Raw genomic sequence first — 56,431 nt, 5'->3', positions numbered from 1 at the left:
GCGCGACCGCGACGCGCCGTTGCCGCCGGCGCTGCGGTTCCTCGCCAACCCCGCGCCGACCGGACTGGTCGAACTGCGCGCGCCGCCAACGCTGGCACCGGGAGCCCGCTTCGAGGTGGGCAGCCGCGTGCATGGCCTGCGTGATGTCCGGGTCGAACTGCTCGATCCGGCCGGCCAACGCGTCGCCATCACCACGCCGGGCAGCGATGGCCGCGTGCGCCTGGTGGCCAGCGCGCGCGAGCCCGGTGATGTCAGTTTCGCGCTGCGCCTGCTCGATGCCGACGGCAAGGTACGAGACCAGCTGCCGGTGCCGGTACGGGTGCGCGCGGTGCCGCCGCCGTCGCTGCGGCTGCTGGCCGGCGCTCCGGGGCCCGAGCTGAAGTACCTGCAACGCTGGGCCGCCGACACCGGCGCGTCCCAGCAGACCAGCATCCTGGTCGGCGGTGGCGTGCAGTTGGGCGATGCCCCGGCCGCCCTGGATGCGGCCAACCTGGCCAAGATCGACCTGCTGGTGCTGGACGAACGCCGGCTGGCCGCGCTGTCCCCGCTGCAACGCAATGGCGTCAACGCGGCGATGCGGGCCGGCCTCGGCGTGCTGGTGCGCATGGGCGGACCCCTGGATGCCGGCGCACGGCGTGCCCTGCGCGAATGGGGGCTCGATACCCGCGGCGGCCAGGAACTGCGCCCGCTGAAGTTCATTGATGGCGCGGCGGGCGATGGCAGCGCGGAGCCGTTCGCGCTGGAGCGTTTCACGCTGGATGTCGTTGGAGACGACGCGGTGCCGCTGCTGCGCGATGCCGAAGGCAACGCGGTCGGCCAGTGGCGTGCACTGGGGCTGGGCCGGGTCGGCGTGTTGCCGGTCAGCGACAGCTACAGCCTGGTGCTGGCCGGCCACGCGCCGCAGCACGCCGCGCTGTGGAACCAGGTGCTGGCAACGCTGGCGCGCCCGCTCCCGACCACGCCGTCGCCCGAACTTGCCGGCTGGGGCTGGGCCGGCGAGCGCAACGTGTTGTGTGGCCTGCCGGCCGACGCACAGGCCATTGCCCCGGACGGTGCGCGCAGCGCCCTGCTGGCTGATCCACAGGCAGGCAACTGCAGCGGCTGGTGGCCGACGCAGGCCGGTTGGCACACCCTTGCCGCCGGTTCGGCGCAGGCGACGATGCTGCTGCTGGAACCACAGCAGGCCAAGGCATTGCACGCAACGCAACAGCGGGATGCAACGCTGGCGCTGCGTGGCACCACCGGCACCGCGCAGGCCGCCATCCGCGTTCCCGGCCCACGCTGGCCATGGCTGTTGGCATTCGTGCTGGTCGCCGCATTGCTGTGGTGGCTGGAGCGCCGCAAGCCCGTCGTGGCAGCGGCCTGAGCCGCGAAGCCGATACCGCATCCTGCCGCGACACGTCGTCTGGTTTTCCCGAAGCTGGCATCAGGTGACCGGAAGCCTTCGTGGTTTCGCGGCCAAGGCCGCTCCTGCGCCGCGCCCGCAACGCGGGTGAGGCGCGTCACATACCGGCACGCTCTTCACCCACGGGCGGCCGCGATCCGGTAGAACCACAGCGGCAGGGGGTTCCAACTGAAGGGGTCCTATCGATGATGCACCGTCATACCGCCGTGCTGCTGTCTGCCGTCATCACCAGTATCGTGGCCGCACCCGCGCTCGCCCAAACCTCGCTCAAGGCAGCGCAGGCCGATTCCAGCCAGGCGCTGGACATGCAGTTGAAGATGGAAGAAGCCGTGCTGGCACCGCAGCGCGCGATGTTCCGTCGCTACTTCCAGCAGGCCTACCGCCGCTATCCCTCCATCCCGTCCGGCACGCTGGAGGCGATGGCCTTCGTGCAGAGCCGCTGGTCCAACCTGCAGCCGCGGCAGGCACAGGACGCCAACCACCTGCGCATGCCCGCCTCCTGGGGCGTGATGGGCCTGTACGCCGGCCAGGGCTTCGAAGACCAGGTCGGTGAAGGCGCACGGTTGCTCGGCGTCAGCAGCGACGCGGTGCGCACCGACGTGGCCACCAACATCCTGGCCGCCGCCGCGCTGCTGGATGCGCAGATCCGCCAGGACATCCCCGATGCCGATGCGCGCACCAACGCCACGCCCGAAGCCATCCGCCCCGCGCTGATGCGCTATGCCGGTTTCGCCCCGGCCGGCGCACAGGCCGCGCGCAGCGGCGGCAACATCGACACCTACGCGCGCACCAGCTTCGCCTATGACGTGCTGCTGGCGCAGGACCGCGGCGTCAACGACCGCGGCATCGTGGTGCCGGAACGGCCCATCGCCTGGGAGGATGCCTTCGACGCGCCGCAGCTGGTCACCCTGCGTGCCCCGATGGTGCGCCTGGATGTCAGCGGCGACCGCGTGGACACCGGTGCCTACCACATCGACCCGGTCAGCGAGACCCTGCAGGCCAACGCCGCGCGCGCCGATGCACGGGCCACGGCCGGCATCGACGCGACCATCCAGAGCACCGACTATGGCCCTGCGATCTGGAGCGCCGCGTCCAGTTCCAACTACGCCGCCTCGCGCGCGGCCGCGATCAGCGCGGTCACCGTGCACACCACCCAGGGCAGCTACGCCGGCACCATCTCGTGGTTCAAGAACGCCAGCGCCCAGGTCAGCGCGCACTACGTGATCCGTTCCTCCGATGGCCAGGTCACGCAGATGGTGCGCGACGCGCACACCGCCTGGCACGTGGGCAGCCAGAACAGCTACACGCTGGGCATCGAGCACGAGGGCTACGTCGACAACAGCTCCTGGTACACCAACGCCATGTACGAGGCCTCGGCGGCGCTGGTGCGCAACTTCTGCGCCAAGTACAGCGCGATCAGCTGCGCCAGCGCCTACAGCGGCCCGTCCAGCAGCGGCATCAACGTGCTCGCCACCAGCGTCAAGATCAAGGGCCACCAGCACTACAGCGGGCAGACCCACACCGACCCGGGCATCAACTGGAACTGGTCCAAGTACTACGCGCTGATCAACCCGGGCAGCGGCGGCGGCACCGGCGCGGTCACTTACCTGGACCGCTTCGAGAGCAGCGTGGGGCATTTCGACACCAGTCCCAGCTATTCCGGCAGCACCACCGGCATCAGCACCGCTTCCACCGCCACCCGCGACTGCACCACGCAGAAGAACGGCAGCTGTTCGCTGCGCGTGCTGCTGAAGGACAACACCGCCAGCACCGCTTCGTGGGCGGTGCGCCTGCTGTCCGGCGCAGGCACGCCGGCCAACAACACCGCGCTGGCGCGCAGCAACGGCGTGGTCGGCTTCTGGGTGTGGACCGGCGGCAGCGGCGTGAGCGTGGGCGTGGGCATCGACGACAGCGATGGCACCGAGCGATCGACCAGCAAGGCCATCGCCGCCAATACCTGGACCTACGTGTCATGGCCGCTGAGCGATGCGGCGCAATGGAACGCCTGGGTCGACGGCAACGGTGCGATCACCGCCTCCAGCGTCAAGCTCGATGCGATCTGGCTGTACCACGCCAACACCGCGTATGACATCAACGTCTACATCGACGACGTGCAGATCAAGAACTGACCTGCGGCAGCAGGCAGCCATGCATCGCATGGGCATCACCCGGCCGGTGGCGCCGGGCATGGCCTGGCACCACCGGTTTGTGTCGCAGTGCCTCCGTGCCGGGCAGCGCCCGGCACGGTCACTCACTTCCTGGCGCTGAGGATCGGCGTCAGGTAGTCGGTACTGCCTTCGATGCGCTCCAGCACCGGGTAACGCAGGCCGCCCTGGTAGTCGATGCTCAGGGTGCGGTACACGTCCATCTCCTTGACCAGCAGGCGCACCGGCTGCTGGCCGGTCTTGGCCGCACGCACCGCTTCCTCCAGTTCATCGGCGCTGTACTGCAGGTCGTTGACCGCCAGCACCTGCATGCCGGTGCCCAGGCCGGCGTTGAAGGCCGGGCTGTCCCAGCGCACTTCGCCAACGCGGCCGGCACTGTCCAGCGACATGCCCAGCGAGTAGATGAAGTTGGCGCCCCGGCCCTTCATCATCGCCTTGTAGTAGGCGCTGGGCTTGTCCTGGTAGACCAGCTTCCAGCCGGCGGCGGCGATGCCGTCGGTCAGCCCGCGGCGGCCATCCACGCGCTCGCGCAGGAACTGCGTCCAGTCACCGGTGGGCTGCACCTGCTCCAGCGTCGCGGCCACATCCTCGAAGGTATAGGTATCCGGGCGCTCCCACTGGCCATCGTTCTGGCCGAAGAAGGCCTTGGCGAAATCATCCAGGCTGCGCTTGCCGCCACTGAGCTTGCGGATGCGCACGTCGGCTTCCAGCCACAGCATCTGGCCACCCTGGTAGTAGTCCTCGCTCATCTGGTAGCCACGGTACGGCTTGGGCTTGCGGCGGGCGATCACCGGGTCGTTGGTGGTGTCGCCCAGCGAGCGCCATTCCAGCCCCGGGCGGTTGTCGGCGTAGGTGGCGGCCACCAGCGCCAGCGCGTCACGCGAGGCCTCCAGCGGGCGGATGCCGGCGCGCGCGGTGAGCACGTTGCCCCAGTACTGGGTCTGGCCCTCGTACACCCACAACAGGCTGCCCTGCATCGGCACGTTGTAGTTCAACGTGGCCAGGTCGGCCGGGCGGCGGTACTTGCCGTCCCAGGAATGGGTGTATTCGTGGCCGAGCAGGTCGCTGCTGCCGACCTTCGCGTCCCAGCCGCTGAAGTAGTCGCGGTCCTCGCTGTTCTCGCTGGAGCGCTGGTGCTCCAGGCCGATGCCGCCCAGCTGGCTGGTCACCGCGAACAGGAAGTCGTAATGGTCGTAGTGCTCGGCACCGAACAGCTTGCGCGCCTGGGTGACCAGCGCGCGGTGCTGCTCGATGTGCTCGGGCTTGGCCTCCAGGTCCTTGGCGCGGTCGGCGAACACGTTCAGGCGCACCGGGCGGGTGCCGGCCGGGGCCAGGTCGAAGCGGCGGTGGTAGCGGCCGGCGAACACCGGCGAGTCCACCAGGATTTCCAGGTTGGTCGGCGCGTAGTGCACGGTGTCGCCGTCACGGCGCGCCACGGTCAAGGCGCTGGCCGCTTCCCAGCCCTGCGGGTAGCGCGCGTTGGCCTGGTAGGTGATGGCATGGGCGGCATGCCCGGCCGGGTACAGCAGCATCGCGTTCCACTGCAGGTTGAGCATGTTCGGCGTCATCACCGTGCGCCCCTGCGCCGAATCGGTGGGGCTGAGGAACTGGTACTCCATGCGCAGCTCGCCGACGCCTTCGGGCACCTGCACGTTGAAGGTGTAGACGTCGAGCGGGTCGCGCACCCAGTCCAGGCGCTGGCCGTTGCCGGTGATGACCAGGCCGGCCAGCTTCTCGATCTGGCCGGTGGGCGAATGGTTGCCCGGCAACCAGGCCGGGTAGTGGAAGCGCTGCAGGCCGGCCTGCACCGGCACGGTCTGCTTCACCTTGAACACGCGCTGGCCCAGGTCGGTGGCGTCCACGTCGAGCACGATGGTGCCCGGGTAGGCGGCCTCGCTGATCCTGACGCCCCGTGCGTCGGTATCGGGCACGTCCGGTGCCGCATTCGCCAAGCCGATGGCGGCCATCAGGGCCAGCCCCAGCGCCGCAGGACGGAATACATGCATCACCAACCTCTCGTTTGTCTGAGAGCCCCATGATGCGTCGACGCGCATGGCCCTGACACGGGCCGTTAGGCATGGTCGCGGACACCCACGCCGCAGGAGCGGCCTTGGCCGCGATGCATCACCCGACCCCGCTCCTAGGTGCGGACGAAGATCTCCACGCGGCGGTTGAGCTGGCGGCCACCCGGGTTGTCCTTGCCGTTGATCTCGTTGGGCGCGACCGGCTGCGTTTCGCCGTAGCCGTGGGCACTTGCCCCGGCCGCCGCACCCCGCTGCTGCAGCGCGGCCACCACCGAACGCGCGCGGCGTTCGGACAGGTCCTGGTTGTAATCGTCGCTGCCCTTGGCATCGGTGTGGCCGCGGACCTCGAGGGAGCTGGCCTGCACCGTGCCCAGCGCGGTGGCCAGGGTGTCCAGCACCTTGCCGGCATCGGGACGGATGTCGGCCTTGTCGAAGTCGAACAACACCTGGTCGTTGAGGGTGATGACGAAACCACACGGCGCACCGGACGGCTTGAACTTGTCCAGCAACGGGAAGCGGCCGGCCGGGGGCAGCGGCGGCAGCGGCGCCATGCGCACCTCGCGGGCGACCGCGCCCACGGTGCCGGTACCGTCGCCACGGTTCTCGACGATGCCCTCCGGGCCACCGATCCACTTGCCCGAGCCATCGGCATTGATCTCGATGCTGCCCTCCGCGCCGACCCAGCGGCCCGAGCCATCGCCATGGTTCTCGATGTTGCCGAACTCGCCGACCCAGTTGCCGCCCCCCTTGCCGTCCAGCTCGATGTTGCCGTACGCGCCGACGTAGGTGCCCGAGCCATCGGCCTGCACTTCGAAGGTGCCGGCGCTGTTGATGATGCTGCCGCTGCCGTCGGGCGCCACTTCGACCACGTCGTCGCCGGTGACCGCATGGCCACTGCCATCGGCGCCGATCTCGAACACGCCCTGGCCGCTGACGCGCTGCAGGTTGCCCTGCGCATCGACGTTGGTGAAGCCGCTCTCGTTGACCAGCCCGCCGTCGGTGGCGCAGTTGGCCGGACGCACGGTGATGCCGTCGATCGGGTTGATCAGCGCCTGCATCGAGGCCTCCAGCTGCTTCTGCGCCGGGCCGCTGCCGATGATGCTGGGCACCATGATCGGCGGGATCACCGGGAACTCGATGCTGCCGGCGGTCAAGCCTTCCGCTGCCGGGGCGGCGGCGGGGGCCGGGGCGCCTGCGGTGGGCGCGGCGTCACCGGACGCCGGCGCGGCGGGCGGGGTGCGCCCACAGGCGGCAAGCAACAACGACAGACAGGTCAGCGTGGCGATTCCATGGCGCATGCAGGGCGCTCCTTTGCGAGTGATCGACCAAGTTCACCAACGGCATGTGCATTTCCTGTGACTGTCCCCGGTTCAGGATCGATCGCGCCGCCGCCGGCTCAGGATTCGTCCAGCTCGGCGAAGCGCGCGGCGAGGAAATCGATGAACTCGCGCACCGACGGCAACAGCCCGCGCCGCGACGGAAACACCGCGTGCACGATCTCCTTCGGCGGGGCCCAGTCCGGTGCCACGCGCAGCAGGCGGCCCTGCTCCACCGACTCGCGCACGATCATCGAGGGCAGCTGGGCCACCCCGACACCGGCCCAGGCCGCTTCGCGCAGGGCCGTCATCCCGCGCGTGACCAGCCGCGGCGCATGCGCCACCACCGCTTCGGCGCCATCGGGGCCGATCAACCGCCAGGCATGCTCGGCCTGCGGCACGCCCAGCGCCACGCTCGGCAACAGGTGCAGGTCGGCCGGGCCGTGCGCCATGCCATGCCGCTCGACCAGCGACGGCGCCGCCACCAGGCATTGGGTGCGCTCGGCCAGCACCTTCAGCACCAGCTCGCTGTCCTCCAGCGGTGGCGGACGCACGCGGATGGCCAGGTCGAAGCCTTCGGCGATCACGTCGACGCGGCGGTTGGTCGCCTCCAGGTGCACCTGCACGTCGGGGCACTGCGCCATGAAGTCGGCCACCATCTTCGCCACCCGGAAGTCCAGCAGCATGGTCGGGCAGCTCACCCGCACGATGCCGCGTGGCTGCGAGCGGGTCATCTCGATGGATTCGGCCGCCGCCTCGGCCTCGACCAGCATCGCCCGGCAATGCGCGTGGAAGGTCTGCCCGATCTCGGTCACCGAGAAATGCCGGGTCGAACGCTGGATCAGCCGCACCCCCAGCCGTTCCTCCAGCAGGGCGATGCGCCGGCTCAGCTTGGACTTGGGCTCGCCCAGCGCGCGCCCGGCCGGCGCGAAGCCGCCGTAGTCGACCACCTTGGCGAAGTAGTACAGGTCGTTCAGGTCCTGCATGGCGCGTCCCATCGTTCACCAGACAGGACTATGAGACCACTTTTTGCCGTCTACCGGGGGTATCGTCCCAATCCTAATCTTCGCTTCAACGAAGGCGCACCCGCGCCGCCACTGGAGCAAAGACATGAAGAAGATCAGCGGCCTCTACAGCGCCCCCCGCCCGCACTGGGTCGGCGACGGCTTCCCGGTCCGTTCGTTGTTCTCCTACAACACCCACGGCCGCCAGCTCAGCCCGTTCCTGCTGCTGGACCACGCCGGCCCGGCCGAGTTCAGCCCCACCGACACTCCGCGCGGGGTCGGCCAGCACCCGCACCGCGGGTTCGAGACGGTCACCATCGTCTATGACGGCGAAGTGGCCCACCGCGACTCCACCGGTGCCGGCGGCGAGATCGGCCCGGGCGATGTGCAGTGGATGACGGCCGCCTCCGGCATCCTGCACGAGGAGTTCCACTCCGAGGCCTTCACCCGCCGAGGCGGCAAGCTGGAGATGGTGCAGCTGTGGGTGAACCTGCCGGCCAGCGACAAGATGGCCACGCCGGGCTACCAGAACATCGGCAACGCCGACATCCCGGTCGTGCCCCTGGCCGATGGCGCCGGCTCCGTCCGCGTGATTGCCGGTGCGTTCGGTGGCCAGCATGGTCCGGCCCGCACCCACACGCCGATGGATGTCTGGGACCTGCGCCTGCAGCGTGACCGGCACGCCACCTTCGCCTTTGCCGAAGGCCACACCGTGGCGATGGTGGTGCTGCACGGCACGGTGCTGTTCAACGGCAGCCAGGTGGCCCGCGAAGGCCAGATGGCGCTGTTCGACCGTACCGCCGGCGAGGTGGCGCTGGAAGCCAACGCCGATGCCACCGTGCTGGTGCTGGCCGGTGAGCCGATCGACGAGCCCATCGCCGGCTACGGCCCGTTCGTGATGAACACGCAGGAAGAAATCCGCCAGGCGATGGAGGACTTCAACTCCGGCCGCTTCGGCCAGATCGCCGCTTGAACCCATGACCGGGCGTAACCGCCCGGTCACTTCCCCGTCGCGCCTGCATTACCGATGCAGCGCGATCGTCCCATCGCTACTCAATGAGAGCCCCGCCATGAATGCCTTCCCGTACGCGGCCAACTTCAACGGCGCCAAGCCGGTGATCGACCCGGACAACGTCGCCATGCTGCTGATCGACCACCAGAGCGGCCTGTTCCAGACCGTGCATGACATGCCGTTCACCACGCTGCGCCGCCTGGCCGCCACGCTGGCCAAGCTGGCGTCGCTGGCCAAGATCCCGGTCATCACCACCGCCTCGGTGCCGCAGGGCCCGAACGGCCCGCTGATCCCGGAGATCCACCAGAACGCACCGCACGCCAGGTACGTGGCGCGCAAGGGCGAGATCAACGCCTGGGACAACCCCGACTTCGTGCAGGCGGTGAAGGACACCGGCAAGAAGCAGCTGATCATCGCCGGCACCATCACCAGCGTGTGCATGGCGTTCCCGTCGATCGCGGCGGTGGCCGAGGGCTACCAGGTGTTCGCGGTGATCGATGCCTCGGGCACCTATTCCAAGCAGGCCCAGGAAATCACCCTGGCGCGGATGATGCAGGCCGGCGTGGTGGTCATCGACGTGGCCGCCGTGGCCTCGGAGCTGCAGAAGACCTGGAACCGCGCCGACGCCGCCGAATGGGCGCAGGCCTACACGCAGATCTTCCCGAACTACCAGCTGCTGATCGAGAGCTACAGCAAGGCGCAGGAAGTGGTGACCAACCACGAACCGCTGGATTCGCAGCGCGATTGATCCGTTTCCCCCCGCACCGCGTGCGCCCTGCGCACGGTGCATCCCTCCCTGCAAAGGAGCTTTGTGATGACCAGCGAAACCAAGCGTGACCCGAAGACCGACGATCTGCTGACCCCGGAGAACTCCGCCCTGATCGTCATCGACTACCAGCCGGTGCAGGTGAACTCCATCGCCTCGATGGACCGCCAGTTGCTGGTCAACCACATCGTCGGCGTCGCCAAGGCCGCAAAGGTCTATGGACTGCCGATCGTGCACTCCACGGTCAACGTCAAGACCGGCTTGAACAAGCCGCCGATCCCGCAGCTGCGCAAGGTGCTGAAGGACGAGCCCACCTACGACCGCACCACCATCAACTCGTGGGAAGACGTGGAGTTCCGCAAGGCGGTGGAGGCCACCGGCCGCAGGAAGCTGATCATGACCGCGCTGTGGACCGAGGCCTGCCTCACCTTCCCGGCGCTGGACGCGCTGCGCGAGGGCTACGAAGTGTACGTGCCGGTCGATGCGGTGGGCGGCACCTCGCTGGCCGCCCATGACGCCGCCCTGCGCCGCGTCGAGCAGGCCGGCGCCAAGCTGATCAGCGTGCCGCAGCTGTTCTGCGAACTGCAGCGCGACTGGAACCGTGCCGACACCGCCAAGCAGTTCATGGAGCTGTTCATCAGCACCGGCGGCACGGCGGGCATCCAGTTCGGCTACGACGCGGCGGAGTGATGCAGGAGTGGATGGGGAGCTCAACCGCATTACCCCTCCCCAGCCCTCCCCTTGGCTTACGCCAAAGGGAGGGAGCTAAAAGCACCACTCTGCAGGCTGATCGAACGGCACGAATCGCCCCCTCCCTTTGGCGTAAGCCAAGGGGAGGGCTGGGGAGAGTCGGCATTGGCGGGCAAATCCCTTCAAGCTGAACCCGCCCCTCCCCCCAAAAGTCCAGTTCCCCCCGCCTGCACGGGATTGCTAGCGTCGCGTCGAAGTCCCCAACCGATAGCCCCCATGCAGACTCCCCAAGACACCGCCTCGGCGCGCTTCGCCATCCGCTGCGCCCAGTTCGCCGAGCGCTGGTTCCCCGACTCCTGGGTGTTCGCCGCCCTCGCCCTGGCCGCCGTGTCGCTGGCCGCACTGGCCATCGGCGCCCCGGCCACCGAAACCGCCAAGGCCTTCGGCGATGGCTTCTGGAGCCTGATCCCCTTCACCATGCAGATGGCCTTCGTGGTCATCGGCGGTTACGTGGTGGCCTCCTCCGGCCCGGCCTCGCGGCTGATCGGCCGGCTTGCCCGGGTACCGCGCAACGGCCGCACCGCGGTGGCGCTGGTGGCCACCGTGTCGATGCTGGCCTCGCTGTTGAACTGGGGCCTGAGCCTGGTGTTCGCCGGCCTGCTGGTGCGTGCGCTGGCGCGCCGCAGCGAGCTGAAGATGGACTACCGCGCCGCCGGCGCGGCGGGCTATCTCGGCCTGGGTGCGGTATGGGCACTGGGCCTGTCGTCCTCGGCCGCGCAGCTGCAGGCCAACCCGGCCAGCCTGCCGCCGTCGATCCTGTCCATCACCGGCGTCATCCCGTTCACCGAAACCATCTTCCTGTGGCAGTCCGGCGTGCTGCTGGCAGCCTTGGTGGTGGTGTCGCTGGTGATCTCCTACGTCACCGCGCCCAACGCCAACTCCGCGCGTGACGCGGCCGACTGCGGCGTGGACGTGCACCACGACGTCGCCCCGCCCAAGGCCACGCCGACCCGCCCCGGCGAATGGCTGGAACACAGCCCACTGCTGATCCTGCTGCTGGTGCTGCTGGCCGCCGGCTGGCTGGTGCATGAGTTCTCGACCAAGCCGGCCATCCAGGCGATCTCCGGCCTGAACACCTACAACCTGCTGTTCCTGATGCTGGGCGCGCTGCTGCACTGGCGCCCGCGCAATTTCCTGGACGCGGTGGCGCGCGCGGTGCCATCCACCACCGGCGTGCTGATCCAGTTCCCGCTGTATGGCTCCATCGCCGCGATCATGACCACCGTCAACGGCAGCGACGGCCACAGCGTGGCCCACCTGATCTCCACCTTCTTCACCCGGATCGCCAGCCACGACACCTACGCGCTGCTGATGGGCAGCTATTCGGCGGTGCTGGGCTTCTTCATCCCCTCCGGTGGCGGCAAGTGGATCATCGAAGCGCCGTACGTGATGCAGGTGGCCAACGACCTGCAATACCACCTGGGCTGGTCGGTGCAGATCTACAACGCCGCCGAAGCGCTACCCAACCTGATCAACCCGTTCTACATGCTGCCGCTGCTCGGCGTGCTGGGCCTGAAGGCACGCGACCTGATCGGCTTCACCTTCGTGCAGCTGCTGGTGCACATCCCGCTGGTGCTGCTCCTGCTGTGGGCGCTGGGCGCGACCCTGGCCTACGTGCCACCGGTGATGCCGTAAGGCGTTGACTCTAGCCCCTCTCCCGCAAGCGGGAGAGGGGTTGGGGAGAGGGCAAGAAGCAAAGCCCACCTGAAATCAACGACACAGTGCCAAGCCCGAACCCTCATCCGCCCTTCGGGCACCCTTTCCCGCAGGGAGAAGGGCGGCTACGACGATGCCTGGAAATTCAGTCCGCCCCCTCCGCCAGTAAAAACAGGAACAACTCCTCGTCCTTGCCCGGCAGCGTCACCACGCCGTCCGCCACGAACCCCAGCTTCTCCAGCAGCGCCACCGAACGCGCATTGCCCTTGGACACGATCGCGCACAGCGTCCCGATGCGCAGCGCATCGCGCGCATACGCCACCACCGCGCGCGCGGCTTCCAGCGCGTAGCCGCGCCCGCCGAATTCCCCCAGCAGCGCGTAACCCACGTCGACGTGGGCCAGGCCATCACGACGCACCAACCCGGCGTTGCCCATCCACGCACCGTCCTCGCGCCGCTCGATCACGTACATGCCGAAGCCGTTGGCCACGTAGCTGGCGAACGGGCCATTGCGGATGTAGTCGCGGGCCTGCTCCTGCGTGCGCACGCCGCGGTCGCCGATGTACTGGTGGAAACCCGGCTCGTTGAGCAGCGCCAGCATGCCGGCCGCGTCGGTGTCGTCGTCGCGCAGCAGGCGTAGGTTGAGGCGTTCGGTCTGGATCAGGGGTTGGGGCATTGCCGGGTTCCGTGCGGGATGTGCAGGCCGAGCTTACCGCTCCCCGGCCCTCCCCTCCGCCTGCGGCGCAAGGGAGGGAGCAACGCGGTACACGTTGACCTGACCCACCATCATGATCCGCCCCCTCCCTTTGCCGAAGGCGGAGGGGGTGAAGAGGAGCGTTTGCATGCCACTGGCGTGCGGTCCGATGAACGCCCGAAGGCTGTGCCTGAGGGCCGGGCGGGCTGGGGAGGGGTCAGTCAAACAACGCCTGGATCGCCGCCAACCCCGCCTTCGCGCGCTCCTGCTTGTGCGCGGCATCGGCCACCGGGTCGGCGCCGTCGCGCTGGATCTCGCTGGCCGGCAGCTCGTCGAAGAAGCGGCTGGGCTTGAGCCGGATGTGCTCGCCGAACTTGCGGGTCAGGCGGCTGAAGCTCATCCACAGCTGTACCTTGGCGCGGGTGATGCCCACGTACAGCAGGCGGCGCTCTTCCTGCAGGTTGCCCTCGTCCAGGCTGACCTGGTGTGGCAGCACGCCGTCCTCGCAGCCGACGATGAACACATACGGGAACTCCAGGCCCTTGGACGCGTGCAGCGTCATCATCCGCACCTGGTTGCCGCCGTCGTCCTTGTCGTTGCGCGAGATCAGCGCCAGCTGCGCGGCCATGTCGGCGGCGCTGGCACCGCGCGGGCCGCTCTCGAACCACGAGGCCAGTTCCTCGACGTTGTTGGCGCGGCGCTCGTAGCTGGTGGTGTCCTTGGCCTGGTGGCGCATTTCCGCCAGCAGGCCGGAGTCCTTGGCCACGCGCCGCACCAGGTCGCCGGAGCTCATCTGGCGCATGTCCATGCGCAGCGCGCGCAGGATGTCGGTGAACTTGCTCAGGCTGTTGGCCGCGCGCGGCGGCAGCTGCGCCAGCGCGCCCATCGCCTCGGCGGCCTGCGCCATCGGCATGCCCTTCTCCGAGGCCAGCTCGGCCAGCTTGGCCAGCGTGCTGGCGCCAACGTCACGCTTGGGCGACTGCACCGCGCGCATGAACGCGGTGTCGTCGTCCGGGTTCACCAGCAGGCGCAGCCAGGACAGCGTGTCCTTCACCTCCTGCCGTTCCAGGAACACCGTGCCGCCGTTGAGGTGGTACGGCACGCCGACCAGCTGCATCGCCTTCTCCAGCGGCCGTGACTGGAAGTTGCCGCGGAACAGGATGCAGAAATCACTCCACGGGATCTTGCGGTTGGTGGCCAGGAAATGGATCTCCGAGGCCACCTTCTCGGCCTCGTGCTCGCTGTTGCGGCATTCCCACACGCGGATGCGCTCGCCGTCGGCCTGGTCGGACCACAGCGTCTTCAGGTGCTCGTGCGGGTTGTGCGCGATCAAGGCGTTGGCCGCGCGCAGCACGCGGTTGGAGCAGCGGTAGTTCTGCTCCAGCTTGATGATCTTCAGCGCCGGGTAGTCGCGGCCCATCTGCTGCAGGTTTTCCGGGTTGGCGCCACGCCAGGCGTAGATCGACTGGTCGTCGTCCCCCACGCAGGTGAAGTTGCCGCGCGGCCCGGCCAGCTGCTTGAGCAGCCGGTACTGGGCGTCGTTGGTATCCTGGCATTCGTCCACCAGCAGGTAGCCGATGCGCTCGCGCCAGGCCAGGGCGATGTCCGGGTTTTCTTCCAGCACCTGCACCGGCAGGCGGATCAGGTCATCGAAGTCCACCGCGTTGAACGAGGTCAGCCGCGCCTGGTACAGCTCGTAGACCATGGCCGCGTTCTTCTCGCGGCTGCTGCGCGCCGCCGCCATCGCCTGCTCCGGCGACAGGCCGGCGTTCTTGGCCCGCGAGATCAGGTTCTTCATGTCCTCGATGTCGTCGGGCTTGGCATTGCTGCCGCCCAGCAGGTCCTTGATCTGGCCGTTGGCGTCATCGGCATCGAAGATCGAGAAGTTGCGCTTCAACCCCACCTGTTCATGTTCGATCTGCAGGAACTTCAGCCCCAGCGCGTGGAACGTGCAGATGGTCACCTCCGCGGCATCCTCCGCGCGCAGGCGCTTGGCCACGCGCTCGCGCATTTCCTTGGCCGATTTGTTGGTGAAGGTGATCGCCGCGATGCGCCGGGCCGGGTAGCGGTTGCTGCCGATCAGGTGGGCGATTTTCTCGACGATCACGCGCGTCTTGCCGCTGCCTGCACCGGCCAGCACCAGCAGGGGACCTTCGGCGTGCACCGCCGCCGCGCGTTGGGGGGGATTGAGGGAGTCCAGCATGGGGTCGGATCACTAGCAGGCCGGCAGTGTAATCCATCGCCCGTGAGCGCCGGCCGGCGCGGTAAAATGGCCCATGGCCAAGCTTTATTTCTACTACTCGGCGATGAACGCCGGCAAGACCACCACCCTGCTGCAGTCCGCCCACAACTACCGTGAGCGCGGCATGCGGGTGGCCCTGCTCACCCCGCGCCTGGACCACCGCGCCGGCACCGGCGTGGTCGCCTCGCGGATCGGCCTGCAGGCCGAAGCCACCGCCTTCGAGCACGACACCGACCTGCAGAAGCTGATCGAGCAGGACATCGCCCGCCACGGCAAGCTCGGCTGCGTGCTGGTGGACGAGGCGCAGTTCCTGAGCAAGGCACAGGTCTGGCAACTGTCCGAGGTGGTCGATGAACTGCGCATCCCGGTGCTGTGCTACGGCCTGCGCACCGATTTCCGCGGCGAGCTGTTCGAAGGCAGCCAGTACCTGCTGGCCTGGGCCGACGAGATGCAGGAGATCAAGACCATCTGCCACAGCGGCAAGAAGGCGACGATGACCGTGCGCGTGGACGAAAACGGCTTCGCCGTGCAGGACGGCCCGCAGGTGGAGATCGGCGGCAACGAGCGCTACGTGTCGGTCAGCCGCGCCGAGTTCAAGAAGATCACGCGCGGTGAAGGGCGCATCGACCCGATGCAGGCGCCATTGCCGTTGTGAGGTGATGTGCGGAGGGCACAAGCGTTACCCCTCCCCAACCCTCCCCTTGGCTGCGCCAAAAGGAGGGAGTGATTTCTGCAGGTCGGTCGAATCACAGTGAGGCCCAGCTTCCGCACCCTCCCTTTGGCGTAAGGGGAAGGTTGGGAAGGGGTGCCTCAAGCAGGGACTCGAGCCAATCAATACAACGTCCGCTCCGGCGCATCGGCCGGCGGCGGGCTGTACTGGTAGAGCCACGTCTCGGTCAGGGTCTTGCCGCCACTGCGCAGGTACAGGCGGACGTCGATCTGGTCGTAACTGCCTTCCGGCGGCACCAGGTCGAACATGGCGCGGTAGCCCTTGATCTCGCGCAACGGGCGCGCCGAGACGATCTCGACCTTGCCGCGGCTGGTTTCCACCACCGCCTCGACCTCGGCCTTGTCGATCAGGCCGGCCAGTTCGCCGCCTTCGAAATCCACCGCGAAGCGCCACGAGAAATACTCGCGCTTCTTGCCGATGACCCCGCCCAGGCCGGTGCGGCTGGCCACGCAATGCGCCAGCGGCGGCCGAGCCGGCGGCTGCGCGCCCCAGTACAGGCGGTAGCCGACCAGCAGTTCCTGGCCGGGCTGCGGCTTGGCCGTGGGGTTCCAGAACGCGACGATGTTGTCGAAGGTTTCATCGACGGCGGGGATCTCCACCAGCTGCACCGAACCCTCGCCCCACTGCCCCTTCGGCTCCACCCACAGGCAGGGGCGCTTCTCGTAGAACACGCCATCGTCCTGGTAATGGTCGAAGTTGCGGTCACGCTGCAGCAGGCCGAAACCGCGCGGGTTGTTGTCCATGAACATGTTGAAGCGCAGGTGCCGCGGGTTGCACAGCGGGCGCCAGATCCATTCGCCGGCACCGTTCCACATCGACAGGCCGTCGGTGTCGTGGATCTCCGGGCGCCAGTCCCAGTCCATGCGGCGGTCGTTCTCGCCGACCTGGTACATGCTGGTGCACGGCGCGATGCCCAGCCGCTCGATCTGACTGCGCGGGTACAGCGCGCTGTCGATGTCCATCAGCAGCACCTCGCCATTGGTGATCGCGAAGCGATACGCACCGGCCACGCTGGGTGAGTCCAGCAGGCCATAGACCACGAGCGTGTCGGAGTCGCCGCTGGGCTGCTCCAGGTAATAGGCGATGAAGTCCGGGAATTCCTCCGGCTTGCCCATGCCGGTGTCGATCGCCAGGCCGCGCGCGGACTGGCCGTACTGGCCTTCCTTGCCGACCGCGCGGAAATAGCTCGCGCCGAGGAAGGCGGCGAAGTCGCGGTCGGTGTCGGCACGGGTGTTCAGGCGGAACCCGGCAAAACCCAGGTCGGCCGGCAGGCGCTTGCCGTGCACGCCACTGCTGCCGTAGTCGAACGCATCACCGTCGTAGGCCAGCTCCTGCGCCTTGCCATCGGCCACGTCGAACATGCGCACCGGCGAATGGAAGTACAGCCCCAGGTGGAAGAACTTGGCCTGGAACTTGCCCGGCTGGTTGGCCCACAGGGCGTGGTCCTGGCGGTAACGGATGGACTGGTACTGGTCCCAGTCCAGCGCTTCCAGCTCGGCCGGCAAGGTGCGCTTGTGGCTCTGGTACGGCGCGGCCGCCAGCGCCCGCGCCTGGCCCTTGAGCGCGGCGAAATCGAAGGGCTGTGGCTGGCCGATGCGGCGCAGGCCCAACTGCGCCGGCGTGGCCGCGCAGGCGGCGAAGGAGGGCAGGCCGAAGGCCGCCAGTGCGGCGGCGGCATTGCGCAGGAAATCACGGCGTTGCATGCAGTCGTCCGGAGCAAAAAAGGTTGCGCATGATAGGCATACGCCGGCTAACTCTGGAGTGAGCGCCTGCGCGGGGGCCGTGGGTAGATCAACCGCAACGGCACCCCTCCCCGGCCCTCCCCTGCTGCGCAAGGGAGGGGGTGGTTCCTGCAGATCGGCCAGGCAGCGGCGCAGCCCTGCTTTTGCCCCCCTCCCTTTGGCATCGCCAAGGGGAGGGCCGGGGAGGGGTGCCATTGCGGTTGCAATTGCCCCTGCCCCGCCGCCAGCCACTCACCGCTGGCAATGCCCGCACCACACCGTCGCCCGCTGGCCGATGGTGGCGTGGCGCAGCGCGCGCCCGCACTGCTTGCAGGTCTCCCCCTCGCGCCCGTACACCAACAGCTCCTGCTCGAAGTAGCCGGGAGCACCGTCAGGGCTGATGAAGTCACGCAGCGTGGTGCCGCCGCGCACGATGGCGTGGCCGAGGATGGCCTTCACCGCATCGGCCAGCCGCTGGTAACGCGCACGCGAGACCTTGCCCGCTTCGCGCAGCGGGTTGATGCCGGCCATGAACAGGCTTTCGGCCGCGTAGATGTTGCCCACCCCGACGACGATGCCCTGGTCCATCAGGAAGGTCTTCACCGCCGCGCTGCGGCCACGGCTGCGCTGGAACAGGTAGTCGCCATCGAAGTCATCATCCAGCGGCTCCGGGCCCAGGCCGCGCAGCAGTTCATGGGTTTCCCCGATCGGCTGCCACAGCAGGCAACCGAACCGGCGCGGATCGTTGAAGCGCAGCAGGCGGCCATCCTCCAGGCTGATGTCGACGTGGTCGTGCGCACGCACCGGCGTATCGCCGGGCAGCACGCGCAGGCTGCCGGACATGCCCAGGTGCAACACCGCGCTGCCCGCTTCGGTGTCCAGCAGCAGGTACTTGGCACGGCGGCGGATCGCGGCGATGCGCTGGCCGGGCAATCGGGTCTCGATCTCCGCCGGGATCGGCCAGCGCAGGTCCGGCCGGCGCAGGATCACGCCGTGGATGCGCCGCCCCTGCAGGTGCGGCTCCAGGCCACGGCGGGTGGTTTCTACTTCGGGTAATTCAGGCATGTCACGTTCCAGGATCGTCTTTCGCAGGCGCGCCGTCGATCACCGCGGCGGTGCCATCAACTCGCGGGCGCTGAGGAACCCGTCGCCATTGGCGTCCTGTCGCGCGAACCGCGCCAGGATCACCTGCCGCTGTTCCTCGCGGGTGATCGGCTTGCCACGGCCACCGGGTTGTTCTTCCGGCTCCAGCACGCCATCGCCGTTGCGATCCATACGGTCGAAGGCGTACAGCATCCACTGCAGGTACTCGTCCGGGCTGACCTTGCCATCGCCGTCGGCGTCCATGCGCTGCAGGTATTCGTGGGTGTCCTGTACCTGCGCCATCGCCGGGCCGGCCAGCAGCAGGCCCACCAGCACCGTCACCGTCCTCATGCGGCGCTGAGCGCGTAGCCCTTCAGGCGTGCGGCATAGGCCTGCAGCACCGCACTGCCACTGGCCTCGGCGTCCTGGCACCACTGCTGCAGCTGGCGCAGGCGCTCGGCGGCATCGTGGCTGCGGGCCTCCAGCAGGGCCGACAAGCGCGCACGGTAGTCGACCAGCAGCTGGATGCGCGGGCGCTGCTGCACCCAGTCCTGCAACTGCTCGCGGCAGGCCGGCTTGAGCCAACGGCCATCGTTGACCAGGCCCTTGCGCAGGCGCCGCGGCAGCAGCTTGCGCAGCTTGGCACCGGCGGCGATGGCCTCATCCTTCAGGGCCGGGGCGAACACGTTGCGCTGGTAGTCGGTCATCGCCTGGAAGCGGTGCGAGAGCAGCGCCTTGAGCGTATCGGCATCGGGCACGGCGATGTTGGGGCGGATGTCCATGCTCGGTGCCACGCGCAGCACCTTGGCCAGGCGCAGCGCCTGCAGCAGGCGGATCGCCTGCCAGCCGATGTCGAACTCCCAGCGCCGCATCGAGAAGCGCGCCGAGCTCGGGAAGGCGTGGTGGTTGTTGTGCAGCTCCTCGCCGCCGATCCAGAACGCCCACGGGGTGAGATTGGTGGAGGTGTCGGCCGACTCGAAGTTGCGGTAGCCCCACCAGTGGCCCAGGCCGTTGACCACACCGGCGGCCCAGAACGGGATCCACGCCATCTGGATCGCCCACAGCGCGATGCCCGGCAGGCCGAACAGCACCGTGTTGACCACGAACAACAGCACCGGCCCGAGGTTGGCGTGCGGGGTGTAGAGGTGGCGCTCGATCCAGTCCTCCGGCGCGCCGCGCCCGTACTGCTCGATGTCGCCGCGCAGCGCGCGGGCTTCGCGGTACAGCTCCACGCCGCGCCAGAACACGCGGTCGATGCCCTTGGTCACCGGGCTGTGCGGGTCGTCCTCGGTCTCGACCTTGGCGTGGTGCTTGCGATGGATGGCCACCCACTCGCGGGTGATCATCGAGGTGGTCAGCCACACCCAGAAGCGGAAGAAGTGGGCGATGAGCGGATGGAAATCCACGCCGCGATGGGCCTGGCTGCGGTGCAGGTACAGGGTCACCGCGAAGATGGTCAGCTGGGTGACCACCAGCAGCACCGCCAGCATGCCCCACCAGCCCAGGCCGGCGATGCCACCAGTGAGGAAATCAAACAGGGCGTCAGGCATGGCGGGACTCCGTGGCAGGTCGGTGCCAGATGAAACAACCGCTACACATGATGGGGGCTGTCGGCGCAAACTTCATCCACCGGCGGGTCGTCCGTTGGTCGAATCCTCAGCTGCCGCTCACCTCCTGATGTCCATCGCCCCCGCCGCCAGCCCGGCCCCCCTGATCGAACTGGACCATGCCTGCGTCATCCGCGGCCAGGTCCGCGTTCTGCATGAATTGAACCTGCGCATCGAGCAGGGACAGCACACGGCGATCCTCGGCCCCAACGGCTGCGGCAAATCCTCGTTCATCAAGCTGATCACCCGCGAGCTGTACCCGCTGGCACGTGCGGACGGTCACATTCCAGTACAGGTGCTGGGCCAGACCCGCTGGCAGGTGGACCGGCTGCGCTCGCAGCTGGGCATCGTCACCGGCGACCTGTCCAGCAACCTGTCCGACATGCCCGGGTTGAGCGTGGAGGAAGCGGTGATCTCCGGCTTCTTCGCCAGCTACGTGGTGCCGGCGCACCGCGACGTCACCGAGGCCATGCGCCAGCGTGCCCGCCAGGCGCTGGAGCTGGCCCGCGCCCTGCCGCTGCTGGGCCGCAGCTACGCCGAGCTGTCGGCCGGGGAAACCCGCCGCGTGCTGATCGCGCGGGCACTGGTCAACCAGCCACGCGCCCTGCTGCTGGACGAACCCTCCACCGGGCTGGACCTGATCTCGCGCCAGCACCTGGTCGACACCATGCAGCACCTGGCCCGGGAGGGCATCACCCTGGTGCTGGTCACCCACCACATCGAGGAAGTGATCCCGGAAATCGGCCGCGTTGTGCTGATGAAGGGCGGCCGCATCCTGGCCGACGGCCCGCGCGCGGAGCTGTTGTGCTCCGGGCCGCTGTCCGAGCTGTTCGGCGGGCCGGTCCAGGTCCGCGAGGACGAAGGCCGGCTGACCGCCTGGGTCGGGTAAACGGGCCATCGCCGCTGCCCCGATCCACCGGGGCGGTGCCGGCAATGCGATGATGCCGGTCCGTTCCGTCGTTTCCGCCGTACCCGAATGTCCCGTACCCGCTTCCCGCTGCGCCTCGCCGCAGCCGCTTCGCTGGCCGCCGCCCTGGCCGCCTGTTCCAGCACTCCCACCCGTTCCGGTGCGCCGGACGAGGACCCCACCCAGCACGCCAGCGGCTACCTGCAGGGCGATGCCATTCCCGACAGCCTGGCGCTGAGCCCGGCCCCGCCGGCCCCGGGCTCGGTCTGGGCGCAGCTGGACGAGGCCGTGGCCCGCGAGGCCATCGGCATGCGCGGCAGCGCGCGCTTCCAGCAGGCCCATGCCGACGCCGACCTGTCCTTCCCGGCCGGCGCCGAGCAGTTCAGCTGCGCGCTGGGCGTGGCGGTCACCGCGCAGGACACGCCGACGCTGTACACCCTGCTCGAACGCAGCCGCATCGATGCCAGCGCCGCCACCAAGGCCGCCAAGCACCATTACCAGCGCCCGCGTCCGTTCATGGTCAACAACGAGCCGACCTGCACGCCGGAGGACGAGCAGGACCTGCGCAAGAGTGGCTCCTACCCGTCCGGGCACACCTCGATCGGCTGGGCCTGGGCGTTGATCCTGGCCGAGATCGATCCGGAGCACGCCACCGCCCTGATCGAGCGCGGCCGCAACTATGGCCACAGCCGGCTGGTCTGCAACGTGCACTGGTTCAGCGACGTGCAGCAGGGACGCTTCATGGGTGCGGCCACGGTCGCCCGCCTGCACGACAACCCCGAGTTCGTCGCCGACCTGGCCAAGGCACGCCGCGAGCTGGCGTACGCCCGCACGCTGAAGCGGTCGTTGCCGCGCGACTGCGCCGCCGAGACCGCCGCGCTCACCTCCGACATCTCCGAAGCCCGCTGAGCAATGCCGGGGAGTGCCGGGCCATGCTCGGCACTACGGAAATGAAGAAGGCGCGGATTGCTCCGCGCCTTCTTCGTTCAACCTGCAGACCGGCGCTTAGAAGCGGGTCTTGAACTCCACGCCCCACAGGCGCGGCTCGTTGATGAAGCCGGTGAGGTTGTTGAAGTCGATGCCGCCGGTGGCGCGGATCTGGTTGGTGATGTTGCGGCCGTACAACGCCACGTCGTAGTCCCCGTCGTTCCACTGGTAGCCCAGGCGCAGGCCGCCTTCCAGCAACGACTTGCCGGTGAATTCCCTGGACTCGTACAGGAAGAAATTCACTTCGCTGCGGTACGCCCAGTCGGTGAACACGTAGAACTGCGCACCGTCGGCCAGCGGCAGCGACCAGCGTGCGGTCAGGTTGTGGGTCCACTCCGGTGCCTGCGGCAGCGCGTTGCCGTTGATCCGCGCCTTGCCATCGATGACAGGGTTGGTCACGGTGCACGAGAAGCACGGTGCAACGCTGAGATCGGCGTCCTTGATCTCGGTGTGGTTGTACCCGCTGCCCAGCGTGACCAGCAGGTTGTCGGTCAGGTAGGCCTGCAGGTCCAGCTCGAAGCCCTGGCCCACGCTCTTGTCGGCGTTGAGCAGGATGTTGGCGTTACCCAGCTCGCCGCCCACGGCGGTCAGCTGCTGGTCCTTGACCCGGTAGTGGTAGACGCTGGCATTCAGGCGTGCACGGTTGTCCCAGAAGTCCGCCTTCACGCCGGCCTCGAAGGACAGCACGGTTTCCGGGTCGGCCACGGTCTTGTCGTTGAAGGCGCCGGCCGACTGGATCGAGCTGCCGCGGAAGCCGGTGGCAACGCGCCCGTAGACGTTGACGGTGTCGTTGACGGCGTAGGTGGCCGAGAAGTCCCAGTTGAACTTCTTGTCCTTGGTCGAGGCCGACAGGTACGGGTCCACCGCGTCACCGCGGGCGAAGGCCGCCTGCTGGGCGGCGAGCAGGCCGGCCAGGTCGCACTTGGCCGACAGCACGCACGGGGAGAAGCCGGTGTTCCAGTAGTCCTTGACCACCAGGTCCTTCTTGTCGACGGTGTAACGCACGCCGGCGCGCAGCTCCAGCTTGTCGGTGGCCTGGAAGGTCACCCCACCGAACGCCGCCCAGGCATCGTTGGTCTGGTTGATGCGCTGGAAGCCATCCTGCCTGCTGCCGTTGGTGGTGTCGTAGCTGTAGCTGTCGACGTCGTAGTCTTCCTTGAAATAGAACAGGCCGGCCTGCCAGTTCAGCGGCCCGTCGTTGAGCGATTCCAGGCGCAGTTCCTGCGTCCACTGCGAATGGCTCGGGATGCCGTCGGCGGTTTCGGAGGCAAACGGCACTTCAGGGGTGAAGTACGGGCCGGAGGTGCCGTCGATGTCACCCACGCTGTAGGTGTCCACGGTTTCGTAGCCGGTGATCGAGGACAGCTTCAGGTTGCCCAAGTCCCAGCTCAGGCGCGCGTTGGCACCGCTGCTGTCCAGCTCGGAGTGGTTCAGGCCGTCGATGGACACCTTGTCCTCGTCGAAGCCGGCGACGAAGTCGTTCGTGCCCGGCTTGAAGATGTTGCCGCGGAACAGGCGCGCGGTGCCGTTGAGGTGGCGCTTGTGCGCACCCAGCAGCGCCTCGAAGTTGTCGCCTTCGTACAGGAACTGCACGCGCACGGCGGACTCGTCATAGCCTTCCAGGCCGTCGTTCGGGCCGGTGCCGGTGTTCTTCACCCAATCGTCGCGGCGCTGGTACAGCGCCGACACGCGGGCCGACCAGCGCGCGCTCAGCGCGCCGCCGACGGCGGCCTCGACGTTCCACAGGTTGTCGCTGCCGTAGCCGACCTTGCCGTAGCCGTTGAACTCCTGGGTCGGGCGCACCGAGTCGAACTTCACCACGCCGGCCGGGGTGTTGCGGCCGAACAGCGAGCCCTGCGGGCCGCGCAGCACTTCCACCTGCTCCACGTCGAAGATCGGGAAGCCCTTCAGGATCGGGTTCTCCTGCACCACGTCGTCGTACACCAGCGACACCGGCTGCGAGGTGTTCAGGCGGAAATCGGTGTTGCCGTAACCGCGGATGTAGAAGCGCGGGAACGCACGGCCGAACGAGGATTCGATGTTGAGGCTGGGCACGCGGCCGGACAGGTAGCGCACGTCGGTGCCGCCGGAGGCCAGCGCGTCGAGCTTCTCGCCGCTGACGGTGCTGATCGAGACCGGCACGTCCTGGATGTTCTCCACCTTGCGCGCGGCCGTGACCTTCACGGCGTCCAGCGTGGCGGCTTCCTTCTGTGCGGGGGTGGCGTCCTGGGCCATCGCGGCCAGGGGGAGCAGGGCGGCTACAGCGACGAACAGCGGATGCGCAGCCGGGAAGCGGCCGCGGACGGTACGGGTCGGGGACATGGCGAAGAAGGGCCTGTTGGGAGGAATGGGGAACTGCGCCTAGCACGGAATTGTTGCAGTACAACATTCGTATCGCAATCGTTCAGGTATTCAGACGCATGACGCCTGTCAGGGGTGAAAAAGCCACCGCACTGCATAGACTTGGGCTTCCTTACCCACACCAGGCGATGCGCCATGACCCAGTGGTATTTCCATGTTCCCGGCCAGTCCGACCGGGTCGGCCCGCTCGATGAGGCAGCGGCCCGCGCCTACGCCCAGGCCAACCGCCAGGCACTGGCCTGGCGGACCGGCATGCAGGGCTGGCAGCCGGTCGGCGAAATCGCCGAGTTCGGCGGCCAGGCCGCCCCGCCGCCGATGCCGCCGCCGGTCGGGGGCAACCGTAGCCGGGCCGATGATATCGACTTCCGCATCGTCGGCCATGAGATGCAGTTCGTCGAAATCGAACTGGACCCGGGCGAGAGTGCCATCGCCGAAGCCGGCGCGCTGATGTTCAAGGACGCCTCCGTGCAGATGGACACCGTGTTCGGCGACGGCCGCCACGAGGGCCAGGGCGGCGGCTTCATGGACAAGCTGCTGTCGGCCGGCAAGCGCGTGATCACCGGTGAAAGCCTGTTCGCCACCGTCTACACCCATACCGGCCAGGGCAAGGCCAAGGTCGCTTTCGCCGCGCCCTACCCCGGCACGGTGCTGGCCATGAAGCTGGACCAGCACGGCGGCAAGCTGGTCTGCCAGAAGGACAGCTTCCTGGCCGGCGCCCGTGGCGTGCAGGTCGGCGTGCACCTGCAACGCAAGGTGATGACCGGCCTGTTCGGCGGCGAGGGGTTCATCATGCAGAAGCTGGAGGGCGACGGCTGGGTGTTCGTGCACGCCGGTGGCTGCGTGGTCGAACGCGAGCTGGCCGCCGGCGAGCGCATCGACGTGGATACCGGCTGCGTGGTGGCCTACCACGCTGGCGTGGACATGGACGTGCGCCGCGTCGCCGGCCTGAAGAGCATGTTCTTCGGTGGCGAAGGCGTGTTCCTGGCCACCCTGACCGGCCCAGGCAAGGTGTGGCTGCAGTCGCTGCCGTTCTCGCGCCTGGCCGGCCGCATGTTCGCCGCCGCCCCGCAGGGCGGTGGCCAGAGCCGCGGCGAAGGCTCGGTGCTGGGCGGGCTGGGCCGCATCCTGGACGGTGACAACCGCTTCTGAAGCCGTCACGGTCCCGGGCCTCCGGCATGCCGGACGGTCCCGGGCCCGGGGGCGCTGCGCCTGCCCGGGCGACGCCTGGCGTCCTTGCCTGTGCGTGGCCGGTTGTCTACCCTCCGCGTTCGTTTTCCGGGGGGAACCGGCCACGCATGGACGCACACGACAATATCTACGCCCCCCCACAGGTGCCACTGGAAACCCGCTCCGCCGAGCGCCCGGCACTGCCGCCGTTCTACGTGGTGTCCCTCCGCAAGCTGGTGCTGCTTTCCATCGCCACCGTGGGGCTGTATTCGCTGTACTGGTTCTGGCGGCACTGGAAGCTGCACAAGCTCGACCGGAAGCTGGACATCTGGCCGGTCCCGCGCGCCATCTTCGCCATCTTCTTCGCGCATGGCCTGAACGAGGAAATCGACCACCGGCTGCGGCGCGCGGGCCAGCGCCACGACTGGTCGCCGGGCACGTGGGCCACGGTGTACGTGGTCTCGGCGATCATCGGGCAGATCATCAGCCGCCTCCCGGATGCCATGCTGGCACCGGGCCCGAGTTTCGGATTGGCCATGCTGACCGTCGGCGGCGGCACGCTGGCGATGGTCCAGGCCCAACGCGCGGCCAACCTGGCCTGCGGCGACCCGACGGGCTCGGCCAATGCCCGGCTCACGCCGCTGAACTGGCTGTGGCTGGTGCTCGGCGGCCTGTTCTGGTTGCTGGTGCTGGTGGGCCTGGCGCTTTCCCTGGGCAACAGCTGAGCCGGGCCCCCTGGCCCAGCGAAGCCCCGCCTAAACGGCGCGGCCACCGGCACGGTCCCTGCCCGGCGCAAAGCGCTATGCTGGCGCCCTTTTCAACGCCCCCTGTTCATCATGAAGCCGCGCAACGCCCGCCTGCTGCTGTCCCTTGCCCTGTTCGGCCTGCTGGCCGCATGCGGTGGTGAAAACACCAAGCCGACGCCGCCGCAGGCGGCGCGACCGAGCACCCCGCTCAAGCCGGTGAAGATCGGCGTGGCACTGGGGGGCGGCGCGGCCAAGGGCTTCGCCCACATCGGCGTGATCAAGATGCTCGAAGCCAACGGCTTCGAGCCGGTGGTGGTGTCCGGCACCAGCGCCGGCAGCGTGGTCGGTGCGCTGTACGCCAGCGGCATGGATGCCTTCCAGATGCAGCAGAAGGCCGTGGCCCTGGACGAGGCCAGCATCCGCGACGTGCGCCTGTTCTCCGGCGGCCTGGTACAGGGCCAGAAGCTGCAGGACTACGTCAACGCCCAGGTCGGCAACAAGCCCGCCGAACAGCTGCGCAAGCCGTTCGCGGCGGTCGCCACCCAGCTGGAGACCGGTGACCGCGCGGTGTTCGTGCGCGGCAACGTCGGCCAGGCGGTGCGTGCTTCCAGCTCCATCCCCGGCGTGTTCGAACCGGTCACCATCGGCGGCAAGACCTACGTCGACGGCGGCGTGGTCAGCCCGGTGCCGGTGGACGCCGCGCGCCAGCTCGGCGCCGAGTTCGTCATCGCCGTGGACATCTCCAGCCGCGCCAACGGCCAGCGCCCGACCAGCCTGCTCGGTGCGGTCAACCAGTCCATCACCATCATGGGCCAGCGCCTGGGCGAGCAGGAGCTGGGCCGCGCCGACGTGGTGATCCGCCCGGCGGTGCTGGACATCGGTGCGGCCGATTTCGAGCAGCGTGGCCGCGCCATCCTGGAAGGCGAGAAGGCCGCGATGGCCGCGATGCCGCAGATCCGCGCCGGCGTTGCCCGCCTGCAGCAGGCCCAGGCCACGGCGATCCGCACCGCCGAAGCCCGCACCGCCGCCGCCCAGGCCGAAGCCCATCAGCGTTGCCAGGACAGCCGTTCGCGCATCGAGAAGCTGCGCGGCGTGGTGAAGGACTGCAGCGCCCCGGCGCGTTGATGCTTCAAGCCCCTCCCCTTTGGCGTAGCCAAGGGGGAGGTTGGGAGGGGGCGTTTCCGGTTCTGCGCAGTGGATGACATCACCGCAGAAAGCGCCCTCACCCCGACCCCTCTCCCGCACACGGGAGAGGGGCTTCAAAGCTGCAACATCTGTTCATTACCGCCCCAGCTGCGACAGCGGCAGCGCGCGGAACTCCTTGACCGTGCGCAGCACGAAGCTGGAGTTGACGTCGGCCACGCCGGCCGCATCGAGCAGCTTGTCCAGCAGGAAGGCCGAGAAGTGGTCCAGGTCGCGCACGTAGACGTGCAGCAGGTAGTCCATGTCGCCGGTGAGCGCGTGGCAGGCCACCACTTCATCCCACAGCTGCACCGCCTCCACGAAATGATTGATGGCCGCCTGGCCGTGCTTGGACAGCTGCACCCGTACGAACGCCTGCAGGCCCAGCCCGATCGCGCGCGGCTCCAGGCGAGCGCCATAGCCGGCAATGACACCCTCCGCTTCCAGCCGTTGCACCCGCCGCAGGCAGGCGGACGGTGACAGGTTCACCCGTGCTGCGAGCTCGGCATTGGTGGCGCGCCCATGCTGCTGTATTTCGGCCAAAAGCCGAAGATCCGTGCGATCAAGCGTGACTGAAGCCATGTTTGTTGCTCCGCAACATTGAATTGCCGCAACAATATTGCGCCAGGAGCCGCTGACGGCGCAATTTCGCAAACCTGTTGCGCGGCAAGCTTCCTACCATGCGGTTATCTATTCCCTTATGGAGCTGCCGCCATGGAAGCCAACCCGCGCCGCGTCGAACACCAGCAGACCGACAAGGGTTACGTGCCGGTCTATACCACCGCCGTGGTGGAGCAGCCGTGGGACAGCTACAGCGCCGACGACCATGCCACCTGGAGCACGCTGTACCAGCGCCAGCGCGAGCTGCTGGTCGGCCGTGCCTGCCAGGAGTTCCTGGACGCGCAGGACGAGATGGGCATGAGCGAGCACATGATCCCGCGCTTCGACCAGCTCAACGAAGTGCTGGGGGCCGCCACCGGCTGGACCCTGGTCGGCGTGGAAGGCCTGCTGCCGGAACTGGATTTCTTCGACCACCTGGCCAACCGCCGCTTCCCGGTGACGTGGTGGATCCGCCGCCCGGACCAGATCGACTACATCGCCGAGCCGGACCTGTTCCACGACCTGTTCGGCCACGTGCCGCTGCTGATGAACCCGGTGTTCGCCGACTACATGGCCGCCTACGGCCGTGGCGGGGTCAAGGCGCATGCGATCGGCCCGGAGGCACTGCAGAACCTGACCCGCCTGTACTGGTACACGGTGGAGTTCGGCCTGATCAACACCGCTGACGGGCTGCGCATCTACGGCGCCGGAATCGTCTCGTCCAAGGGCGAATCGCTGTACTCGCTGGAGTCGGCCGCGCCCAACCGCATTGGCTTCGACCTGGAGCGGATCATGCGCACCCGCTACCGCATCGACACCTTCCAGAAGAGCTACTTCGTCATCGACGGCTTCGAGCAGCTGATGGCCGCCACCGACCCGGACTTCACCCCGATCTACGCGCGGCTGGCCGCGCAGGAGCATTTCCCGGCCGGTGACGTGCAGGACGGCGACCGCGTGTTCCAGCGCGGCACCGGCGAAGGCTGGGCCAGCGACGGCGACGTCTGAGCCACGCAGCGCCTCCACGCTCCCGGGGACCGCGACCGCCGGCACTCACTCCGCCGGCGATTGCATCCGCGGCGACGGCGTCGGCCGGGTTCCGCGGCGCCCGCCGTACTTGCGGTTCAAGCCGTAGCCGATGAGCACGGCCACCAGCACCGGCGCCGCCCACGGGAACAGCTCGATCAGCAGCGGCGGCACCCGCGTGTGCGCCTGCAGCCACTGCCACACCGGGCGCATGCCGATGCTCAGGAACGCCACATGGGTGGCAATGCCCGCCCCCAGCATCGACTGGTAGTGCTGGCGGAACGCCCAGTCCGGCCGCCCCGGGCCACGGCGGCTGAAGTTCCACATGCGCCAGCCTGCCCACAGGCCGATCACCGAAAAGCCCAGGAACAGCATCTGGCCGCGCTGCACGCCCACCACCAGCACCGCCCCTGCCAGCAGCACCATCGGCCACAACGCCAGCTTCCAGCCCACGCGCGCCACCATCTGCTTCCAGTCGCGCTTGTCGGTGACCGCCCGCCACGCCAGCCAGCTGGCATTGCCGGTGATGGCGATCAGGTACGCCAGGAACAGCGCGGTCAACGGCTGGTGGCGGAAGAAGGCGAACTGCACGGTGATCGGCACCGCGGTGACCACGATGGCGGCCATCGCCCCCAGGTACACCTTGCCGAGCAGGCGGTGGCGCGGTGAGCCCTTCTTCATCAGCGCCGCGGCCCAGAACCCGGCCAGCGCGACCACACCGGCCACCACATGCAACATGACGATCAACGAATATCCAGGCATGACGGCGTTCTCTCCAGGCAATGCCGTCCGGATGCAACGGCTGGTGCACAGGCTCGCGCAGGCGACGGCGCACGGGCAGTCACCGCGGTCACCCGCGGACCCTGCCGGAAGTCACTTTCTGCATCCACCCCCTTGCCGCCGGCGCTGCGCGCCACCAGCATGCCGGCATGGAAATCGGCCCTCAGCCGCGCTGGCGCGGACTCCTCCACCCCCTCAACCTCGCCGGCCTGCTCACCTGGCTGGCGGTGGCCTTCACCCTGCGCTACGGCGAGGCCGCGCAGCTGCCGTGGCGCTGGGGCTGCGCGGCGGTGTTCCTTGCAGCCTTCCTGGTCGCCACCGCGCTGCCGCACCGGACCTGGCAGCGCAAGGTGTTGCTGCTGGTTGAAGCGGTGAGCGCGCTGGCGCTGATCCGGCTGGCCCACTACAGCGGCGTGGCGCCGGCCCTGCTGGTGATGCTGGCCGCGCAGATCGCCGCCACCTGGCCGCTGCGCATCACGCTGCTGCTCATCGCCGCGGTGAACGTGGGCATGTACCTGGTCCTGCGCGACGTGCACGCGCATGCCGGCGCGGTGGTGCTGATCTTCGCCGGCTTCCAGGCCTTTGCCATGCTGACCACCCACTACGCGCACAGCGCCGAGCAGGCACGCGACCGCCTGGCACTGGTCAACGCCGACCTGCTCGCCACCCGTGCCCTTCTCGCGGAAAGCTCGCGCGATGCCGAACGACTGCGGCTTTCGCGCGAACTGCACGATGTGGCCGGCCACAAGCTCACCGCGTTGCGCCTGCAGCTGCGCGCGCTGGCCGGGCGCAACGACGCGCCGGCCGAACTGGCCCTGTGCGAGCAGCTTTCGGCCGAACTGCTGGGGGAAATCCGGGCGGTGGTGCATTCCCTGCGCGACGGCGGCCAGCTCGACATCGCCACCGCGCTGCATGCGCTGGCCGCACCGCTGCCGCGGCCCCGCCTGCACCTGGCGATGGACGAGGCGGTGCAGGTGAGCACCACCGCCAAGGCCGAAACCCTGCTGCGCTGCGTGCAGGAAGCGTTGACCAACAGCGCCCGCCATGGCGAAGCACAGGTCCTGCAGGTGACACTGCACCAACATGAAGGGAGATTGCTGCTGGACATGCACGACGATGGCAGGCTGCGCGGCCAACTGCGCGAAGGCAACGGACTGACCGGCATGCGCGAGCGCGTGGCGGAGCAGCACGGCACGCTGGAACTGCAACGCACCGCCACCGGCGCGCTGCACATCCACGTGGAGCTTCCGGCATGAGCAACGTCCCCCGTATCGCCCTGGTCGACGACCAGGCGCTGATCCGCGCCGGCCTGCGCGCCTTGCTGCAGCAGCAGGGCGTGGAGATCGTGTTCGAGGCCGACAGCGGCCAGGCCCTGCTGGAGCAACTGCCGCACCAACCGGTGCAGCTGATCGTCTCGGACATCCGCATGCCCGGCATGGACGGCATCCAGGCACTGCAGGCACTGCGCGAGCGCGGCGACGCCACGCCCTGCCTGTTCCTGACCACCTTCGATGAAAGCGACCTGCTACTGCGCGCCACCGACGCCGGCGCACAGGGCTTCCTGCTCAAGGACGCCGCGCCGGAGGACCTGCGCCAGGCCATCGACCGCATCATCGCCGGCACCACCCTGCTGCAGCCGGTCAGCACCGACCCGGTGCGGCAGCGCTACCGCTATCACGCCGATGACGCGCCGAAGGAGCTGTTCAGCCAGAAGGAAGTGGCGGTACTGCGGTTGATGGCCGGCGGCTACAGCAACCGCGAGATCGCCGGCAGCCTGTTCCTGGCCGAGGGCACGGTGAAGAACTACGTCTCGACCATCCTGGACAAGCTCGACACCCGCGACCGTACGCGGGCAGTGCTGAAAGCGATCACGCTGCGGATCATCTGAGGCGCACGCCTGACCGCCCCCGCCCTTGCGTAGCAGGGGAGCACCGGGGAGGGATGCCTTTCACGACGCACCCAATCACCGCGCCAACAGCAACCCCTCCCCAACCCTCCCCTTTGCTCCGCAAAAGGGAGGGGGGCAAAAGCGCCAGCTCCGCAACCTGCACGCACACGCAGAACCGCCCCCTCCCTTGCGCAGCAGGGGAGGGTCGGGGAGGGGTGCCTTTCACGACAGACCCAATCACCACGTCAACCGCGCGCCTCCCCCCGACCCTCCACCGTTGCTCCGCAAAGAAAGGGAGAGAGCAACAGCAGCAGCCGCACCTAGCCGGCGCTGCGCACTTCCACCGTCACGTGCACGATCTCCTCATGGATCGACAGCGCGCGGTGGAACACGTCCGCACCGACACCCGGCGCGGTCACCACTTCCATCGCGCAGGAAAAGCGCCCACGACCCACCTGCCAGACATGCAGGTCGCTGATGCGCGCCGGTACGTCGCCCTGCTCCACCGCTTCGCGGATCTCGGCCACTACCGGTGCATCCATCTCCGCATCCAGCAGTACGCGGCCGGTCTGGCGGATCAGTCCCCAGGCCCAGACCGATACCAGCACCGCGCCAACGATGCCCATCAGCGGATCCAGCCAGGACGCGTTGAAGTACAGCCCGCCCAGCAGGGCGATGATCGCCAGCACCGAGGTGGCCGCATCGGCCAGCACGTGCAGGTAGGCCGAGCGCTGGTTCAGGTCATGATGGTGGTGGTGATGGTCGTGTCCGTGGCCATGATGGTGGTGCGCGTGCTGGTCGCGCAGCCACCACGCGCACAGCAGGTTCACCGCCAGGCCCACCACCGCGATCGCGATGGCCTGCTGGTAGTGGATGGGGCTGGGCTTGAACATCCGCGCGATCGACTCGAACGCCATGATCCCGGCCACGCCCAGCAGCAGGATCGCGCTGGTGTAGCCGGCCAGGATCTCGATCTTCCAGGTACCGAAGGCGAAGCGCGGGTCGTCCCGGTACCGCCGCGCGCAGGCATAGGCGAACGCGGCCAGCCCCAATGCCAAGGCATGCGAGCTCATGTGCCAGCCGTCGGCCAGTACCGCCATCGAGTTGAACCACCAGCCACCGGCGATCTCCACCACCATCATCACGACGGTCAGGGCCATGGCCCGGCGCGTGTTCTTCTCCGCCATCGGGTTGCCGTCGCTGAAGGCGTGGCTGTGCTGGCGGGACTGGGCAAGGGTTTCAAGGTTCATCATGGCGGCCTTCTCATATACCCCCATAGGGTATACGATCCCGACCATGGCACATATCCAACGTGACAGGAAAAAGCTGCTCGCCCGGGTCCGCCGCATCGCCGGCCAGGTTGCCGCGCTGGAACAGGCGCTGGAAGCCGGCGACGACTGCGACGCCGTGCTGGTGCAGATCGCCGCCGCCAAGGGCGCGATGCACGGGCTGATGATGGAAGTGATGGCCGGTCACCTGAACGACCATGTCGTCGCCGAGAAGGACCCGGCCAAGCGCGCCAGCGAAGCCGACGTGCTGCTGGACCTGCTCAAGCGCCACGCAAGGTAGCCAGCGACGCGTCGTGGGAGCGGCGCGCCTTGCCAAACCACAGCGCAGCATGGCGACGCTCTACACGGGGTTGGGGCTGGTCTGCGCCCAGATGCTGTCGCTATGGCCCTGCCGCAAACGCAGGCGCGTGCGCCGGGCGATGTACAACAGCACCGGCACCGACAACAGCGCGGTCACGTCCACCGGCCAGCTGCCGGCGTGGCTCCATGCGCCGCCGATGCCCCACACGCCGGCCAGGCTCGACAGCGGAATCGCCAGCGTGAACACCGCGCTGGCCCACAGCAGTTCCACCGCACCGCGTGATGCGCCGCGCAGGAACGCCCAACCGATCGCGGCCACGAACACCGCGTAGTAGATACCGGTGTGCCACGCCTTCAGATCCGCCACCAACGCGGGCAACCATTTGGTTGCGGCGAGGCTGGCGGAGATACCGGCCACGCAACCCAATGACACGCCCACCGTCAGGCAGCCCAGCACCCAGCCCGATAGTTTCTGCGCGGGCGTCTCCGGCCCCTTGCGCTTGCGTCGCCGCGATTCCACCCACAGCAGGTTGCCGGTGTAGAACAGCGCCGCGCCGGCCAGCCCCATCAGCACGTACAACCAGCGCACCGGGTTACCGCCGAAGCTGCCGAAATGCAGCATGAAGAACGCATTGACCGATTCGTCCCAGCCATCCATGTGGCCGGGCAGGTCATGCGGATCGACCTGCCCGCTGTACGGGTCCAGGTGCGTGCTGGCGTACAGCCGTGCGCGCGTGCCGTGGCGCACGTCCAACCCGGTTACCGTCGCCTCGACATGCCCGTCCTTGCGCTGGAACCCAAAGCCCTGCACGTCGAAACCGGGCAACTGCACTTCCACCCGACGCAGCAGTTCGGCCGCCGGCAGCACGCGCGCACCGGTGGGCGCGTCGTCGTGTGCCTGGTTCCACTCGATGCCGCCTGGGTACACCACCGCGCCCTGCGCGCCGTAGAACGGGTCATGGAAGGCGAACACCACGCTGGTCAGCGCGATCACCAGGTGGAACGGCAGGCTGAACAAGCCCAGCGCGTTGTGCGCGTCCAGCCACATGCGCTTGATGTTCTTGCCGATGCGCAGCGCGAACACATCCTTGGTCAACGTCGGCAGCAGCACGATCAGGCCCGACACCAGCGCCACGGCATAGGCCAATGCCACCGCACCCATGACGGGCCGTGCGATCGCATCGGGGAACGGCAGGCCGACCAGCTGGTGCAGGGTATCCACCAGCTGCGCCACCGGCGCCTTGCGTGTCTGCTCCACCTGCAGGCTGCCGTCGGCGCCGAAACTCGCCCCGTACTCCTTGAACTGGCGACGCCCCCCGGCACGTTCCTGCCAGTACACCCGCGCCGGCTGGTCGGCACCGGGCTTGACCGAAATGAAGTAGCGCGCCGCAGCCTGGGGATGTTCGGCCAGCACCGCTTCAACCAGCGCATCGGCGCGCTCCAGCGACGGCGCGGCGGCCAATGTGGAAGGCGGCGTGGACCAGCGCTCCAGCGGCTTCTCGAACATCGTGACCGAGCCCGCGTAGAAGGCGATGAACAGCATCAGCCCGCAGACGATGCCGATCCAGATGTGGACGTCCTTGTAGACCTTGATGATGTCGCTGCGGATCTTCATGCCTGCATCCTCACGCCATCACCCAACGCGCCAGCGCCAACATCCCGAACGTGGTCATATTGGCCGCGCCCAGCCACAACCAGGCACGCAGGCTGTCGCGGAACAGATGGACGAAGCACAGCACCGCCGCCCAGATCGGTGCCATCAGCCACATGGTGAACTGGTTCTTGCCGCCGCCGGCGCCAATGCCGTCCGGTCCCAGCCAGGCGAACAGGCCGGACAACGCCAGTGCCAGGCCGAAGCCCAGCACCACGCCGGCACAGGTCTTGCCGAACCAATGACGGCTCTCCAGCCGCGCACGTGCTTCGCTCATGCGCACCTCCGCGCACCTCCGCGCGCGTACGCGGGCGCGCCACGCGCCCAGAAATGGCGCGATCGACCACACCAGCGTCAGCAGCACCAACCACGCCGATATCGCTTCAAGCGGCGCCATCAACTGCCACATCGCCAGCAACGAGACGAGCGCAAGCACGCTGCCCGGCCACCACGCATGCCGCGTTGGCCACGGCCCGGCAGCGCGCAGTTGCTGTTGTGGCGAGGCGACGTACAGCAGCATCGCCGCAGCGCTACCGGCAACGGTCGCCAGGAGTGCCAGCAGCAGGTTCATGGGGTGGCACCACGCGGTTCGAGGAAGGCGTTCATTCGGTCTGGCTCATGGCGGGACAATGAAGGCGTCCACCGGGGCCTGCCCGATGGACGTATGCTGCATCACCAGCTGAAACGCGCGGTGGCGGTGACGGTGCGGCCGGTGCCGTAGTAGCAGGAAGACACGCCACCGCAGGTCGAGACAAACCGCTTGTCGGCCAGGTTGCTGACGTTGAGTGCGAACTGCGTGTCCACCGCGCCGTGTTGCCCCACGTCATAACGGATGGCCACATCCCACAGCGTGTACCCCGGGATCAGGTACAGGTTGGCGCTGTCGCCATAACTTTCGCCGTTGTAGCGCACGCCTGCGGCCAGGCTCAGGCCTTCCAGTCCACCAGTCTGGAACGTGTAGTCCGCCCACAGCGCGGCGGTCCAGTCCGGCACCATCGCCAGCTGCTTGCCGATGTAGCCGTTGTTGCTCTTGGTGACTTCCGAATCCATCCAGCTGGCAGCACCGATCACGCTGAAGCCTTCCAGCGGGGTGATGCGGCCCTCCAGTTCGACGCCGCGCACGCGGCCTTCGCCATCCTGCACCTGGCACTGGCTGTTGCCGGCGGTGCCGCAGGTGTTGTGCGTGAGGTCCGGGTCATTGGTGAGGATGTTCTGCTGGCGCAGGTCGTAGGCCGAGAACGTCAACAGGCCATCGAAAGACGCCGGCTGGTACTTGATGCCCGCTTCCCACTGCTTGCCGGTCACCGGGTCGAACGCCGACAGCGTGTAGCTCATGTTGGTGTTGCTGCCCGAGGGCTGGAACGACTCGGCGTAGCTGAGGTACGGGGTCAGCCCGTTGTCGGCCACGTACAGCACGCCCAGGTTGCCGCTGAAGGCTTCTTCCTCGCCGCGGGTCGGAATGCGGGCACCGTAACGGTTGGTGGCCACGGTGTAGCTGCGGGTCCAGGTGTCGTCACGGGTCCAGTCATAGCGACCACCAAAGGTCAGCCGCCACTGGTCCAGCGCAACCTGGTCCTGCAGGTACACGCCGGTCTGGCGGTTGATGCCACCGGAGTAGCTGATGCTGGTGGTGACCGGCACGTAGTTCGAATAGACCGGGTTGAAGATGTCGATGTCGCGCGGGTTGACCATCGCGCCACGCGCACCGGTCCAGTCGGCCTTCTGCCAGTCCACGCCGATCAGCAACGTGTGCTCGGCCGCGCCGGTGCTGAACTTACCGGTGATGCGCGTATCCACCGTATCGCCCTTGGAGTCGCCCTCGCCCCAGGTGGCGCGCCGCTTCTGGGTGCGCCCATCGGCGTTGAGGCCGCCATTGGTCACCACGGTGCGGAACAGCGATTGGACATCGGTATGGCGCGCGCTCTGGCTCAGCGTCCAGTTGCCGTTGAAGCTGTGCTCGAACAGATAGCCGGCGGTCCAGAGGGTGCGGTCATAGGTGTTCCAGCCGGGCTCGCCGATGAAGGTGGTGTTCTTCATGTGGCCGTAAGGCGTGGCCACCAGCGTGCCGTCCATCGGCAGGAACTGGTAGGTCGAACCGCCATCGTCCTTCTGGTACAGGCCGAGCAGGGTCAGGCGCGTGCGTTCGGCGATCTGGAAGGTGTAGCTCGGGGCCAGGAACCCGTGCTTCTGCTCGGTGTGGTCGATCTGGGTCTGGCCATCGCGGTACAGGCCCACCAGACGCAGCAGGTGGCGGTTGTCGTCACTGCCGGCGCCCACGTCGAAGGCGGTGCTGTACTGGCCGTTGCCGTCGATGCCCAGGCGCAGTACCTGCTGCGGGTCCGGCGTCGGCGTCTTGCTGACCTGGTTGACCATGCCCCCCGGAGCCACCTGCCCGTACATCACCGCCGACGGGCCCTTGAGCACTTCCACCCGCTCCAGGTTCCAGCTGTCGACCATGGTGCGGTTCCACTGGCTGCCCTGCGGCGCGCGCATGCCGTCAATGGTGACGTTGTTGGACCAGCTGCCGGCATCGAAGCCACGGATGCGGAAGTCATCGACGCGGTTGTCGATGCCGCTGCTCTCCAGGGTCACGCCGGCCACGTAGCGCATGGCCTCGTTGAGGTTCTGCACGCCACGGGCGTCCAGCTCCTCGCGGGCGATCACCGAGACCGACTGCGCGGTCTCGGCCACCGCGGTATCGGTCTTGGTCGCGCTGGAAGCATGCGAGGTGGTGCGGTAGGCGTTGACGTGGACGGCATCGAGCGTCCGCGCCGGGTCCGCGGCCTCGGCCAGCTCGGGACCGGCGGCAAGGGCGGTGACGGGGGAAAGGGCCATGGCGACGGCCATGGACAGCAGCGCCGGACGGGCGGCACGGAAACGAGGGAGGGACACGGCATCAACCTGCGGTGGGGCGAGGATTGGCTGACTGCGCGCGGCAGCGGCTGATGGAGCAACATTGTACGAACAAGAATCATTCTCAACAATGATCAAGATCAATCCAGCCGCCAACCGCCTGAATACCACTGACCGGGCGAAGTCACGCCCGCCATGTAAAATGCTGATTTTTTAGTCAGGACCCATGGCGAAAGCTTCCCAACGGGCGCCCGTGCTGGGCCCGGCGTTCATTCGCCTGCTGGCCCGCTTCAAGGACGATGCCACTTCGCCCACGGCGCCGGATGTGTCGGCGCGGCTGGCCACGTGGTTTGACTGGAACCGCGCCATCACCCTGTCCCGCGCCCTGGACAACCTGCCTGCACCCGCACCGGACGGCGCCACCTTCGACCAGGACCACGACGCCGACTGCACCCGCGTGCGGGACCGCCTGCTCCAGGCCATCCATGCCGAGATCGCACCGGTCGGGCCCGTCGATGCCGACGCGCCCGACCCGTACGCGCCCTACCGGCAGCATTACCAGGCCCAGCAGCGCGCCATGCAGACCGCCACCGGCAACCTGCGTGGCCGGCTGCGCGACATGCTGGCCCGGCAGTCCCCGGCCAAGGCCCGCCTGGCCGAGGTCGACGCGGTGATGGAAGCCACCCTCAGCCCGCGCGAACACACCCTGCTTTCCCATGTACCGGCCCTGCTCGGCCTGCACTACCAGCGGCTGCATGACAGCGCCGCCAGCGCCGATGCCCAGGCATCGGCCACCACCACGGCCCTCTTCCTCCAGGACCTGCGCACCGCGCTGCTGGCGGAACTGGAGGTCCGTTTCCACCCCATCGAAGGCCTGCTTGCAGCGCTCCGCACCCGGTAACCCGCTCCCTATGTCCAGAAACCTCGTCGCAATCGTCGTCTTCCTCGTGGGCCTGCTGGCCGTGTGCTGGATCGGTGTCGGCTATGCAGGCACGCACCCGCTGGCCGCGGTGGTCGCCGCGGTCATCGCCGCCTGCTACCTGGCCGGCGCGTATGAGCTGTTCCGCTACCGCCAGGCCACCACCACGCTGGTGCAGGCACTGCCGGCCATCGCCGACGGCGCGGACAACTTGGACGGCTGGCTGTCGCGGCTGGCCCCCAGCCTGCGCAACGCGGTGCGCCTGCGCGTGCAGGGCGAACGCGTCGGCCTGCCGGCCCCGGCCCTGACCCCGTACCTGGTCGGCCTGCTGGTGCTGCTGGGCATGCTCGGCACCCTGCTCGGCATGATGGCCACGCTGCGCGGCACCGGCCTGGCGCTGGAAAGCGCCACCGACCTGGACGCCATCCGCAGCTCGCTGGCCGCCCCGGTCAAGGGCCTGGGCTTCGCCTTCGGCACCTCGATCGCCGGCGTCGCCAGCTCGGCCGCGCTGGGCCTGTTGTCGGCGCTGTTGCGCCGTGAGCGCGCCCAGGCCGTGCAGGAACTGGATGCCGGCATCGCCGCCCAGCTGCAGGCGCATTCGCCGGCCTTCCAGCGCAATGAAACCTTCCGCCTGCTGCAGGAGCAGAACGCGCTGATGCCGGCCCTGGTCGATCGCCTGCAGGCGATGATGGGCAGCCTGGAACAGCAGCAGCATGGCAACAACGAACGCCTGCAGGCCAACCAGCAGGCGTTCCACGAGCGCACCGAGGCCGCGTACACGCAGCTGGCCGCCTCGCTGCAGGCCGCCATGCAGGATGGCATCCGCCACCAGGCCAACGCGGTGGGCACGGCCCTGCAACCGGTGGTCGACGCCACCATGCAGGGGCTGGCCGAACGCTCCAACGCCCTGCATGCAACCATCGACGATGCGGTGCAGAAGCAGCTCGACGGCCTCAACTCCGTGGTCCGCGAGGCCGCCGCCGGCGCCAGCGACAGCTGGAAGACCGCACTGGCCGAACAGCAACGCGCCAACGCCGCGCTGACCGGCGAACTGCAGCAGGCCCTGCAGCAGTTCAGCACCGGCTTCGAGCAGCGCGCGAGCGCCCTGGTCGACGGCGTCGCCGCACGCATGGAAGACAACACCCGGCGCACCGCCGATGCCTGGAACGCCGCACTCACCCTGCAGCACGGCACCCACGATGCCCTGGCCCAGCGCAACGAGCAGGCGCTGCTCGCCGCTTCGGACAGTTTCCAGGGCCACGCCCGTTCGCTGGTCGATGCGCTGCGCCAGTCGCACGACGAACTGCAGGCCGCCTTCGCCGCACGCGACGAACAACGCTTGGGCAACTGGTCGCAGGCCCTGTCGGCGATGGTCGAACGGCTGGACCAGAGCTGGACGCACAACGGCGCGCAGGTCGCCGCCCGCCAGCAGCAGATCTGCGACACGCTGGCACAGACCGCGCAGGCCATGGGCGAGCAGTCGCAGGCGCATGCGCGCGACACCCTGGCCGAGATCTCGCGGCTGGTGCAGACCGCTTCCGAAGCGCCGCGCGCGGCCGCCGAAGTGGTCGCCGAGCTGCGCCAGAAGCTGTCCGACAGCATGGTCCGCGACACCGCGATGCTGGAGGAACGCGGCCGCCTGCTGTCCACGCTGGAAACCCTGCTCGACGCGGTCAACCACGCCTCCACCGAACAGCGCAGCGCCGTCGATGCCCTGGTCAGCACCTCGGCCGACCTGCTGGAGCGCGTCGGCAACCGTTTCAGCGCGCAGCTGGAAGACCAGACCACCCGCCTGGACGGCGCCGCGGCCCAGGTCACCACCAGCGCGGTGGAAATGGCCAGCCTGGGCGATGCGTTCGGCACCGCCGTGCAGTTGTTCGGCCAGTCCAGCGAGGCGCTCAGCCAGCGCCTGCAGCTGATCGAGACCGCGCTGGACAAGTCGCTGGCACGCAGCGACGAACAGTTGGCCTACTACGTCGCCCAGGCGCGCGAGGTCATCGACCTGAGCATGCTCTCGCAGAAGCAGATCATCGGTGAGCTGCAACAGCTGGCCGAAGCCCGCGACGGCAGCGGGGCCTGAGTGGCATGAGCGACGAGATCGAATTCGACGCCGAATCCACCGCCACCACCTGGGCCGCGTTCGGCGACCTGATGTCGGTGCTGCTGGGTGCATTCGTGCTGATCCTGGCCAGCGTCATCGGCATCCAGCTGCTGCTGCATAACCGTCTGGACGAGGAAGTGAAGCAGCGCCAGGCGCAGACGGCCAAGCTCAAGACGCTGGAGCAGGCACTGGCCGCGCCGATGGCCGCCGGCCGCATCACCGTCATCGACGGCCGCATCGGCATCAGCGGCAGCGTGCTGTTCGCGCTCAACTCCGACCAGCTGCAACCGGAAGGCCGCGAGCTACTGCAGAGCATCGCCGGCCCGCTGCGTGAGTACCTGCACGCACGCGAGGAGATCCTGATGGTCAGCGGCTTCACCGACAACCAGCCGGTGCGCGTGGCCAATGCCCGCTTCGCCGACAACCTGGAACTGTCGGCCGCGCGCGCGCTCACTGTCACCCGCACCCTGATCGCCGATGGCGTGCCGTCGGCGTCGGTGTTCGCCGCGGCCTTCGGCGCCGAGCAGCCGGTCAGCCCCAACGACGACGAGGCCGGGCGTGCGAAGAACCGCCGCGTCGAGATCGCACCGATTCCGCGGCCGCACACCGATGGCAAGGCCGATGCCCGCTGATCCGGCGGTGCACGCACGGCTGGATGCGTGGCGCACCCAGGGCGCCGACCGCGTCGATCCGCTGCGCTTTGGCCTGATCGACGCACTTGCCCGCCGTGCCGGTGCCTACGACGGCGCGGTCCGCACACAGCTGGAAGCGCGCCTGTCGCAGCTGCTCGACGACTACGCCGGGATCGTGCAGCGGCACGTACCGGACACGGCCGCCGGCGAGGACGCGCCCAGCCCGCTGCGGCAGCTGATCACGCTGCTGACCACCGAGCCGCTGCAGTACCAGCTGCCGTTGAATGCGGCCGGCCGCACCGAGGCCGCGGCCGAGGACACCGGCGACGGCACCGCGCTGCCGGTACTGGACGAGTTCCAGCAGCTGTGGGGCCGCATCCGCATCGAGAGCCTGCTGCGGCAATGCCTGGATGCCCTGCCCGAAGACGCCGGCCCGCTGCATTCCAGCGTGCTCACCTACCGTGCCATGGCATTGATGCAGGAGATTTCGCCGGACTACCTGCAGCACTTCATCGCCTATGTCGACGTGCTTACCTGGATGGAGCCGCTCAGCGGCAACGACACCGCGCCCGAGCCCAGCCGCAGCGCCAGCAAGCGCAAGGCCGCCCCGCGAAAGAAGAAACCGGCGCCGTAGGCCGCGATTTCGCCCCGGCAGGCGCCACGCACGCCTCCCCTGTGCGCATGAATGCGCACAAGGGGCCGAATACTGTGGACCGGTTGGCGTTTCACCACGCCGTCTACACATCAGGGATGAAAGGCTGCACGTGACGGCTCGCCCGTCACGTCATCCCCCCGATGACGCCCTCTTGGTTGCAGAGCCCAATCTGCAACGAACCGGCCGCTGGCCCTGCCAGTGCGGGACGCCCGAAAGGCTCGTCGTGAACCGGTGTTTCGTCGCCTCCCCTGCTCCGGACCCGCCCGCGTGACGGCCAGACGCCGCTGCCACGGCCTTGCGGTCGCGGCAACGGCGGGTCCTTGAAACCGGCTTACAGCGCGGCGGTATCGACCAGCACCAGCTCCGAATCCTCCAGCGCGCGGATGGTGATGCTGTCCTCGCCGGTGATGGCGGCGCCGTCTCGGGCATCGAGCGGCACGCCGTTCACTTCCACCTTGCCGGTGTTGGGCACCAGGTAGCCGTGGCGGCTGGCGTCGCTGAAGCGGTACTCGGTGCTTTCACCGGCCTTGAGCGTGGCACCGGACACCCGCGCATTGGCACGGATCGGCAACGCGTCGTCGTCGCCTTCGATGCCGCTGGCCAGCGTCACGAAGCGGCCGCTGCGCTCGCCCTTCGGGAACGGCTTGGTGCCCCACGACGGCTTGCCACCGCGCTCATCCGGGAAGATCCAGATCTGGAAGATGCGGGTGATGCCCGGCTCCAGGTTGTACTCGGCGTGGCGGATGCCGCTGCCGGCACTCATCACCTGCACGTCGCCGGCCTCGGTGCGGCCCTTGTTGCCCTGGTCGTCCTGGTGGCTGATGGCACCCTCGCGCACGTAGGTGATGATCTCCATCTCGGCGTGCGGGTGCGGCGGGAAGCCGGTGCCGGGCTGGATGGTGTCGTCATTCCAGACCCGCATCGCACCCCAGTTCACGCGCTTGGGGTCGTGGTACTCGGCGAAGGAAAAATGATGCTTGGCATCGAGCCAACCATGATTGGCTCCACCAAGGCTGGCAAACGGGCGACGTTCAATCATGGCGTTCTCCTGGGAAACAGTGGTTTGTCGATGGGCGCCAGTCTAGGCCTGCCCCGCAATGCAGAGAATAGAAACAATGGAAAGGCATGCTTTCCATTTCTGCGATACTGCGCGCAACGCCCTGTCCCGGATGCCCGATGAGCCGCCTGCCCGATCTTGAAGCCTGGGCCATCTTCGCCAAGGTGGCCGAAGCCGGCTCCTTCGCCCGTGCCGCCGAGGAGCTGTCGCTGTCGCAGGCCACTGTCTCCAAGGCCATCACCCGGCTGGAGGCGCGCGTGGGCACGGCCCTGCTGCACCGCACCTCGCGCCGGGTCTCGCTGACCGACGCCGGCCAGGGCGCGCTGGAGCGCGCCGTGCGCATCCTCGATGAGGGCGAGGCCATCGAATCGGAGGTCGCCGAGCGCTCCACCGCCCTGCGCGGCTTGATCCGCGTCGCCGCACCGATGTCCTTCGGCGTGGCCCGGCTGGCCCCCTTGCTGCCGGCGTTCATGCAGGCCCATCCGGACGTGGAGCTGGACCTGCAGCTCAGCGACGACATGGTCGACATGGTCGCCGAGCGCTTCGACATGGCCCTGCGCATCACCAACCTGGCCGATTCCAGCCTGCGCGCGCGGCGCCTGTGCCAGGTCCGCATCCTGCTGGTGGGCGCACCGGCCTACTTCGCCGCGCATGGCCGGCCCCGGCATCCGCGCGACCTCGCCCGGCACCGGGGCTTCCAGTACAGCTACACCCGCGGCGGCAACACCTGGCGCTTCCGCCACGCACGCCACGGCGAGTTCGCGCAGACCGTGCCGCGCCCACTGCAGGCCAACAACGCCGAAGTATTCGCCCCCGCGTTGCATGCCGGTCTTGGGCTGGCGCTGCAGCCGGAATTCCTGGTCTGGGAAGACCTGCGCGCGGGGCGGCTGGAAACGGCGCTGGACGACTGGAAGGTCGAACCGTTGGCGCTGAGCATCGTCACCCCGCCGGGCCTGCGCCGGCCCGCACGCGTGCAGGCACTGATCGACTACCTGGCGCAACGCCTGGAAAAGGAGCCATGGGCCCTCCAGGCGCCCTGATGCCCGCAGGGGCTACCGGGTCGTCGGATACGCCAGCATCACCACCAGGTCCTCGTCGCCGGTCTGCTGCAGGGCATGCGTGCTGCCACTGCGGGTAAGCAGCGCGTGGCCGGGGCCCACCTCGTACTGCTGGCCATCAAGCACGTACAGGCCACGCCCGCTCACGATGTAGTAGATCTCGTCCTTGTGCTGCGGATGCAGGCCGATGCCTGCGCCCTTGTGCAGCACGCGCTTGCGCAGCACGAACGGCAGGTCGCCGACCTCGGCGAAGAAGGAGTACGCGGTGGTCGGGCCGGCGCCGCCATGCGGCCCGGGCTGGGTGCGGGCAATGTCCTGCTCGCGGATCACCCGCGAGCCGTGCGCATCGGCCGCTGCTTTGGCCGGAGCCACGGGCGCGGCGACGGCTGCCGTCGTGGCGGCAGGTGGTGGCGGTGCACTGATCGCGCCGCAATCGATGTCGCGTTGCAGCCCCTCCCGCATCCGCGGCTGCAGCTCGACCCAGCCACGCATCACCAGGCAGGCCACCGCGGTCGCGCCGGCGGTGCTGAAGTGGGTGCCGTCCGCCTTGCCCTGCGCCGGCACGAACATGAAGTAGGGCCTGGCCCCCTGCTCGCCCAGCGCGCGGATCCACGCCATCGAGCGGGCATTGAGATCGATCAACGCCACCTGCCGCTCGCGCGCCACCCGCTGCATGGCCTGGGTATAGCGACCATGCGTGTCCAGCAGCGCGCCGAAGTCGTACAGCAACCGCGCCGCCGGCGTGACCAGGATCGGCGTGGCCCCCTTCTCCCGCGCCACGGCGATGTAGCGCTCGAGGAACATCACGTAGTCGCCGTCCGGCGCGGTGTAGCGGCTGGGGTCCTCGAACTTGGCATCGTTGTGGCCGAACTGGATCAGCAGCACATCACCGGGGCGCAAGGCGTGGCCGATCGCGTCCAGCCGTCCTTCGGCGATGAAGCTGCGCGTACTGCGCCCGCCCACCGCATGGTTGTGCACCTGCCACTGCGCCGGGTCCAGCCAGCCCTGCAGCATCTGCCCCCACCCCGCCTGCGGCGCGCGCTCGGGGCCATAGGTCGCCGCAGTGGAATCAGCGGCAATGAAAACCGAATGCGGCGCATCCGCGGCAATGGCATTGCCTGCCATGCACAGCAGGAGGAAACAGGAAGAAAGGAGCTTCATGAAAGCGAAGCCTCCGACCGCCTGGCGGCCATGTAGGAGCGCCCTCGGGCGCGAAGCCGGCCCCTGATCCGGAGCCGGCAACCTCACTGCGGTTCCATGCCCGCAACCGGTAACAACAAGGGCGCCGCCCGGCGCCCTTGTCCGCCCGCAAGGGCATTACCGCAACACCAGGCGCTTACTTGCCCAGCACGCCCTTCACGTAGGCCACGATGTCCGCGTCCTGGGCGTTGTCGAAGAACGCCTTCTGGAAGCGCTCGCCGCCCACGGCCTGCTTCACCAGCTCCTGGTCGATGGCCTTCAGGCCTTCGACGAAGTCCTTCGACGCGCCCTGCTTCACCTGCGCCAGGATGCCGGCATTGGCCATCTGCGATTCCTTGCGCTCGGCCGGGTAGCCCTGGCCGCGCTCACCGGCGAACGCCTTCTCGAAGATGAAGCGGATGTTGATCTCCGCGCCCCAGCCGTAGCCCTTGGCGAACGGCAGCGCCAGCGCGTTGCCGTTGTTGACCTGGGCGAACAGGAACGCATCGGTCGGCTCGATGCAGTAGCCGCAGTACACGCCCGGCCAGGCATTGAGCGACATCATCGCGCCCTGGCCGGTGCCGCAGCCGGCGACCACGAAGTCCACGGCCTTGGCGTTGAGCAGCAGCGCGGCGCAGATGCCCAGGTGGATGTAGGTCAGGCGGTGGTCGTTGTCACCGTCCATGCCCACGTTGAACACGTCATGGCCCTGTGCGGCGGCCACGGTGTTGAGCTGTTCCAGCACCACCGGGTTCTTGGCGGCCTGGCTGAATTCCTGCATCAACGCGATCTTCATTGCATGACTCTCTTGTATGGGAAACGTTGTTGTTGATGAGTTGAAAGCCAAGGCAGAGGCTTCCCTCATCCGCCCCTTCGGGGCACCTTCTCCCGCACGCGGGAGAAGGGAAATCCGTGCAGCTCGCCATTGCTGCCTGGGCTGTCGCTTCGGCTTTGGCTTCGGCTATTGCAGTTGCTTTGGCTTTGGCTTTGGCAGTTGCAGTTGCTTCGGCTATTGCTCTCCCCTCTCCCGCATGCGGGAGAGGGGTAGGGGTGAGGGCGCTTCCAGCTTTTCAGCATTTGACGCCTTGGCTCTGGCCTTCCAGCCGTCACCTCATCACCTTCAACCCTCAGCGCGCCAACCAGCCACCATCGACCGGGATGATCGCGCCGTTGACGTAATCCGACGCACTGGACGCCAGGAACACCGCAGTGCCACCAAGGTCTTCCGGCTTGCCCCAGCGGCCGGCCGGGATGCGGTCCAGGATGGCCTTGTTGCGGTCTTCGTCGGCGCGCAACTGCGCGGTGTTGTCGGTGGCCATGTAGCCCGGCGCGATCGCGTTGATGGTCACGCCCTTGCCTGCCCACTCATTGGCCAGCAGGCGGGTGATGCCGGCGATGCCGCTCTTGGAGGCGGTGTAGGACGGCACCCGGATGCCACCCTGGAAGGACAGCATCGAGGCGATGTTGATGATCTTGCCGCTGCCTTGGGCGATGAAGTGCTTGCCCGCGGCCTGGCTCATGAAGAACGCCGACTTGATGTTCACGTTCATCACGTCGTCCCAGTCCTTCTCGCTGAACTCCACCGCATCGGCGCGGCGGATCAGCCCGGCGTTGTTGACCAGGATGTCCAGGCCACCCAGCCCGGCCACGGTCTCGGCGACCACGCGCTCGACCGGTTCGATGCTGATCAGGTTGGCCTCGATGTTGAGGAAACGGCGGCCCAGCGCGCGCACCTTCCCGGCGGTCTCCTCGGCCGGGACGATGCCGGCACCGGCGATGTCGGCACCGGCGGCGGCCAGCGCCAGCGCGATGCCCTGGCCCAGGCCGGTATTGGCACCGGTTACCAGTGCGACCTTGCCTTCGAGACTGAATGGATTCGTCATGGTGTTCCTCTCCCTGAGCGGTGGTTCGTGGGTTGCTGCCGGCAGCGTGGCCGGAGGGGTTGCGGTGGCTGCGTTTGGCGCCTGCCGCGGCGGGGTCCGGCCGGCCCGGGAGCACGGCTCCAGGGCGGGTTCGGGACGATTCTAGCGGTTATGGAAACCGGTGTCATTTTGCGCCGCAAGAATAAGCGTTTTCCTTTTGGAACAATTACTTGGGGGGTCAGTCCTGCGGTGGCTGGCAGGAATCGCGCACGACCAGGTGCGGGCGCACGCTGGCCAGCGGCAGGGCACTCTTGCCCTCGGGCTGGATCAGCATCGCCGCGGCGGTGCGCCCGGTATCGCGGGTATTGCGCCGCACCGAGGTCAGCGACGGCCACAGCCGCGAGGCCAGCGGGCTGTCGTCGTAACCCACCACCGACAGCTCGCGCGGAATGTTGATGCCCGCACGCATGGCCACCTTGTACACACCGGCGGCCATTTCGTCGTTGCCGGTGAAGATGGCGGTCGGTCGCTGCTTGCCCAGCAGCAGCTTCTCGGCCGCGGCCACGCCCGACTCGAAGGTGTAGCCGGCCTCGATGATGCGCGCCGGCGGCAGCTCGATGCCGCGGTTCTGCAACGCCTCGATGAAGCCGGCGGTGCGCTCGTGCGCGGAGCGGTAGGCGGTCGGCCCGGTGATCAGCGCGATGTCACGGTGGCCTAGCGACAGCAGGTAGTCGGCGGCCTCGGCGGCGCCGTCGCGGTCGTGGGTGATCACCATCTGCGAGGTGTCATCCAGCGGCAACGCGGCGATGCGGGTGAAGCGGCAGCCGATCTCGTCGAGCATGTCGGCCAGCGCCTGGTCTTCGGAGGCACGCGGCACCAGGATCACCCCGTGCAGCTTCTGCTGCTGCACGAAGCGCTTCACCCCCTCGATGTAGCCGGGACTGCGCGTGTCGCAGGGGTGCACCACCAGCTCGAAGCTGGAGCCACGCAGCGCGTCCAGCGCGCCGTTCTGCATGTCCACCACGTACTGCGCGGTGGGGTTGTCGTAGACCATGCCGATCAGGAACGAACGCCGGAACGCCAGGCCACGGGCCAACGGGTCGGGCGCGTAGCCCACCTCACGCATCAATGCCTCGACCTTCTCGCGGGTGTCTTTGCGCACCAGCGGCGAGTTGTTGATGATCCGCGACACCGTCTTCTTGGAGACACCGGACAGGCGTGCGATGTCGTTGATCGTGGCGGGTCGGCCCAGGTTGTGGGCCGGGGCGTCGACGTCGGTCTTCTTGCGCAAGGCGAGGTCCTTGAAACCGTTCAATGCAGTCATTCTATCGGGCCGCGCTCGTTCCAGAGCGCGGGCGTGGGCGTTGCGGGAAGGCACCCCGGCGTTGCCGGCGGCAGGCTCATGGCCTGCACCGATGCCCGTTTGATCCCCGCCACATTGTGAGGGCAGTCGCGGCGCGCCATCTGAACGGGGCGCGCCGCCGTGCTGTACCCATCCCGGTGGCGACATGCCCCCGCCAGCCACCACCGGCGGGTACCTGGCCGGCGGCATCAACTACGCAGCAGCGCCGGCAGCCACAACGACATCTCCGGGAAGAACGTCACCGCCAGCAGCACGCCCAGGCCGGCCAGCCAGAACGGCCAGATGGTCTTCATGCTCTCACCGACGGTGATCTTGCCGATCGCCGTGCCGATGAACAGCACCGAGCCCACCGGCGGCGTCACCAGGCCCAGGCCACCGGTCAGCACCAGCACCAGGCCGAAGTGGATCGGGTCGATGCCGTAGGCCTTGGCCACCGGCAGGAAGATCGGCGTGCAGATCAGGATCATCGGGGCCAGGTCCATGAAGGTGCCCAGCAACAGCAGCATCACCACGATCATCAGCAGCACCATGTACTTGCTGTGCGCGAAGGACTGCAGGAACTCCACCGCCGCCGCCGGCACCTGCAGGTAGGCCAGCAACCAGCCGAACACCGCCGCGGTGGCGATCACGAACAGGATCACGCCGGTGCTGCGCGCGGCATGCACCACGGTGGCCATGAACTCCTTCCAGCGCAGCTGGCGGTACAGCACGGTGGTCACCAGCAGCGCGTACACCACCGCGATCGCCGCCGACTCCACCGCGGTGAAGATGCCGGCGCGGATGCCGAAGAAGATCAGGCCGACCAGGCCCAGGCCCGGCAGCGCCGCGACCAACCGCAGCAGCACCGCGCGCATGCCCGGAAAGGCTTCCACGCCGTAGCCGCGACGGCGCGCCACCACGTAGCCGGTCACCATCAGCACCACCGTCATCAGCAATGCCGGCACGATGCCCGCGGCGAACAGGTCGGCGATGGACAGGCCACCACCGGCCGCGGCCGAGAACAGGATAAGGTTGTGCGACGGTGGCACCAGCAGCGCCACCAGCGCCGCGGTGATGCTGACGTTGACCGCGAAGTCGCGGTCGTAGCCGCGCTTGACCATCTGCGGGATCATCGTGCCGCCCACCGCCGAGACGTCGGCGATCGCCGAGCCCGACACGCCACCGAAGAACAGCGAGGACAGGATCGACACCTGGCCCAGGCCGCCGCGCATGCGCCCGACCAGCGACGAGGCCAGCGAGATCAGGCGCTCGGAGATGCCACCGCGCATCATGATTTCACCGGCGAAGATGAACAGTGGAATGGCGATCAGCGAGGCCGAACCGGTGCCGGCGGAGATCTGCTGCACCAGCACGATGCTGGGCAGGTCCAGGTACAACAGGGTGGCCAGTGCCGCGGCGGCCAGCGCATAGGCGACCGGCACGCCGATCAGCAGCAGCACGCCGAACACGGCGAAGAGGATTGCGATACCCATGGCTCAACGGTCTCCTTCAGCGGTGCCGGCACTGCCCGCGCCGGCCTGCAATGCCTGCGCCATCCGGTTCAATGCGAACACCGCCATCAGCGCGCCACCGATGCTCAACGGCAGGTAGTTCACGCTCTGCGGCAGGTTGGCGCCGGCGGTCTTGATGTGCAGGCCGTCCAGCCACAGCACCCAGCCCCACCAGGCGATGAAGCCGCCGATGACGGCGATGATCAGCGGCACCAGTGCATCGATCACGCGCTTGATCGCCGGGTTGATGTAGTCGGCCAGCAGGAAGAAGCCGAAGTGGCGGTTGGTATACACGCCGGCCGCCGCGCCCAGGCTCATCGCCGTGCTCAGCAACAGCAGCGTCACCGGCTCGGTCCAGCTGGGCGAATCATTGATCACGTAGCGGGCGAAGACCTGCCAGCCCTGCACCACCACCAGCCCGAGCAGGGCCAGCACAGCGATATGGATGACGACGTCGGCCAGCCGTTCCAGCACGCGCTGGAAGCCCGTCGTCACCGTGGTTTCGTTGGTATCAGACATCGTGGCGCGGTCCTCAGGCGAAATCGCGGATGCGACGGTGCAGCGCGGCGATGTCCGCCTGCTTCAGGTAGTCGCGCAGCAGCGGTGCCGCCGCTTCGCGGAAGGCCGGCATGTCCACCGCATTGGCTTTCACGCCGTAGGCCAGCACCGCTTCGCGCGCCTTGTCCTCGGAGGCATCCCACTCCCTGCGCATCACCTGCACCGACTGCCGCGCCAGCTCCAGCAGCAGTTGCCGGTCGGCCGGGGACAGCGCGTCCAGGCTGCGGCGCGACATCAGCAGGATGTCCGGCGCATACGAATGCTGGCTCTCGGACCAGTAGTGCGCCGCCTCGAAATGGCGGCTGGAGTGGAAGCTGCGCATGTTGTTCTCGGCGCCGTCGATCATGTGCGTCTCCATGCCGGAGAACGTGTCGCCCAGCGACATCGGCGTCGGGTTCGCCCCGAACATGCGCATCAGCTGCAGGAAGATGTCCGAGCTGGCCACGCGCAGCTTCAACCCGTGCAGGTCGCCGGGTTCGACGATCGGGTGCTTGGTGTTGTAGAAGCTGCGTGCACCGGAGTCATAGACCGCCAGGCCGACCAGCCCGCGGCTCTCGAAGCCGCGCAGCACCGCATCGCCGATGCCACCGTCCAGCGCACGCCGCATGTGCTGCACCGAGTCGAACACGTACGGCAGACACAGGGCCTGGGTCAGCGGGAAGGCATTGTTCAACGCGCCGGAGTACACGCGGGTGATGTCGATGGCACCGAAGCGGGCCATGTCGATCGCCTCGGACTCGCGGCCGAGCTGGCCGGAGTGGTACTGGTTCAGGCGCAGCCGGCCGCCGGTCTGCTGCTCCAGCTGCTGGCCGATCCACTTCACCGCGGTGACCGTCGGATAGTCGGCCACGTGCACGTCGCTGGCGGTCAGCACCTGCCCGCCTCCCGCCGCGCGCTTGCCACCCGCGCCGCAGGCGGCCAGCATCGGCGCGGCCAGCGCGCCCAGGCTGGTAGTGAGAAAACCTCGTCGAGTAACCATTGCGCCCTCCCGCGCGTGATGGATGGTGCCGCGGTATCACCCGGCGGGTACGGCCCTGCACGAAATCTCGCCGCAACCGGCGAAGCGGATCAATGCCTGCTGGCCCACGCCGATGTCATGGATGCCGGTGGCATTGCCGGTGGCGATCAGCTCGCCCTTCCTCAACGGCCGGCCACGCTTGGCCGAACGCGACAACGCGAAGGCGTAGGCCGCGCGCAGGCCACCGGGCAGGTGGGTGGCGCCACCGGTACCGACCACCGTGCCATCGATCAGGGTTTCCGCGCGCAGGTCCGGTTCGTCACGCCGGGTCCAGTCCGGAATCTCCGCGCCGAGCACCAGCCCGTTGTTGTTGCCGAAGTCGGACACCACCACGCGCGGCCCCAGGATATTGATCGTCGCCAGCGGGCTGCTGGCCACTTCCACGCCGATGAACAGACGGGCCGGCAGCGCCTCGGCCTCTTCCGGGGTCCAGTCGAGCTTGTCCGCCGGCGCGTCGGCCTCCAGCTGCAGCACGTACTCGGCCTCCACCGCGGCAAAACCACCGGCGGCCGAAAACACCGGGATATCCACGATGGCACCGGTAGCATTCCAGAGATTGCGCTGGAAAATCGGGCCCAGCAGACGCTCGTCGCCGGAGCCATCACGGCGCTCGGCCGCGATGTAGCCCACCTTCCAGCCCACCACCACGTCGTCCCAGCGGCCGATGGCCAGGTCCTGCACGCGGTAGGCAGTCACCAGATCATCCGGGATCGTGCCGGGAAAATCTGGAAGCGAACGTCCCTGGCGGCGGGCTTCCACAAAACTGCGGGCAATGTCGTCCAGCCCGGTATCCGACGGGTGCTGACTGCCTGGGTCGTTGCTCAAGTGACTCTCCTGATGTCTTTGTTGCACTGCCAATCGACAGTTGCCTGGTTGGCTGTATAAGGTAAACCGGTGTCATCTGACAATGTGCAGTGCACCAGAAGCGACGATCCCCTGCCATGCCGGATCCAACATGCTCCCACACACAATACGTAATCTTCTGTATTTACTGACTTTTTATCTTTTCATGCTGACCGCCCCGCTATTCGCCCAGAGCACGCCGGACGGCGAGCCGGCAGTGGGTTCGGCCGACCGCATCGCGCTGTGGCCGGATGGATTGGCACCGGGGGACAAGCCATTGCCCTCGCCGCGTCGCATCGTCGAACGCAGCGCCGACCCGGCCCTGCCGGACCGCTACATCGACCACGTCAGCACGCCCTATCTGGTCGTCCACCGCCCGGCACGGCCCAATGGCGACGCGCTGCTGGTCATTCCCGGCGGCGGCTACCAGCGTGTCGTGCTCGACAAGGAAGGCACCGCGCTGGTGCCGGCGTTCACCGAACAGGGCGGCACCACCTTGTTCGTGCTGCGCTACCGCCTGCCAGGCGAGGGCCGTGCGGACCGCGAAGCGGCGCTGGCCGACGCGCAGCGTGCACTGCGGCTGATCCGTCACCGGGCTGGCGAGTGGGGTATCCGCCCGCACCGCATCGGCGTGATGGGCTTCTCCGCCGGCGGTCACCTCGCCGCACGACTGGGCACCGGCTTCGATGCATCCGTCTATCCGCCCACCGACGCCATCGATGGGGAGAGCGCGCGCCCGGACTACCAGCTGCTGGTCTATCCGGTCATCGACATGCACGGCCCCGACACGCATGCCGGTTCGCGCCAGCGCCTGCTCGGCGACACCCCGTCCCCCGAGCTGCTGCAGCGCTACTCGATGCAGACCCGGGTACGCGCGGACACGCCGCCGACCTTCCTGTTGCACGCCGGCGATGACGACGTGGTCCCCGTCGGCAACAGCCTGCTGTTCTACCAGGCGCTGCGCACGGCCGGTGTCACCACCGAGATGCACCTGTTCCCGCACGGCGGCCACGGCTTCGGTGTCCGCGGCACCGCCGGCCTGACCAGCGCGGCCTGGCCACGCCTGGCGCTGGACTGGATCACCTCGCTCCCCCCGCCATCCCGCACCGCCCCCTGAATCCCTCTCCGATGGAGAGAGGGGTTGGGGTGGGGCCGTCGTCTCCCTCCATCACCCGCCGACCATGACCCAGCCACCCAGCAATCCCCACCGTCGCCAGTTCCTCCAGCACGCCGGCCTGCTCACCGCCGGCATCGGTTTGGCCACCGCCCACAACGCCGGCTGGGCGCACACCGGCAATGCGCCCATCGCCCGCACCCGCAGCGGCCGCATCGCGGGCCAGACCGAAGGCGGCATCCATGTCTTCCGTGGCATTCCCTACGGTGCCGACACTGCTCCACGCCGGTTCCAGCCAGCCCTGCAGGAGTCGGCCTGGAACGGTATCCGCGACGCACTGGCCCATGGCCCGGCCGCTCCGCAGACCGGCAATGAGGGCCCGGGGAGCGAAGACTGTCTTTACCTCAATGTCTGGACCCCGGCCCTGCACGATGGCGGCAAGCGCCCGGTGCTGTTCTATATCCACGGCGGCGCCTACAACAACGGCTCCGGCAGCGACCCGCTGTATGACGGCGGCAACCTGTGCCGGCGTGGCGACGTGGTGGTGGTCACCGTCAACCATCGCCTCAACCTGTTCGGCTATCTGCATCTGGCCCAGCTCGGCGGCCCTGCCTTGGCCGACTCCGGCAACGTCGGCCAGCTCGACCTGATCCAGGCCCTGCACTGGGTCCGCCAGCATGCGGCCGAGTTCGGCGGTGATGCCAACAACATCACGGTATTCGGCCAGTCCGGTGGCGGGGCCAAGATCGCCACCCTGATGGCCATGCCGGCGGCCAACGGGCTGTTCCATCGTGCCTGGACGATGAGCGGACAACAGGTCACCGCCGCCGGCCCACGCGCCGCCACCCAGCGTGCGCGGTTGGTCCTGGAGCATTTCAAGCTCGGCGATGCCGACGCACTGCGCCAGCTGCCGATGCAGCAGCTGCTGGAAGCGGTGAAACTCCGCGATCCCTCGCGCGTGGAGAGCACCGGCCTGTACGTCGGCCCGGTGCTGGACGCACGCAACCTGCCTGTACACCCGTTCTGGCCGCAGGCACCGGCCCAGTCGGCCGCCATTCCCATGGTCATCGGCAACACCCACGACGAAACCCGCGCCTTCCTCGGCAATGACCCGGCCAACCACACGCTGAGCTGGGAAGCGCTCCCGGCCAGGTTGGAAGCCCAGCAATACGTCGACCTGCTGCCGACGGTCGTCATCGCCGAATACCGCCGCCTGTATCCGCACTACACGCCGTCGGAGATATTCTTCGCCGCCACCACCGCCGGCCGCTCCTGGCGCGGTGCGATCGAGGAGCTCGAAGCCCGCGCCCGCCAGGGCGCCCCCACCTGGGCCTATCAACTGGACTGGTACGACCGCGGTGGTGACGCCGCGCACCTGCGCGCCTTCCACACCCTCGACATCCCGCTGGTGTTCCATAACCTGCAGCAACCCGGCGCACGCACCGGCAGCGGCCTGGAGGCCCAGCGCGTCGCCGACACGATGAGCGACGCCCTGCTCGCCTTCACCCGTCACGGCGATCCCAACCACCCCGGCCTGCCGCACTGGGAGCCCTACGCACTCGATCGCCGCCAGACCCTGCAGTTCGACGCCAACAGCCACCTCGGCGACGACCCGCGCGGCGGCGAGCGCAGACTCTACGCGCAAGCCCCGTTCATCCAGCGCGGCACGTTCTGACGCCCCGAATCTCCACCACAACCAGCGAACCCCATCCCCTCTCCCGCAAGCGGGAGAGGGTGCCCGAAGGGCGGGTGAGGGCGCGATTCAACAGCCCTCATCACAACCAGCGAAACCCATCCCTCTCCCGCAAGCGGGAGAGGGTGCCCGAAGGGCGGGTGAGGGCGCGATCCACCAGCCCTCATCACAACCAGCGGAACCCACCCCTCTCCCGCAAGCGGGAGAGGGTGCCCTAAGGGCGGGTGAGGGCGCCTTTGCCTCGCTCTTCATCAAGCGCCCAACCACGAACAGCGCACCCAACCGCATCCGCTGCTGCCCGACAACCCACTGACAACGGAATCTTTACCGCCCTCGCCTAGACTGCGGGCATGACGTTGGATACTTCGCACTACCCCGATTTTCCCGGCCGTCAGCATCTGCTCGATGGCATCGACGCCGCCCTGCAGGCCGGAAACACGTCTGCAACCGTCACCCATGTGCAGCGCGTGCTGGAACGGGCCATCAACGATCCACGCATCAGCCTGCCGCCCGTCATCCACAATCCGATCAACGATCACTATGCCCGCCGCGAGCTTTATCGCAGCCCGAGGCATGGCTACAGCATCATCGCCATGACCTGGGGCCCGGGACAGGGCACACCACTGCACGATCACGACGGCCTGTGGTGCGTCGAAGGTGTCTGGCGCGGCGATCTGGACATCACCCCGTACCAGCTCATCGAGCACCAGCAAGAGCGGTTCCGCTTCAGTCCCCGCCGATGCCTGCGCGGCACCCGCGGCAGCGCCGGCAACCTGATCCCGCCCGACGAGTTCCACACCCTGCGCAACGCCAGCAGCGACGCCATCGCCGTCTCGGTCCACGTCTATCAACGCGCCATGGATCGCAGCCACGTTTTCGAAGCCATCGCCGACAAACCCGGCTGGTACCACCGCCAAGCCCGCGCGCTCTCCCTCGACGCCTCCCCATAGACGCGCCCACCGGGATCCACGCGCAGTCCT

The 56,431-nt window shown here is 68.3% G+C and carries 49 protein-coding genes (1 of these 49 cut by a window edge); 24 read left to right on the top strand and 25 right to left on the bottom strand.

The window, feature by feature from the left end:
- Together AC06FE_RS16460 and AC06FE_RS16455 are read left to right on the top strand one after the other, a co-directional pair.
- On the top strand, positions 1–1,366 hold the 3' portion of the coding sequence (locus AC06FE_RS16460) for a carboxypeptidase regulatory-like domain-containing protein (RefSeq protein ID WP_478073652.1). It extends 368 nt beyond the left edge of the window; 1,366 of the gene's 1,734 nt are visible here — the last part of the coding sequence; the start codon falls outside the window, past its left edge; it ends in the stop codon at positions 1,364–1,366.
- Positions 1,367–1,590: 224 nt separating this feature from the next.
- On the top strand, positions 1,591–3,534 hold the full coding sequence (locus AC06FE_RS16455) for an N-acetylmuramoyl-L-alanine amidase (RefSeq protein ID WP_323438940.1): 1,944 nt from the start codon (positions 1,591–1,593) through the stop codon (positions 3,532–3,534).
- A gap of 122 nt (positions 3,535–3,656) precedes the next feature.
- Here AC06FE_RS16455 and AC06FE_RS16450 read toward each other — a convergent pair whose 3' ends face one another.
- The 3 genes from AC06FE_RS16450 to AC06FE_RS16440 all read right to left on the bottom strand — a co-directional run bounded on the left by AC06FE_RS16450 (position 3,657) and on the right by AC06FE_RS16440 (position 7,896).
- Positions 3,657–5,576, bottom strand: a complete 1,920-nt coding sequence (locus AC06FE_RS16450; RefSeq protein ID WP_478073722.1) for a M61 family metallopeptidase — start codon at positions 5,574–5,576, stop codon at positions 3,657–3,659.
- Between the two features lie 134 nt (positions 5,577–5,710).
- Positions 5,711–6,892: an OmpA family protein gene (locus tag AC06FE_RS16445; protein ID WP_192288335.1), complete on the bottom strand. Its 1,182-nt coding sequence runs from the start codon at positions 6,890–6,892 to the stop codon at positions 5,711–5,713.
- 98 nt (positions 6,893–6,990) lie between these two features.
- Complete coding sequence (locus AC06FE_RS16440; RefSeq protein WP_192288336.1) at positions 6,991–7,896, bottom strand: LysR family transcriptional regulator; 906 nt, start codon at positions 7,894–7,896, stop codon at positions 6,991–6,993.
- Between the two features lie 124 nt (positions 7,897–8,020).
- On the opposite strand from AC06FE_RS16440, the gene AC06FE_RS16435 reads away from it, so the two are divergent.
- From AC06FE_RS16435 to AC06FE_RS16420, 4 genes are all read left to right on the top strand, one after another.
- Complete coding sequence (locus tag AC06FE_RS16435; protein ID WP_478073651.1) at positions 8,021–8,887, top strand: pirin family protein; 867 nt, start codon at positions 8,021–8,023, stop codon at positions 8,885–8,887.
- A gap of 97 nt (positions 8,888–8,984) precedes the next feature.
- A complete protein-coding gene (locus AC06FE_RS16430) occupies positions 8,985–9,674 on the top strand; it encodes an isochorismatase family protein (RefSeq protein ID WP_478073650.1) in 690 nt (229 codons plus the stop codon).
- Positions 9,675–9,740: 66 nt separating this feature from the next.
- Positions 9,741–10,382 carry a hydrolase gene (locus AC06FE_RS16425; RefSeq protein WP_132862316.1) on the top strand — a complete coding sequence of 214 codons (642 nt, stop codon included), beginning with the start codon at positions 9,741–9,743 and terminating at the stop codon, positions 10,380–10,382.
- Between the two features lie 267 nt (positions 10,383–10,649).
- Positions 10,650–12,077 carry a short-chain fatty acid transporter gene (locus tag AC06FE_RS16420; RefSeq protein WP_478073721.1) on the top strand — a complete coding sequence of 476 codons (1,428 nt, stop codon included), beginning with the start codon at positions 10,650–10,652 and terminating at the stop codon, positions 12,075–12,077.
- A gap of 166 nt (positions 12,078–12,243) precedes the next feature.
- On the opposite strand, the gene AC06FE_RS16415 is transcribed toward AC06FE_RS16420, so the two are convergent.
- Together AC06FE_RS16415 and AC06FE_RS16410 are read right to left on the bottom strand one after the other, a co-directional pair.
- On the bottom strand, positions 12,244–12,774 hold the full coding sequence (locus AC06FE_RS16415; protein WP_478073649.1) for a GNAT family N-acetyltransferase: 531 nt from the start codon (positions 12,772–12,774) through the stop codon (positions 12,244–12,246).
- Positions 12,775–13,009: 235 nt separating this feature from the next.
- Complete coding sequence (locus AC06FE_RS16410; RefSeq protein ID WP_323438879.1) at positions 13,010–14,992, bottom strand: UvrD-helicase domain-containing protein; 1,983 nt, start codon at positions 14,990–14,992, stop codon at positions 13,010–13,012.
- Between the two features lie 76 nt (positions 14,993–15,068).
- Here AC06FE_RS16410 and AC06FE_RS16405 point away from each other — a divergent pair, with 76 nt between their 5' ends.
- Positions 15,069–15,689 carry a thymidine kinase gene (locus AC06FE_RS16405; RefSeq protein WP_192288341.1) on the top strand — a complete coding sequence of 207 codons (621 nt, stop codon included), beginning with the start codon at positions 15,069–15,071 and terminating at the stop codon, positions 15,687–15,689.
- A gap of 176 nt (positions 15,690–15,865) precedes the next feature.
- Here the strand turns inward: AC06FE_RS16405 and AC06FE_RS16400 are convergent, their stop codons facing one another.
- From AC06FE_RS16400 to AC06FE_RS16385, 4 genes are all read right to left on the bottom strand, one after another.
- Positions 15,866–17,467 carry an OpgD/OpgG family glucan biosynthesis protein gene (locus tag AC06FE_RS16400; RefSeq protein WP_478073648.1) on the bottom strand — a complete coding sequence of 534 codons (1,602 nt, stop codon included), beginning with the start codon at positions 17,465–17,467 and terminating at the stop codon, positions 15,866–15,868.
- A gap of 270 nt (positions 17,468–17,737) precedes the next feature.
- Entirely contained in the window at positions 17,738–18,550 is an 813-nt protein-coding gene (gene mutM, locus AC06FE_RS16395) for a bifunctional DNA-formamidopyrimidine glycosylase/DNA-(apurinic or apyrimidinic site) lyase (protein ID WP_478073647.1), read from the bottom strand.
- Between the two features lie 39 nt (positions 18,551–18,589).
- Positions 18,590–18,919, bottom strand: a complete 330-nt coding sequence (locus AC06FE_RS16390; protein WP_478073646.1) for an EF-hand domain-containing protein — start codon at positions 18,917–18,919, stop codon at positions 18,590–18,592.
- Positions 18,916–20,118, bottom strand: coding sequence for a DesA family fatty acid desaturase (locus tag AC06FE_RS16385; protein ID WP_192288345.1), 1,203 nt, complete (start codon positions 20,116–20,118; stop codon positions 18,916–18,918). The genes AC06FE_RS16390 and AC06FE_RS16385 overlap by 4 nt, the downstream gene beginning before the upstream one ends.
- A gap of 127 nt (positions 20,119–20,245) precedes the next feature.
- Here AC06FE_RS16385 and AC06FE_RS16380 point away from each other — a divergent pair, with 127 nt between their 5' ends.
- Together AC06FE_RS16380 and AC06FE_RS16375 are read left to right on the top strand one after the other, a co-directional pair.
- Positions 20,246–21,064, top strand: coding sequence for an ABC transporter ATP-binding protein (locus tag AC06FE_RS16380; protein WP_478073645.1), 819 nt, complete (start codon positions 20,246–20,248; stop codon positions 21,062–21,064).
- 87 nt (positions 21,065–21,151) lie between these two features.
- Positions 21,152–21,991, top strand: a complete 840-nt coding sequence (locus tag AC06FE_RS16375) for an acid phosphatase (protein WP_478073644.1) — start codon at positions 21,152–21,154, stop codon at positions 21,989–21,991.
- Positions 21,992–22,087: 96 nt separating this feature from the next.
- On the opposite strand, the gene AC06FE_RS16370 is transcribed toward AC06FE_RS16375, so the two are convergent.
- Positions 22,088–24,391, bottom strand: a complete 2,304-nt coding sequence (locus tag AC06FE_RS16370) for a TonB-dependent receptor (protein WP_478073643.1) — start codon at positions 24,389–24,391, stop codon at positions 22,088–22,090.
- Positions 24,392–24,565: 174 nt separating this feature from the next.
- Here AC06FE_RS16370 and AC06FE_RS16365 point away from each other — a divergent pair, with 174 nt between their 5' ends.
- The 3 genes from AC06FE_RS16365 to AC06FE_RS16355 all read left to right on the top strand — a co-directional run bounded on the left by AC06FE_RS16365 (position 24,566) and on the right by AC06FE_RS16355 (position 27,468).
- Complete coding sequence (locus AC06FE_RS16365) at positions 24,566–25,579, top strand: TIGR00266 family protein (RefSeq protein ID WP_132862305.1); 1,014 nt, start codon at positions 24,566–24,568, stop codon at positions 25,577–25,579.
- Positions 25,580–25,725: 146 nt separating this feature from the next.
- Positions 25,726–26,322 carry a hypothetical protein gene (locus tag AC06FE_RS16360; RefSeq protein ID WP_478073642.1) on the top strand — a complete coding sequence of 199 codons (597 nt, stop codon included), beginning with the start codon at positions 25,726–25,728 and terminating at the stop codon, positions 26,320–26,322.
- A 108-nt stretch (positions 26,323–26,430) separates the two neighbouring features.
- Complete coding sequence (locus AC06FE_RS16355) at positions 26,431–27,468, top strand: patatin-like phospholipase family protein (protein ID WP_207911836.1); 1,038 nt, start codon at positions 26,431–26,433, stop codon at positions 27,466–27,468.
- A 156-nt stretch (positions 27,469–27,624) separates the two neighbouring features.
- Here the strand turns inward: AC06FE_RS16355 and AC06FE_RS16350 are convergent, their stop codons facing one another.
- A complete protein-coding gene (locus AC06FE_RS16350; protein ID WP_192288350.1) occupies positions 27,625–28,107 on the bottom strand; it encodes an Lrp/AsnC family transcriptional regulator in 483 nt (160 codons plus the stop codon).
- Positions 28,108–28,239: 132 nt separating this feature from the next.
- On the opposite strand from AC06FE_RS16350, the gene phhA reads away from it, so the two are divergent.
- On the top strand, positions 28,240–29,130 hold the full coding sequence (gene phhA / locus AC06FE_RS16345; protein ID WP_132862301.1) for a phenylalanine 4-monooxygenase: 891 nt from the start codon (positions 28,240–28,242) through the stop codon (positions 29,128–29,130).
- 45 nt (positions 29,131–29,175) lie between these two features.
- Here phhA and AC06FE_RS16340 read toward each other — a convergent pair whose 3' ends face one another.
- Complete coding sequence (locus tag AC06FE_RS16340) at positions 29,176–29,910, bottom strand: hypothetical protein (RefSeq protein WP_478073641.1); 735 nt, start codon at positions 29,908–29,910, stop codon at positions 29,176–29,178.
- 167 nt (positions 29,911–30,077) lie between these two features.
- Between AC06FE_RS16340 and AC06FE_RS16335 the strand changes: the two genes are divergently transcribed.
- Both AC06FE_RS16335 and AC06FE_RS16330 read left to right on the top strand, forming a co-directional pair.
- Positions 30,078–31,184: a sensor histidine kinase gene (locus AC06FE_RS16335; protein WP_478073640.1), complete on the top strand. Its 1,107-nt coding sequence runs from the start codon at positions 30,078–30,080 to the stop codon at positions 31,182–31,184.
- A complete protein-coding gene (locus tag AC06FE_RS16330; RefSeq protein WP_192288353.1) occupies positions 31,181–31,816 on the top strand; it encodes a response regulator transcription factor in 636 nt (211 codons plus the stop codon). The genes AC06FE_RS16335 and AC06FE_RS16330 overlap by 4 nt, the downstream gene beginning before the upstream one ends.
- Before the next feature lie 320 nt (positions 31,817–32,136).
- Here AC06FE_RS16330 and dmeF read toward each other — a convergent pair whose 3' ends face one another.
- Positions 32,137–33,066, bottom strand: coding sequence for a CDF family Co(II)/Ni(II) efflux transporter DmeF (dmeF, locus tag AC06FE_RS16325; RefSeq protein ID WP_478073720.1), 930 nt, complete (start codon positions 33,064–33,066; stop codon positions 32,137–32,139).
- 46 nt (positions 33,067–33,112) lie between these two features.
- Here dmeF and AC06FE_RS16320 point away from each other — a divergent pair, with 46 nt between their 5' ends.
- Positions 33,113–33,385, top strand: a complete 273-nt coding sequence (locus AC06FE_RS16320; protein ID WP_478073639.1) for a metal/formaldehyde-sensitive transcriptional repressor — start codon at positions 33,113–33,115, stop codon at positions 33,383–33,385.
- Positions 33,386–33,445: 60 nt separating this feature from the next.
- On the opposite strand, the gene AC06FE_RS16315 is transcribed toward AC06FE_RS16320, so the two are convergent.
- From AC06FE_RS16315 to AC06FE_RS16305, 3 genes are all read right to left on the bottom strand, one after another.
- A complete protein-coding gene (locus AC06FE_RS16315) occupies positions 33,446–35,020 on the bottom strand; it encodes a PepSY-associated TM helix domain-containing protein (RefSeq protein WP_478073638.1) in 1,575 nt (524 codons plus the stop codon).
- 10 nt (positions 35,021–35,030) lie between these two features.
- On the bottom strand, positions 35,031–35,627 hold the full coding sequence (locus AC06FE_RS16310; protein ID WP_478073637.1) for a hypothetical protein: 597 nt from the start codon (positions 35,625–35,627) through the stop codon (positions 35,031–35,033).
- 101 nt (positions 35,628–35,728) lie between these two features.
- The gene (locus tag AC06FE_RS16305) at positions 35,729–37,948 is read right to left on the bottom strand and encodes a TonB-dependent siderophore receptor (protein WP_478073636.1); all 2,220 of its coding nucleotides are present in this window, start codon (positions 37,946–37,948) and stop codon (positions 35,729–35,731) included.
- 187 nt (positions 37,949–38,135) lie between these two features.
- On the opposite strand from AC06FE_RS16305, the gene AC06FE_RS16300 reads away from it, so the two are divergent.
- From AC06FE_RS16300 to AC06FE_RS16285, 4 genes are read left to right on the top strand one after another with little or no spacing between them, the layout of a single operon-like run.
- Positions 38,136–38,810, top strand: a complete 675-nt coding sequence (locus AC06FE_RS16300; protein WP_478073635.1) for a DUF3348 domain-containing protein — start codon at positions 38,136–38,138, stop codon at positions 38,808–38,810.
- Positions 38,811–38,820: 10 nt separating this feature from the next.
- Complete coding sequence (locus AC06FE_RS16295) at positions 38,821–40,908, top strand: DUF802 domain-containing protein (protein ID WP_478073634.1); 2,088 nt, start codon at positions 38,821–38,823, stop codon at positions 40,906–40,908.
- Between the two features lie 5 nt (positions 40,909–40,913).
- Entirely contained in the window at positions 40,914–41,561 is a 648-nt protein-coding gene (locus tag AC06FE_RS16290) for an OmpA family protein (RefSeq protein ID WP_132862291.1), read from the top strand.
- Positions 41,551–42,195, top strand: a complete 645-nt coding sequence (locus AC06FE_RS16285) for a DUF2894 domain-containing protein (RefSeq protein ID WP_478073633.1) — start codon at positions 41,551–41,553, stop codon at positions 42,193–42,195. Before AC06FE_RS16290 ends, AC06FE_RS16285 begins: the two co-directional genes overlap by 11 nt.
- A gap of 352 nt (positions 42,196–42,547) precedes the next feature.
- On the opposite strand, the gene AC06FE_RS16280 is transcribed toward AC06FE_RS16285, so the two are convergent.
- The gene (locus tag AC06FE_RS16280; RefSeq protein ID WP_192288362.1) at positions 42,548–43,255 is read right to left on the bottom strand and encodes a pirin family protein; all 708 of its coding nucleotides are present in this window, start codon (positions 43,253–43,255) and stop codon (positions 42,548–42,550) included.
- A gap of 137 nt (positions 43,256–43,392) precedes the next feature.
- On the opposite strand from AC06FE_RS16280, the gene AC06FE_RS16275 reads away from it, so the two are divergent.
- On the top strand, positions 43,393–44,313 hold the full coding sequence (locus AC06FE_RS16275) for a LysR family transcriptional regulator (RefSeq protein WP_313254820.1): 921 nt from the start codon (positions 43,393–43,395) through the stop codon (positions 44,311–44,313).
- Between the two features lie 12 nt (positions 44,314–44,325).
- On the opposite strand, the gene AC06FE_RS16270 is transcribed toward AC06FE_RS16275, so the two are convergent.
- The 8 genes from AC06FE_RS16270 to AC06FE_RS16235 form a co-directional block, all read right to left on the bottom strand.
- Positions 44,326–45,492 carry a GDSL-type esterase/lipase family protein gene (locus AC06FE_RS16270; protein ID WP_478073632.1) on the bottom strand — a complete coding sequence of 389 codons (1,167 nt, stop codon included), beginning with the start codon at positions 45,490–45,492 and terminating at the stop codon, positions 44,326–44,328.
- Between the two features lie 175 nt (positions 45,493–45,667).
- Entirely contained in the window at positions 45,668–46,306 is a 639-nt protein-coding gene (locus tag AC06FE_RS16265; RefSeq protein WP_192288365.1) for an RpiB/LacA/LacB family sugar-phosphate isomerase, read from the bottom strand.
- 331 nt (positions 46,307–46,637) lie between these two features.
- The gene (gene kduD / locus AC06FE_RS16260; RefSeq protein ID WP_132862285.1) at positions 46,638–47,393 is read right to left on the bottom strand and encodes a 2-dehydro-3-deoxy-D-gluconate 5-dehydrogenase KduD; all 756 of its coding nucleotides are present in this window, start codon (positions 47,391–47,393) and stop codon (positions 46,638–46,640) included.
- 217 nt (positions 47,394–47,610) lie between these two features.
- Positions 47,611–48,696, bottom strand: a complete 1,086-nt coding sequence (locus tag AC06FE_RS16255; RefSeq protein ID WP_323438603.1) for a LacI family DNA-binding transcriptional regulator — start codon at positions 48,694–48,696, stop codon at positions 47,611–47,613.
- A gap of 227 nt (positions 48,697–48,923) precedes the next feature.
- The gene (locus AC06FE_RS16250; RefSeq protein ID WP_132862283.1) at positions 48,924–50,207 is read right to left on the bottom strand and encodes a TRAP transporter large permease; all 1,284 of its coding nucleotides are present in this window, start codon (positions 50,205–50,207) and stop codon (positions 48,924–48,926) included.
- 3 nt (positions 50,208–50,210) lie between these two features.
- Positions 50,211–50,744, bottom strand: a complete 534-nt coding sequence (locus tag AC06FE_RS16245) for a TRAP transporter small permease (protein ID WP_132862282.1) — start codon at positions 50,742–50,744, stop codon at positions 50,211–50,213.
- Between the two features lie 13 nt (positions 50,745–50,757).
- Positions 50,758–51,762 (bottom strand): TRAP transporter substrate-binding protein, encoded by a 1,005-nt coding sequence (locus AC06FE_RS16240; protein WP_478073631.1) that lies wholly within the window; start codon positions 51,760–51,762, stop codon positions 50,758–50,760.
- 36 nt (positions 51,763–51,798) lie between these two features.
- Positions 51,799–52,626 (bottom strand): 2-keto-4-pentenoate hydratase, encoded by an 828-nt coding sequence (locus tag AC06FE_RS16235; RefSeq protein ID WP_446541577.1) that lies wholly within the window; start codon positions 52,624–52,626, stop codon positions 51,799–51,801.
- Positions 52,627–52,756: 130 nt separating this feature from the next.
- On the opposite strand from AC06FE_RS16235, the gene AC06FE_RS16230 reads away from it, so the two are divergent.
- The 3 genes from AC06FE_RS16230 to AC06FE_RS16220 all read left to right on the top strand — a co-directional run bounded on the left by AC06FE_RS16230 (position 52,757) and on the right by AC06FE_RS16220 (position 56,401).
- Positions 52,757–53,761 carry an alpha/beta hydrolase gene (locus AC06FE_RS16230; RefSeq protein WP_478073630.1) on the top strand — a complete coding sequence of 335 codons (1,005 nt, stop codon included), beginning with the start codon at positions 52,757–52,759 and terminating at the stop codon, positions 53,759–53,761.
- Between the two features lie 64 nt (positions 53,762–53,825).
- On the top strand, positions 53,826–55,433 hold the full coding sequence (locus AC06FE_RS16225; RefSeq protein ID WP_478073629.1) for a carboxylesterase/lipase family protein: 1,608 nt from the start codon (positions 53,826–53,828) through the stop codon (positions 55,431–55,433).
- A gap of 368 nt (positions 55,434–55,801) precedes the next feature.
- Positions 55,802–56,401 (top strand): cysteine dioxygenase family protein, encoded by a 600-nt coding sequence (locus tag AC06FE_RS16220; protein WP_478073628.1) that lies wholly within the window; start codon positions 55,802–55,804, stop codon positions 56,399–56,401.
- Positions 56,402–56,431 lie beyond the last annotated feature (30 nt).

The organism is Stenotrophomonas sp. Steno-C18 (assembly GCF_056393195.1).
This window is presented reverse-complemented; position numbering and strand designations above follow the sequence as displayed.

Excerpts from the sequence above, each read along its gene's own strand:
- AC06FE_RS16455 (WP_323438940.1), top strand. The coding sequence starts at position 1,591 with ATGATGCACCGTCATACCGCCGTGCTGCTGTCTGCCGTCATCACCAGT.
- AC06FE_RS16450 (WP_478073722.1), bottom strand. The coding sequence starts at position 5,576 with ATGCATGTATTCCGTCCTGCGGCGCTGGGGCTGGCCCTGATGGCCGCC.
- AC06FE_RS16445 (WP_192288335.1), bottom strand. The coding sequence starts at position 6,892 with ATGCGCCATGGAATCGCCACGCTGACCTGTCTGTCGTTGTTGCTTGCC.
- AC06FE_RS16440 (WP_192288336.1), bottom strand. The coding sequence starts at position 7,896 with ATGCAGGACCTGAACGACCTGTACTACTTCGCCAAGGTGGTCGACTAC.
- AC06FE_RS16435 (WP_478073651.1), top strand. The coding sequence starts at position 8,021 with ATGAAGAAGATCAGCGGCCTCTACAGCGCCCCCCGCCCGCACTGGGTC.
- AC06FE_RS16430 (WP_478073650.1), top strand. The coding sequence starts at position 8,985 with ATGAATGCCTTCCCGTACGCGGCCAACTTCAACGGCGCCAAGCCGGTG.
- AC06FE_RS16425 (WP_132862316.1), top strand. The coding sequence starts at position 9,741 with ATGACCAGCGAAACCAAGCGTGACCCGAAGACCGACGATCTGCTGACC.
- AC06FE_RS16415 (WP_478073649.1), bottom strand. The coding sequence starts at position 12,774 with ATGCCCCAACCCCTGATCCAGACCGAACGCCTCAACCTACGCCTGCTG.
- AC06FE_RS16405 (WP_192288341.1), top strand. The coding sequence starts at position 15,069 with ATGGCCAAGCTTTATTTCTACTACTCGGCGATGAACGCCGGCAAGACC.
- AC06FE_RS16400 (WP_478073648.1), bottom strand. The coding sequence starts at position 17,467 with ATGCAACGCCGTGATTTCCTGCGCAATGCCGCCGCCGCACTGGCGGCC.
- mutM (WP_478073647.1), bottom strand. The coding sequence starts at position 18,550 with ATGCCTGAATTACCCGAAGTAGAAACCACCCGCCGTGGCCTGGAGCCG.
- AC06FE_RS16390 (WP_478073646.1), bottom strand. The coding sequence starts at position 18,919 with ATGAGGACGGTGACGGTGCTGGTGGGCCTGCTGCTGGCCGGCCCGGCG.
- AC06FE_RS16385 (WP_192288345.1), bottom strand. The coding sequence starts at position 20,118 with ATGCCTGACGCCCTGTTTGATTTCCTCACTGGTGGCATCGCCGGCCTG.
- AC06FE_RS16380 (WP_478073645.1), top strand. The coding sequence starts at position 20,246 with ATGTCCATCGCCCCCGCCGCCAGCCCGGCCCCCCTGATCGAACTGGAC.
- AC06FE_RS16375 (WP_478073644.1), top strand. The coding sequence starts at position 21,152 with ATGTCCCGTACCCGCTTCCCGCTGCGCCTCGCCGCAGCCGCTTCGCTG.
- AC06FE_RS16370 (WP_478073643.1), bottom strand. The coding sequence starts at position 24,391 with ATGTCCCCGACCCGTACCGTCCGCGGCCGCTTCCCGGCTGCGCATCCG.
- AC06FE_RS16365 (WP_132862305.1), top strand. The coding sequence starts at position 24,566 with ATGACCCAGTGGTATTTCCATGTTCCCGGCCAGTCCGACCGGGTCGGC.
- AC06FE_RS16360 (WP_478073642.1), top strand. The coding sequence starts at position 25,726 with ATGGACGCACACGACAATATCTACGCCCCCCCACAGGTGCCACTGGAA.
- AC06FE_RS16350 (WP_192288350.1), bottom strand. The coding sequence starts at position 28,107 with ATGGCTTCAGTCACGCTTGATCGCACGGATCTTCGGCTTTTGGCCGAA.
- phhA (WP_132862301.1), top strand. The coding sequence starts at position 28,240 with ATGGAAGCCAACCCGCGCCGCGTCGAACACCAGCAGACCGACAAGGGT.
- AC06FE_RS16340 (WP_478073641.1), bottom strand. The coding sequence starts at position 29,910 with ATGCCTGGATATTCGTTGATCGTCATGTTGCATGTGGTGGCCGGTGTG.
- AC06FE_RS16335 (WP_478073640.1), top strand. The coding sequence starts at position 30,078 with ATGGAAATCGGCCCTCAGCCGCGCTGGCGCGGACTCCTCCACCCCCTC.
- AC06FE_RS16330 (WP_192288353.1), top strand. The coding sequence starts at position 31,181 with ATGAGCAACGTCCCCCGTATCGCCCTGGTCGACGACCAGGCGCTGATC.
- dmeF (WP_478073720.1), bottom strand. The coding sequence starts at position 33,066 with ATGAACCTTGAAACCCTTGCCCAGTCCCGCCAGCACAGCCACGCCTTC.
- AC06FE_RS16320 (WP_478073639.1), top strand. The coding sequence starts at position 33,113 with ATGGCACATATCCAACGTGACAGGAAAAAGCTGCTCGCCCGGGTCCGC.
- AC06FE_RS16315 (WP_478073638.1), bottom strand. The coding sequence starts at position 35,020 with ATGAAGATCCGCAGCGACATCATCAAGGTCTACAAGGACGTCCACATC.
- AC06FE_RS16310 (WP_478073637.1), bottom strand. The coding sequence starts at position 35,627 with ATGAACCTGCTGCTGGCACTCCTGGCGACCGTTGCCGGTAGCGCTGCG.
- AC06FE_RS16300 (WP_478073635.1), top strand. The coding sequence starts at position 38,136 with ATGGCGAAAGCTTCCCAACGGGCGCCCGTGCTGGGCCCGGCGTTCATT.
- AC06FE_RS16295 (WP_478073634.1), top strand. The coding sequence starts at position 38,821 with ATGTCCAGAAACCTCGTCGCAATCGTCGTCTTCCTCGTGGGCCTGCTG.
- AC06FE_RS16290 (WP_132862291.1), top strand. The coding sequence starts at position 40,914 with ATGAGCGACGAGATCGAATTCGACGCCGAATCCACCGCCACCACCTGG.
- AC06FE_RS16285 (WP_478073633.1), top strand. The coding sequence starts at position 41,551 with ATGCCCGCTGATCCGGCGGTGCACGCACGGCTGGATGCGTGGCGCACC.
- AC06FE_RS16280 (WP_192288362.1), bottom strand. The coding sequence starts at position 43,255 with ATGATTGAACGTCGCCCGTTTGCCAGCCTTGGTGGAGCCAATCATGGT.
- AC06FE_RS16275 (WP_313254820.1), top strand. The coding sequence starts at position 43,393 with ATGAGCCGCCTGCCCGATCTTGAAGCCTGGGCCATCTTCGCCAAGGTG.
- AC06FE_RS16270 (WP_478073632.1), bottom strand. The coding sequence starts at position 45,492 with ATGAAGCTCCTTTCTTCCTGTTTCCTCCTGCTGTGCATGGCAGGCAAT.
- AC06FE_RS16265 (WP_192288365.1), bottom strand. The coding sequence starts at position 46,306 with ATGAAGATCGCGTTGATGCAGGAATTCAGCCAGGCCGCCAAGAACCCG.
- kduD (WP_132862285.1), bottom strand. The coding sequence starts at position 47,393 with ATGACGAATCCATTCAGTCTCGAAGGCAAGGTCGCACTGGTAACCGGT.
- AC06FE_RS16255 (WP_323438603.1), bottom strand. The coding sequence starts at position 48,696 with ATGACTGCATTGAACGGTTTCAAGGACCTCGCCTTGCGCAAGAAGACC.
- AC06FE_RS16250 (WP_132862283.1), bottom strand. The coding sequence starts at position 50,207 with ATGGGTATCGCAATCCTCTTCGCCGTGTTCGGCGTGCTGCTGCTGATC.
- AC06FE_RS16245 (WP_132862282.1), bottom strand. The coding sequence starts at position 50,744 with ATGTCTGATACCAACGAAACCACGGTGACGACGGGCTTCCAGCGCGTG.
- AC06FE_RS16240 (WP_478073631.1), bottom strand. The coding sequence starts at position 51,762 with ATGGTTACTCGACGAGGTTTTCTCACTACCAGCCTGGGCGCGCTGGCC.
- AC06FE_RS16230 (WP_478073630.1), top strand. The coding sequence starts at position 52,757 with ATGCTCCCACACACAATACGTAATCTTCTGTATTTACTGACTTTTTAT.
- AC06FE_RS16225 (WP_478073629.1), top strand. The coding sequence starts at position 53,826 with ATGACCCAGCCACCCAGCAATCCCCACCGTCGCCAGTTCCTCCAGCAC.
- AC06FE_RS16220 (WP_478073628.1), top strand. The coding sequence starts at position 55,802 with ATGACGTTGGATACTTCGCACTACCCCGATTTTCCCGGCCGTCAGCAT.